This window comes from Pandoraea commovens (genome assembly GCF_024704525.1).
Taxonomy (GTDB): Bacteria; Pseudomonadota; Gammaproteobacteria; order Burkholderiales; family Burkholderiaceae; genus Pandoraea; species Pandoraea commovens.
In genome coordinates this window covers 4770474-4828144 of sequence record NZ_CP102780.1, presented here as the reverse complement: position 1 = coordinate 4828144, position 57671 = coordinate 4770474, and the positions used below count along the sequence as shown (strand labels likewise).

At 63.9% G+C, this 57671-nt stretch carries 47 protein-coding genes and 1 pseudogene (1 of these 48 only partly in view); 23 read left to right on the top strand and 25 right to left on the bottom strand.

Translation table 11 applies throughout. The features are described from left to right. Nucleotides 1-19: 19 nt before the first annotated feature. Nucleotides 20-1066 (top strand): cation diffusion facilitator family transporter, encoded by a 1047-nt coding sequence (locus NTU39_RS21665; RefSeq protein WP_257958540.1) that lies wholly within the window; start codon nt 20-22, stop codon nt 1064-1066. A gap of 84 nt (nt 1067-1150) precedes the next feature. Here the strand turns inward: NTU39_RS21665 and NTU39_RS21660 are convergent, their stop codons facing one another. Continuing rightward, on the bottom strand, nt 1151-1786 hold the full coding sequence (locus NTU39_RS21660) for a hypothetical protein (RefSeq protein ID WP_257958538.1): 636 nt from the start codon (nt 1784-1786) through the stop codon (nt 1151-1153). Nucleotides 1787-2171: 385 nt separating this feature from the next. Here NTU39_RS21660 and NTU39_RS21655 point away from each other — a divergent pair, with 385 nt between their 5' ends. Continuing rightward, nucleotides 2172-2687: an Lrp/AsnC family transcriptional regulator gene (locus NTU39_RS21655; RefSeq protein ID WP_257958537.1), complete on the top strand. Its 516-nt coding sequence runs from the start codon at nt 2172-2174 to the stop codon at nt 2685-2687. A gap of 28 nt (nt 2688-2715) precedes the next feature. On the opposite strand, the gene NTU39_RS21650 is transcribed toward NTU39_RS21655, so the two are convergent. Together NTU39_RS21650 and NTU39_RS21645 are read right to left on the bottom strand one after the other, a co-directional pair. Then, nucleotides 2716-3570: an EamA family transporter gene (locus tag NTU39_RS21650; protein ID WP_257958535.1), complete on the bottom strand. Its 855-nt coding sequence runs from the start codon at nt 3568-3570 to the stop codon at nt 2716-2718. 163 nt (nt 3571-3733) lie between these two features. After that, nucleotides 3734-4645, bottom strand: coding sequence for an alpha/beta fold hydrolase (locus tag NTU39_RS21645; RefSeq protein ID WP_150664442.1), 912 nt, complete (start codon nt 4643-4645; stop codon nt 3734-3736). 427 nt (nt 4646-5072) lie between these two features. On the opposite strand from NTU39_RS21645, the gene NTU39_RS21640 reads away from it, so the two are divergent. Continuing rightward, nucleotides 5073-5660 (top strand): superoxide dismutase, encoded by a 588-nt coding sequence (locus NTU39_RS21640; protein WP_373275416.1) that lies wholly within the window; start codon nt 5073-5075, stop codon nt 5658-5660. A 377-nt stretch (nt 5661-6037) separates the two neighbouring features. After that, a complete protein-coding gene (locus tag NTU39_RS21635; RefSeq protein WP_150664440.1) occupies nt 6038-7546 on the top strand; it encodes a SulP family inorganic anion transporter in 1509 nt (502 codons plus the stop codon). A 20-nt stretch (nt 7547-7566) separates the two neighbouring features. Here the strand turns inward: NTU39_RS21635 and NTU39_RS21630 are convergent, their stop codons facing one another. The 5 genes from NTU39_RS21630 to NTU39_RS21610 all read right to left on the bottom strand — a co-directional run bounded on the left by NTU39_RS21630 (nt 7567) and on the right by NTU39_RS21610 (nt 11294). After that, nucleotides 7567-7986, bottom strand: coding sequence for a c-type cytochrome (locus tag NTU39_RS21630; protein ID WP_174984657.1), 420 nt, complete (start codon nt 7984-7986; stop codon nt 7567-7569). A gap of 281 nt (nt 7987-8267) precedes the next feature. Beyond that, a complete protein-coding gene (locus NTU39_RS21625; RefSeq protein ID WP_150664439.1) occupies nt 8268-9065 on the bottom strand; it encodes a transporter substrate-binding domain-containing protein in 798 nt (265 codons plus the stop codon). Nucleotides 9066-9128: 63 nt separating this feature from the next. Then, nucleotides 9129-9857, bottom strand: coding sequence for an amino acid ABC transporter ATP-binding protein (locus tag NTU39_RS21620; RefSeq protein WP_039401080.1), 729 nt, complete (start codon nt 9855-9857; stop codon nt 9129-9131). Continuing rightward, nucleotides 9841-10494: an amino acid ABC transporter permease gene (locus tag NTU39_RS21615; RefSeq protein WP_039401077.1), complete on the bottom strand. Its 654-nt coding sequence runs from the start codon at nt 10492-10494 to the stop codon at nt 9841-9843. Before NTU39_RS21615 ends, NTU39_RS21620 begins: the two co-directional genes overlap by 17 nt. Next, complete coding sequence (locus tag NTU39_RS21610) at nt 10491-11294, bottom strand: amino acid ABC transporter permease (protein WP_150664438.1); 804 nt, start codon at nt 11292-11294, stop codon at nt 10491-10493. Before NTU39_RS21610 ends, NTU39_RS21615 begins: the two co-directional genes overlap by 4 nt. A 513-nt stretch (nt 11295-11807) precedes the next feature. Between NTU39_RS21610 and NTU39_RS21605 the strand changes: the two genes are divergently transcribed. From NTU39_RS21605 to ubiA, 6 genes are all read left to right on the top strand, one after another. Further along, nucleotides 11808-12269, top strand: a complete 462-nt coding sequence (locus tag NTU39_RS21605; protein WP_039401071.1) for an Lrp/AsnC family transcriptional regulator — start codon at nt 11808-11810, stop codon at nt 12267-12269. Nucleotides 12270-12547: 278 nt separating this feature from the next. Further along, nucleotides 12548-13171 (top strand): iron transporter, encoded by a 624-nt coding sequence (locus tag NTU39_RS21600; RefSeq protein ID WP_046293028.1) that lies wholly within the window; start codon nt 12548-12550, stop codon nt 13169-13171. Between the two features lie 96 nt (nt 13172-13267). Further along, nucleotides 13268-13591, top strand: a complete 324-nt coding sequence (locus tag NTU39_RS21595) for a cupredoxin domain-containing protein (protein WP_150576456.1) — start codon at nt 13268-13270, stop codon at nt 13589-13591. A gap of 66 nt (nt 13592-13657) precedes the next feature. After that, the gene (locus NTU39_RS21590; RefSeq protein WP_257958534.1) at nt 13658-14497 is read left to right on the top strand and encodes an FTR1 family iron permease; all 840 of its coding nucleotides are present in this window, start codon (nt 13658-13660) and stop codon (nt 14495-14497) included. Between the two features lie 159 nt (nt 14498-14656). Beyond that, nucleotides 14657-16051: a 4Fe-4S binding protein gene (locus NTU39_RS21585; protein ID WP_174984655.1), complete on the top strand. Its 1395-nt coding sequence runs from the start codon at nt 14657-14659 to the stop codon at nt 16049-16051. Nucleotides 16052-16167: 116 nt separating this feature from the next. Continuing rightward, nucleotides 16168-17034 (top strand): 4-hydroxybenzoate octaprenyltransferase, encoded by an 867-nt coding sequence (gene ubiA, locus NTU39_RS21580; protein ID WP_150664436.1) that lies wholly within the window; start codon nt 16168-16170, stop codon nt 17032-17034. A gap of 97 nt (nt 17035-17131) precedes the next feature. Here ubiA and NTU39_RS21575 read toward each other — a convergent pair whose 3' ends face one another. The 3 genes from NTU39_RS21575 to NTU39_RS21565 form a co-directional block, all read right to left on the bottom strand. Further along, nucleotides 17132-18100, bottom strand: coding sequence for an N-acetylmuramoyl-L-alanine amidase (locus NTU39_RS21575; protein ID WP_150664435.1), 969 nt, complete (start codon nt 18098-18100; stop codon nt 17132-17134). A gap of 171 nt (nt 18101-18271) precedes the next feature. Beyond that, nucleotides 18272-19084: a pyrroline-5-carboxylate reductase gene (gene proC / locus NTU39_RS21570; protein ID WP_046293025.1), complete on the bottom strand. Its 813-nt coding sequence runs from the start codon at nt 19082-19084 to the stop codon at nt 18272-18274. 66 nt (nt 19085-19150) lie between these two features. Continuing rightward, a complete protein-coding gene (locus NTU39_RS21565) occupies nt 19151-19864 on the bottom strand; it encodes a YggS family pyridoxal phosphate-dependent enzyme (RefSeq protein ID WP_150664434.1) in 714 nt (237 codons plus the stop codon). A 221-nt stretch (nt 19865-20085) separates the two neighbouring features. Here NTU39_RS21565 and NTU39_RS21560 point away from each other — a divergent pair, with 221 nt between their 5' ends. Then, the gene (locus tag NTU39_RS21560) at nt 20086-20583 is read left to right on the top strand and encodes a glutathione peroxidase (protein ID WP_257958532.1); all 498 of its coding nucleotides are present in this window, start codon (nt 20086-20088) and stop codon (nt 20581-20583) included. A gap of 69 nt (nt 20584-20652) precedes the next feature. Here the strand turns inward: NTU39_RS21560 and NTU39_RS21555 are convergent, their stop codons facing one another. Then, the gene (locus tag NTU39_RS21555; RefSeq protein WP_257958531.1) at nt 20653-21015 is read right to left on the bottom strand and encodes a hypothetical protein; all 363 of its coding nucleotides are present in this window, start codon (nt 21013-21015) and stop codon (nt 20653-20655) included. A gap of 233 nt (nt 21016-21248) precedes the next feature. Between NTU39_RS21555 and NTU39_RS21550 the strand changes: the two genes are divergently transcribed. Beyond that, nucleotides 21249-22775: an aminotransferase-like domain-containing protein gene (locus tag NTU39_RS21550; protein WP_257958530.1), complete on the top strand. Its 1527-nt coding sequence runs from the start codon at nt 21249-21251 to the stop codon at nt 22773-22775. Nucleotides 22776-22797: 22 nt separating this feature from the next. Here NTU39_RS21550 and glcE read toward each other — a convergent pair whose 3' ends face one another. The 4 genes from glcE to NTU39_RS21530 are packed head-to-tail and all read right to left on the bottom strand — an operon-like array spanning nt 22798 to nt 27724. Next, the gene (gene glcE / locus NTU39_RS21545) at nt 22798-23880 is read right to left on the bottom strand and encodes a glycolate oxidase subunit GlcE (protein ID WP_257958529.1); all 1083 of its coding nucleotides are present in this window, start codon (nt 23878-23880) and stop codon (nt 22798-22800) included. Next, a complete protein-coding gene (locus NTU39_RS21540) occupies nt 23880-24749 on the bottom strand; it encodes an ion transporter (protein WP_150664430.1) in 870 nt (289 codons plus the stop codon). Before NTU39_RS21540 ends, glcE begins: the two co-directional genes overlap by 1 nt. A 1-nt stretch (nt 24750) precedes the next feature. Then, the gene (locus NTU39_RS21535; protein ID WP_257958528.1) at nt 24751-26295 is read right to left on the bottom strand and encodes an FAD-linked oxidase C-terminal domain-containing protein; all 1545 of its coding nucleotides are present in this window, start codon (nt 26293-26295) and stop codon (nt 24751-24753) included. 7 nt (nt 26296-26302) lie between these two features. Further along, entirely contained in the window at nt 26303-27724 is a 1422-nt protein-coding gene (locus tag NTU39_RS21530) for an FAD-binding oxidoreductase (RefSeq protein ID WP_150664429.1), read from the bottom strand. A 307-nt stretch (nt 27725-28031) separates the two neighbouring features. Between NTU39_RS21530 and NTU39_RS21525 the strand changes: the two genes are divergently transcribed. Then, entirely contained in the window at nt 28032-28595 is a 564-nt protein-coding gene (locus NTU39_RS21525) for a cob(I)yrinic acid a,c-diamide adenosyltransferase (protein ID WP_233327697.1), read from the top strand. 108 nt (nt 28596-28703) lie between these two features. Here the strand turns inward: NTU39_RS21525 and aroG are convergent, their stop codons facing one another. The 4 genes from aroG to NTU39_RS21505 form a co-directional block, all read right to left on the bottom strand. Then, nucleotides 28704-29777, bottom strand: coding sequence for a 3-deoxy-7-phosphoheptulonate synthase AroG (gene aroG, locus NTU39_RS21520; RefSeq protein WP_150664427.1), 1074 nt, complete (start codon nt 29775-29777; stop codon nt 28704-28706). Nucleotides 29778-30209: 432 nt separating this feature from the next. Further along, complete coding sequence (gene tldD, locus NTU39_RS21515; protein WP_257958526.1) at nt 30210-31670, bottom strand: metalloprotease TldD; 1461 nt, start codon at nt 31668-31670, stop codon at nt 30210-30212. 104 nt (nt 31671-31774) lie between these two features. Then, nucleotides 31775-32632, bottom strand: a complete 858-nt coding sequence (locus tag NTU39_RS21510) for a carbon-nitrogen hydrolase family protein (protein WP_257958525.1) — start codon at nt 32630-32632, stop codon at nt 31775-31777. Between the two features lie 20 nt (nt 32633-32652). Beyond that, nucleotides 32653-37104 (bottom strand): YhdP family phospholipid transporter, encoded by a 4452-nt coding sequence (locus tag NTU39_RS21505; protein ID WP_257958523.1) that lies wholly within the window; start codon nt 37102-37104, stop codon nt 32653-32655. A gap of 229 nt (nt 37105-37333) precedes the next feature. On the opposite strand from NTU39_RS21505, the gene glnE reads away from it, so the two are divergent. Next, on the top strand, nt 37334-40141 hold the full coding sequence (glnE, locus tag NTU39_RS21500) for a bifunctional [glutamate--ammonia ligase]-adenylyl-L-tyrosine phosphorylase/[glutamate--ammonia-ligase] adenylyltransferase (RefSeq protein WP_257960123.1): 2808 nt from the start codon (nt 37334-37336) through the stop codon (nt 40139-40141). Nucleotides 40142-40249: 108 nt separating this feature from the next. Here the strand turns inward: glnE and recN are convergent, their stop codons facing one another. Then, nucleotides 40250-41914 carry a DNA repair protein RecN gene (recN, locus tag NTU39_RS21495; RefSeq protein ID WP_150664421.1) on the bottom strand — a complete coding sequence of 555 codons (1665 nt, stop codon included), beginning with the start codon at nt 41912-41914 and terminating at the stop codon, nt 40250-40252. A gap of 23 nt (nt 41915-41937) precedes the next feature. Further along, nucleotides 41938-42918 (bottom strand): NAD kinase, encoded by a 981-nt coding sequence (locus tag NTU39_RS21490; protein ID WP_246184561.1) that lies wholly within the window; start codon nt 42916-42918, stop codon nt 41938-41940. A gap of 59 nt (nt 42919-42977) precedes the next feature. Here NTU39_RS21490 and hrcA point away from each other — a divergent pair, with 59 nt between their 5' ends. From hrcA to NTU39_RS21470, 4 genes and pseudogenes are all read left to right on the top strand, one after another. Next, nucleotides 42978-44006: a heat-inducible transcriptional repressor HrcA gene (hrcA, locus tag NTU39_RS21485; RefSeq protein ID WP_150664420.1), complete on the top strand. Its 1029-nt coding sequence runs from the start codon at nt 42978-42980 to the stop codon at nt 44004-44006. 245 nt (nt 44007-44251) lie between these two features. Further along, nucleotides 44252-46795: a DUF6600 domain-containing protein gene (locus tag NTU39_RS21480; RefSeq protein ID WP_257960152.1), complete on the top strand. Its 2544-nt coding sequence runs from the start codon at nt 44252-44254 to the stop codon at nt 46793-46795. Between the two features lie 144 nt (nt 46796-46939). After that, a pseudogene (gene hemH / locus NTU39_RS21475) lies at nt 46940-47989 on the top strand (ferrochelatase); the annotation flags it as partial. A 161-nt stretch (nt 47990-48150) separates the two neighbouring features. After that, nucleotides 48151-48552 (top strand): RNA-binding S4 domain-containing protein, encoded by a 402-nt coding sequence (locus NTU39_RS21470; RefSeq protein WP_084103983.1) that lies wholly within the window; start codon nt 48151-48153, stop codon nt 48550-48552. A 200-nt stretch (nt 48553-48752) separates the two neighbouring features. On the opposite strand, the gene NTU39_RS21465 is transcribed toward NTU39_RS21470, so the two are convergent. After that, a complete protein-coding gene (locus NTU39_RS21465) occupies nt 48753-48947 on the bottom strand; it encodes a hypothetical protein (RefSeq protein WP_373275332.1) in 195 nt (64 codons plus the stop codon). Between the two features lie 312 nt (nt 48948-49259). Between NTU39_RS21465 and grpE the strand changes: the two genes are divergently transcribed. From grpE to NTU39_RS21440, 5 genes are all read left to right on the top strand, one after another. Next, a complete protein-coding gene (grpE, locus tag NTU39_RS21460; protein ID WP_150576196.1) occupies nt 49260-49805 on the top strand; it encodes a nucleotide exchange factor GrpE in 546 nt (181 codons plus the stop codon). Between the two features lie 151 nt (nt 49806-49956). After that, a complete protein-coding gene (locus NTU39_RS21455) occupies nt 49957-50385 on the top strand; it encodes a thioredoxin family protein (RefSeq protein WP_246184560.1) in 429 nt (142 codons plus the stop codon). Nucleotides 50386-50481: 96 nt separating this feature from the next. Continuing rightward, complete coding sequence (dnaK, locus tag NTU39_RS21450; RefSeq protein WP_150576198.1) at nt 50482-52407, top strand: molecular chaperone DnaK; 1926 nt, start codon at nt 50482-50484, stop codon at nt 52405-52407. A gap of 127 nt (nt 52408-52534) precedes the next feature. Beyond that, the gene (gene dnaJ / locus NTU39_RS21445; protein ID WP_039401022.1) at nt 52535-53677 is read left to right on the top strand and encodes a molecular chaperone DnaJ; all 1143 of its coding nucleotides are present in this window, start codon (nt 52535-52537) and stop codon (nt 53675-53677) included. A 4-nt stretch (nt 53678-53681) separates the two neighbouring features. Next, on the top strand, nt 53682-55610 hold the full coding sequence (locus NTU39_RS21440; RefSeq protein WP_257958521.1) for a chorismate-binding protein: 1929 nt from the start codon (nt 53682-53684) through the stop codon (nt 55608-55610). A 48-nt stretch (nt 55611-55658) separates the two neighbouring features. Here NTU39_RS21440 and NTU39_RS21435 read toward each other — a convergent pair whose 3' ends face one another. Beyond that, nucleotides 55659-56687, bottom strand: a complete 1029-nt coding sequence (locus tag NTU39_RS21435) for an ABC transporter substrate-binding protein (RefSeq protein WP_150664414.1) — start codon at nt 56685-56687, stop codon at nt 55659-55661. A gap of 88 nt (nt 56688-56775) precedes the next feature. After that, nucleotides 56776-57671, bottom strand: partial view of an ABC transporter permease gene (locus NTU39_RS21430; protein ID WP_174984651.1) — the 3' portion only. The gene runs 13 nt beyond the window's last position; the window shows 896 of its 909 coding nt (coding positions 14-909); the start codon falls outside the window, past its right edge; its stop codon occupies nt 56776-56778.

Genomic DNA, 57671 nt, shown 5'->3' with positions numbered 1-57671 from the left:
TCTCGACGCGAGGTTTGCCATGTCGCACTCACCGAACGACGCTCATGATCATGGGCATCACCACGGGCACGCTCATTCACACAGCCACGCCGGGCACAGTCATGCCGGTCATAGCCATACCAGTGGCGTCACAGATCAGAAGCGGCTTGGGATCGCGTTCGTCATCATTGCGATCTTCATGGTTGTCGAGGTGGTCGGCGGGTTGTTGTCCGGCTCGCTTGCGCTGCTGGCCGACGCGGGACACATGGTCAGCGACGCCGCCGCGCTTGCCTTCAGCTGGATCGCGATTCACTACGGAAAACGCCCCGCGACGTTGCAACTGACCTACGGATACAAACGTCTCGAAGTCCTCGCCGCGTTCGTGAACGGCTGCGCGCTTTTCGTCATCGCCGGATGGATCGTGATCGAAGCGATAAGACGGTTTTTCGCACCGGTGCCGGTCGTCGGCATGACGATGCTCATCGTCGCGGTCGCCGGGCTGCTCGCCAATATTGCCGCCTTCATGGTCTTGCACGGGGGCAATCGAGAAAACCTCAATATGCGCGGCGCGTGGTTGCACGTAATGGGCGATATGCTCGGGTCGGCGGCGGCCATCGTCGCGGCTGGCGTGATTCTCCTCACGGGCTGGACACCCATCGATCCGCTGCTGTCGATCGTTGTCGCCGTGATCATTCTGAAAAGTGCGTGGGGCATCGTGAAGTCCTCCGCGCATATCCTGCTCGAAGGCACCCCCGATTCGCTCAATCCGACGGAGATCAAAGCCGATCTGGAGACAACCGTGGTGGAAGTGCAGGGCGTGCATCACATTCACGCGTGGTCGATTACCGGCGAGCGCCACATGATCACGCTACACGCCGTGCCAGCATCTGGAGTGAGTGCGCGCGACGCCATGACTGCCGTGCAGCAGCGGCTCGCCACACGCTTCAACGTCGAACACGCCACGATTCAGATCGAAGACGCGGAATGTGCGGATGGCCACGGCGGTGCGGATTGCGACGGTGCTTCAGCCTCGTCGGCGTCATCGCCTGCCAAGTCCTCCCATGAGGATCACGGCCACTCGCACTGACGGAAATAAGGCCGCGCGGCGACCCGAGCGCGCGTTACGCTGCGCGCGAGCCTGCGCTGCCGCCAGTCGACTCCGTCACCCCTGTTACCACTTGTACGTCACACCGACTTTCACGATTGGGTAGAACTTGAGCTTGTTGGCCTTGTCCTGAAGCTGCTGACGCTGATCGTCGACAGTGGCTTGTCCCACGATAGCCGTGATGAGCGGCGGGACGTCGAGTTCCACGGTCGGTTTGCCGTAGGCGACACCTGCGTCGAACGACATCGACCAGCCCGGCGTCGCCAGCGGGCTATGACCGAAGCCGATGCCGACATACGGTCGCACGGTCGGCAACTTGATGCGCCCGTTCACCGATTGACCCGCGGTCGGATACGCGACACCTCGATAGACGTACGTGCTTTGCTCGGCATGGCCGACGAGATCGACATGGTCGTCGCCGACCAGCATCCCCGCCGTCAGACGAAACGGAACCGTCGCCGGAGCGGGGAAGAAGTCGGCGTAGACGCCGCCGTGCACGAAACGCGCGCGGCCGTCGTAGCGAACCTGACCCGCCGTGAAGCTATGCGACAGCGCCAGACCGTTCACATCGGCGCGCACCCCGAGGTGATTCGTCACACCGACGCCGGCACCAATGCCGAGACCTTCCGTACCCACCGCGCCATACACCTCGATGGCTTGCGCGTGCGCGGCGCTCGCGAGCATCGCCACGGCAAAAGCCATTGCCTTGCAATTCATGTTGCCTAACTTTCAAAATGGATGAGAGGGACGTCGAGGAGGCCGTGTTTATCGGCGACCGTCGTCCGACGGTGCAACACGTTGACGTGCCTGCGATGATCGATGGACAGACTTCACTACTTCCCCGGCGTGATATTGCGCCCCTGTTTCAGGTGACGTTCTGATTTTGTGGCGCGATCCTAGCACGCGGTCCGTGACAGTCTGATCGGCTGTGAGGATACGTTGTCGGGGTACAACAAGGCCGTGGCGGACCGCCTCGGACGTCGAGGGCGACGGCTTTCCCCGGCTCCCGACGCGGGCCGACGCGCGTCGTAGAATGGCGAACCGGTCGCCCGCGAGCGCCGAACCCCTTTCGTCACATTCCCGGTAAATGAGAAATAAAACCGACAAAAGCGCCGACAAAAGCGTCGAGAAAGCCGATCTCGACCGGTTCGACCTGAACATCCTCGACCTGCTTCAGACGAACAACCGGCTATCGCACGCGGCCATCGCCGAGCAGGTGGGGCTTTCCACGGCCTCAGTGCAGCGGCGCATTAGTCGGCTGGAGGCACGCGGCGTCATCCGGGACAACGTCGCCGTGCTCAATCCCGCCATGATCGGCAATCCTGTGACGGCCGTCATCGAGTCGCGACTGGTCGAGGATCGAAGCATCGTGATGGATCGCGCGAAGCGCTACTTCCGCAACGTCGACGAAATTCAACAGTGCTATTTCGTCAACGGCGGCGTCTCGTTCATCATCATCATGATTTCCCGCGACATCCCGCATTTCGAACAGCTTGTCCGCCAGCACTTCGCCGACAACCCGGACATCCTCACCTACCGGACGCTCATCGTGCTCGATCAGGTGAAGACCGGTCTGAAGCTTCCGCTCTTCGATCTGATCTGACGATAGCGCAAGGACCAACGCAACGACGTCACGCTTCGGCGCGTGGCCGCGAAAACAACGCACACCCCGCACATGCAGCGACGACGCACGCGATCCCGGCGCACTGCGTCGGCGTCAGCGTCTCGTTCAGGACGAGCCACCCGGCGATGGCGCTGACGGCGGGCGACCCGCTCAGCAGCACGCCGAACACCCGCGCGGGCAAACGGCGCATCGCGTAGATGTCCAGCAGAAACGGCAGCATGCTCGACAGCACGGCCACGCTGAAGCCGACCAGCAGCACGTGTGTGGACGCGAGCGCCGTGCCCGCCTGCGCCACCCCCAGCGGCACGGCAATCACCGCAGCAATCGTCATGCCGACCGCAACCGATTGCCCGCCACCGGCCGACGCTCTGCGTCCCACCAGCACGTAGATCCCCCAGAACAAGGCGGCCGCCAGCGAAAACGCGACGCCCCGGACATCTATCTCGCCTTTGACGTCGCCAATCGCAAGCCCGACCATGCCGAGCGCGGCCAGCGCAATCCAGACAAGGTCGGACGCGCGTCGAGACGTCAGCAAGGCCGCGCACAATGGCCCCATGACTTCGATGGAGATAGCGACGCTGACGGGGATGTACGCGAACGCGCGATAGATGAGCAGATTCATCAACGCCAGCGTGATGCCGTAGGTGAGCATCGTCAGCCACGAAATACCCGCGTCTCGGAAATTCAATCGCCAGGGCTTAAGCGCGACGACAAGAACGAGAGACGACAGGCCGAGGCGCAGCGCGGCAACGCCTTCACTGCCGACGAGGGGAAACAGCGTTTTGGCAAATGCTGCGCCGGTCTGGACGGAGACCATGCCCGCGAACGCGGCGGCGAATGGCACATTCCGGTGGTTGAACATCTGAGTCGGTTGCAATGACGAAGGAGAGGAAATTCTAATTTCCTCTCCTGATTTATCGCCTCGCAAGTGCTGCGTATCCGAGTGATTTACCCGAATTTCGACGTCAGACGATGCAAAAACTCACGCGTCGTGTGCGGGCATCGATGATGCAGTGCAAAGGCGCTTACTGAAGAAATTCGGTAATCGCCGTCATCGTCGCGTCCGGTTGCTCCTCCATCAGCCAATGTCCGGCATTCGGGATGACCGCGCCCTTGACGTTGGTCGCCGCAGCACTCGCGACCGTCGCCATCATCGTCGCAAAAGACTTCTCGCCGCCAATGGCCAGCACCGGCATGGGGAGTGGTCCTTTGGCGAGGAAGGCCTTGTTGTCGATGGCGTCCTGATCGAAGGCGTGGAATTGCTCGAAGCCGGAGTGCATCGCACCGGGCAGGGCGTAGAAGCGTGTGTAATGCCGACGCGACGCTTCATCGAAATGCTTCGGATCTGCGGAGAACTCGTTCCAGAAGCGGTCGAGGTAAATGCGTTCACGGCCTTTCACGAGACGTTCCATATCCGGGCCACCAAAGCGGAAGTGCCAAAGCAGCGGATTCTTCAGGATCTCTTCCCACGGGCCGACGCCGGGAATCGGTGCGTCCATCAGCACCAGTTTCGTCACCCGGTCGGGCTGCTCGGCGGCGAAGGCATACGCCACCATGTTGCCGATGTCGTGCGCGACGACATCCACTTTGCCGATCTTGAGCGTATCCAGAACGCCCGCGATATCACGCGCTTCGTTCTTCTTGTCGTAACCGTTCGCCGGATGGTCGGACAAGCCCATGCCGCGAAGATCGGGCACGACGACGGTGTGGGTCTTTGCCAGCCTCGCAGCCAGCGGTGCCCACATGTCGCCCGTCTCGCCGTATCCGTGCAGCAGCACGACCGCCGGTCCGTGGCCGCCGACGCGCACGTAGATCTTCGCGCCATTGGTGGCGATGGTCTGCTGTTTGAAATCCGGAGGAAACGAGAATTTGTCGGCGAACGCCGGCAAGGCATGGAGGGACGCAAGCAACAACACAAACGAAAGCAACTTTCGCATTTCTGACTCCCGTGGATGGATCGGATCGATCTGCTGCAGGTGCGGGTCGTGCCAGTGGTGCCGATGATGCGGATGGCGCGGATGTTCTCACACTTTATTTGGATTGTGCGAAGTCCGCGCCGACAGTGGGTTGCCACGGGGTTTCTTTTTCAATGGATGGAATAAGTCGAAGTCCTCCGACGTTATGTGAGTGAGACGGCGCTTGCAACTGCGCTCTCGATCCCCCCAAAACGAACTGGAAATGACCATGTCCAACACGCTACTGTCTCGCCGTCAGATGCTCGCCAGCGGTTCGCTCGGCGGTGCCGCACTCGTCATGTCGAGTCTTGGTTTTGCTGCGACGTCTTCGCAGAAGACCGCCAAGTCGCAAGGCAAGACGATTGACGAGGCGGCGCTACTCGCCTATCTGGGCGCGTCGCCGCAATCGCTGCCGAATCTGCCCTACGCGCAGGACGCGCTGGAGCCCGTGATCTCGGCACGCACCGTCGGCATTCACTATGGCAAGCATCATCAGGCGTACTTCACGAATCTGCATAAGCTGCTCGCCGACACGCCGCTCGCCACCGCAACGCTCGAACAGCTCATCCTGAAGTCGCACGGCCGCGAGGATATGGAAGACATCTTCAACAACGCCGCGCAAGCCTGGAATCACAACTTCTACTGGAAGTCGCTCAGCCCCGTACAAACCACGCCGGACGAGCGTCTCGCCCGCGCCATCGTCGGCAAGTTCGGCTCAACGGAGGCGCTGTCGAAGCAATTGCTGACGGTCAGCGCATCGCAGTTCGGTAGCGGCTGGGGATGGCTCGTCGTCGACAAGGGCGAACTGGCTGTCGTGAAGACGGGCAACGCCGAGACGCCGTTCACGCGTAGCGGTCAGTTGCCGCTGCTGACGGTCGATGTCTGGGAGCACGCGTATTACCTCGACTACCAGAATCGTCGTCCCGACTATCTGGCGGAGACGATTGCGAAGAAGCTGAACTGGACGTTCGCCTCGGCCAATTACGCGCGGATCTGAGATCGGGATTCAGCCGCGCACGATGCTTCCGCCGCAAATAGAGAGAGCCCTGACGTGTCAGGGCTTTCTTTATTTGCGTTGGCCGTCGGGCGGTTATTGCCAGAAGGGCGATGCGGCGCAGACGAGGCCAGCGAGGTACAGAGCGCCTTCGGCGAGCAGGGGCAGCAGGGGCATGGTGTTTCTCCTTGGGTGGGGCTCGTTGCGGTGTTGCGTGAGCCGTTGAATGAAGTATCCGAGTTATGGTCTCGCGGCGAAACTGAGACAAATACAAGTGCGTTTCAAAGGCCCCGTGCAACATGCCCATCAAGGCGAAAATCATCCGGCTGGTAAAATGCGCCTCCGCTGCAATTCGCTGCATCTCCGCTTCAACGTCATTCATGAAGTCTCAAACGCTTCGGGAACAGTGGCTCCCGAACCTCCCCGGTAACGTGCTTGCCGGGCTCACCACCGCCTTTGCGCTGGTGCCCGAGTGCATCGCCTTCGCGCTGGTCGCGCAGGTCAACCCGCTGATGGGCCTTTACGGTGCTTTCATCATTTGTGCGCTCACGGCCATCTTCGGTGGACGTCCCGGCATGATCTCCGGTGCGGCCGGGTCGATGGCCGTGGTGATCGTCGCACTCGTCGTCGAGCACGGCGTGCAGTATTTGCTCGCGACCGTGGTGCTCGGTGGGTTGCTGATGATGCTGTTCGGCCTGCTGCGGCTCGGCAAGCTGATTCGCATGGTGCCGCACCCGGTGATGATCGGCTTCGTGAACGGACTCGCGATCATCATCGCCATGGCGCAGCTCGAACACTTCAAGCAGGCGACGCCGCAGGGCACTGTGTGGTTGCACGGCGCGCCGCTCGCGATCATGTGTGCACTGGTCGCGCTGACGATGCTGATCGTCTACGTACTGCCGCGCTTGACGAAGGCGGTGCCACCCGCGCTCGTGGCCATCGTCGGCGTCGGAGTGCTCAGCCAACTGCTGAACCTTCCGACGCGCACGCTCGGCGACATGGCTCACATCGCGGGCGCGTTCCCGACGCTGCATCTGCCGCAAGTGCCGCTTACGCTGGAGACGCTTCGGATCGTCTTCCCGTACGCGCTGCTGATGGCCATCGTGGGCTTGCTGGAGACGCTGCTGACGTTCAACCTGACCGACGACATCACGCAGACGCGCGGACGCCCCAATCGCGAATGTCTCGCGCTCGGCGTGTCGAACGTCGTCTCGGGAATGTTCGGCGGCATGGGCGGCTGCGCGATGATCGGGCAGACGATGATCAACCTCAGCTCAGGCGGACGCACCCGTGTCTCGGGGGCGACGGCGGGCATCATGATCCTGCTGTTCGTGTTGTTCCTGTCGCCGCTGATCGAGCGGATTCCGCTTGCGGCGCTCGTTGGCGTAATGTTCGTCGTCGCGCAGCAGACCTTCGCGTGGGGATCGCTACGCGTGCTGGGCAAGGTGCCGCGCAACGACGCGCTGGTGATCGTCGCGGTGACGGTGATCACCGTCTTCACCGATCTTGCGGTCGCCGTGATGTGTGGCATCGTGATTGCAGCGCTGAACTTCGCCTGGCAACATGCGCGCGAGATTCGCGCCGAAGTGGTGGAGGGTGCAGAGGGTGTCGACGGCCAAGCGGTCGATGCACGCACGTATGTGCTACACGGTACGTTGTTCTTCGCATCGACGGCCAACTTTCAAGATCTGTTCCGACCGCTGTCGGACGTGCATGACGTCGTGATCGATTGCCGTCATCTGCACGTGGCCGATCACTCGGCCATCGTGGCGTTCGAGACGTTGCGTGAGCGCTATAGGAAGGCTGGCAGGAACCTGCGTTTCGTCAATCTTTCTTCACGTAATCAGCACATGCTTGAGCGCGCAGGTGTGCGTCTCGCCGAGGCCTGATGCGACGCCTCGCTTCTGCGTCATTTGAACGTGTGGAGGTACGCGATCAGGTCGGCGACCTTGCGTTCGTTGCCGATGCCCCAGAAGCGCATCTTGGTACCCGGCACGGTCTTTCCGGGATTGGCGATGAAGGCGGCGAGCGTCTTGTCGTCCCACAGGAGGCCGGATTGCTTCATCTCCTTCGAGTAATCGAAGTCCGCGAGACTGCCCGCGCGACGGGCCGCCAGCCCGTTGAGTTGCGGCCCGAAGCCTGAGGCTGCCATCGGGCCGACCGAATGACATGACGCGCAACGCGAAGCGAACAGCGCCTTGCCCGCTTCGATATCTCCCGCCGCGATGGCGGGCGCCGTGACGGCGGCCAGCGTCAGCGCAAAGAGACCGCCGCGCAGGCGTGCGGTGAACGAGAGCGATAGAGCGGGGCGGCAAGCGTGCGCGGTCATTGGATCGAGTAAGGAGAAGTGAGACGAAGCGGTGACGAAAGCAAGCCGCTAACTTACCCCTTTCCGTGAACCGCTGCCAGTGAATCAAAAGGGGGGGCGGTGCGGCATCGTGTCGCGCGTGTCGCGAGCGACGGGCTGTCCGACTCGCCATCGATGGCCTCTTGAACGCGCGATGAGCCCGTGCCGGAAGTGAAAAGGGCCGTCCCTGCCGAGGCAAGGACGGCCCGTCGCATTACGCTATCGGCCCGACAGTGCTGCGAGTGTGGCGTGTGCCGTGAGCCTTAAACCGCGCCCTTGGTCACGCTGTCCGGCAGATCGCGGCCGTGGTACTTCTTGTAGATCTCGTTGAGCTTGCCGTTTTTCAGATTGGTCTTGACCCAGTTGTTGACCCAGTCCTTGAGCGCCGGTTGATTCTTGTTCAGCGCGATGCCCAGATCGAACTCCTTCTGCGCGAACTTCAGTTCGAGGTTCTTCGCCGGTGCGCGCTTCTGCATTTCGCCGAGATTCGACGGCGTGCTCGAGAAGATGTCCACCTGACCCGTCACCATCGACGTGATCAGCGTGGCGTCGTCTTCGTAACGCACGATCTGCGCGCCCTTGGCGTTCGCCGTGGTCAGCGTGTCGTTGACGGTCGCGCGCGTGAGGCCGATGCGCTTGCCGTCCAGATCGGCGTAGCTCTTGATGTTCATGCTCTTCGGTCCACCCACGATGATCGAGATCACGGCGTAGGGAATCGAAAAGTCGACCACCTGCGCACGCTCCGGCGTGATCGACAGGTCGGCCACCACGAGGTCGGCGCGGTTCGCTTGCAGCGTCGGCACGCGTGCGGCGTTCGTCACGGACACGATGTCGAGCTTCACGCCCAGGTCTTTTGCGAGCAGCTCAGCCGTCTCGACGTCCGAGCCGACCGGCTTCAGATTGGCGTCGGCGTACGAGTAAAGCGGCGTTCCCATGGCGATGGCCACACGAATCTTGCCCGCCTTCTTGATGTCGTCGAGCTGATCGGCAAGCGCTGCGTGGGCCATCGCGCCAAGCGCAACGGCGGCGCAGACCTGGGTGAAGAACGTCTTGAGTTTCATGCAATGGTCTCCTTCGGGTGATTGTTGTCTTGCAATGTGGACTGACGGGTTCCGGTGGGCTGCTTACAGACCGTTCGCGAGGAACGCGCGCAGTTCGGGGGTCTTCGGGTTGTCGAGCATCTCGCCGGGGCCGACTTCCCAGACCTTGCCCTGATGCATGTAGATGATCTGGTCGGCCACGCGCTTGGCAAACGCCATTTCGTGCGTGACGAGCAACATCGTCATGCCGTCTGCCGCGAGGTCTTCCATCACGCGCAGCACTTCGCCCGTGAGTTGCGGGTCGAGTGCGGACGTCACTTCGTCGAACAGCATGACCTTGGGCGACATGGCGAGCGAGCGGGCAATCGCCACGCGCTGTTGCTGTCCGCCCGAGAGTTGCTCGGGATAGCTGTCGGCCTTGTCCGAGAGACCGACCTGCGCGAGCACGCGCTTGGCAACTTCCTCGGCTTCGCTGCGCGCCATGCGCTTCACGTGACGCAGCGCCAGCATGATGTTCTCGCGCACGCTCAGGTGCGGAAACAGGTTGTAGCTCTGGAAGACGATGCCGACTTCGCGACGCAGCTGATGCAGATCGATGGATGGATCTTCCACGCGAATGCCGCACACTTCGATGGAGCCTTCGTCGATGGTTTCCAGACGGTCGATACAACGCAAGGCCGTACTTTTGCCCGAGCCGCTGGCGCCGATGATGGCGACCATCTGACCGCGCTCTACTTCGAACGACACGCCCTTGAGCACCGGGTTGTCGCCGAAGCGCTTGTGAATTTCATTGACCTTAACGATTGCCGACATTGAGCCTGTCCTCCAGTGATGCGCTCCAGCGGGAGAGTGGGTAGCACAGCACGAAATAAAACACCCCCACCAGCGAGAACACGAGGAAGGGCTGGAAAATCGAGTTGTTGATGATCTGTCCTGCGCGGGTCAGCTCGACGAAGCCGATGACCGAGGCGAGCGACGTCATCTTGATGATCTGCACCAGAAAGCCGATGGTCGGCGGCAGCGACAGACGCACCGCTTGCGGAATGATCACGAGGCGCAACGTCTGCCAGCGGGTGAACGACAGACACTCCGCCGCTTCCCATTGCGCACGCGGCATGGCTTCGACGCAACCGCGCCAGATGTCGCCCAGATAAGCGCTCGTGTAGACCATCAGCGCGAGGGCGGCGGCCACGATCGAAGGCAGCTCGAAGCCGTACACCGACAGACCGAAGTAGACGATGAACAGCAGAATCAGCAGCGGAATACCCTGAATCGCTTCGATGAACACTTGCGTGGGCAAACGCAGCCAGCGGCGCGGCGAGATGCGCCCAAGCATCACCAGAAAACCACCGGCCATGCCGAGCACGAAGGCCAGGGCAGAAAGCACCAGCGTCCAGCCGATGGACTGCACCATGTACCCGAGATAGGTGAACGAGAAATTGCCGATCATGAAGCGCTCCGTTGCGCGGTGTTGCCAGCGGACGTACCGGAGGCGTTCTGAGCTGCGCTGGCAGCCCCTGCTGCACGCGAGGCGGCAGCGCGGCGACGTGCGGCCTGAGCGGTTTGCGCGGCGGCGCGTCGCACCGTGCGGCGGCGCTTGAAGAAGTATTCGCCCGCCGCCCACGCCACGAGCTTCACGAGCAGCGACAGCGCCAGATAGAGCGCAGCCACGACGATGTAAGTCTCAAGCGAGCGGAACGTGTCCGATTGCACCGTATTCGCTACGGCGGTGAGTTCTTCGGCGGAGATCTGCGACGCAATGGCCGACGCCTGCATCATCAGAATGAACTGGGTCGTGAGCGACGGGTATACCTTCTCGATGGACGGCTGAAGCATCACGTGCCACGCAATGCGCCACTTCGAGAGCCCCAGGCACTCGGCTGCTTCGATCTGACCGCGCGGCACCGATTCGAGACCGGCGCGAATGATCTCGGCTGCATAAGCGCCGATGTTGATCACCATGGCGAGCACCGACGCCGTGAATGTCGGCAAGTGCACACCGATGCTGGCGAGACCGAAGTAGAGCAGGAAGATCTGAACGAGGAACGGCGTATTGCGAACCGACTCGATATAGATGCCGCACACACGCGAGAGCAGACGGTTGGGACTGCGTTTGGCGAAAGCGACCAGCGTGCCCAGCACGGTGCCGATTACGACCGAGAAGACGGTCATCTTCAGCGTGAGCCACGCGCCTTCAAGGAAAACCGGCCAGTAAGGAACCAGCGGGGCGAAATTCAACGAAAAATGCATGGCAAACGCCTGTCTCCGGTGACGTTCGGGGCCGACGCGCCAGGCAGCTATCGTTGCGGTTATGACTTCCGCAGCAGCCGTGGTGGGTCTTTCTTGTACGTCGTCATATAAGTGATGTGATTTTGCGCATCGCCCATCGGCGTTGTCAATAGCAATCCCTTGGGGGGATACCCTTGGCTATTGCCTTGATAGGACAAGGGTTAAAGCCGGTTTTAGACGGTGTGGCGGGGCGTCGCGGGTTGCGTGAAGTGCCCTCAACGTCGGGTTGATGGCGGGCGCACTGAAACCCTTGTCATCGTATCTCTTGATGTGAACATGGAGGGCGGCATTGCGGGACAAGCGGGCAGGGGTGCCGCATTGCACTGCGCCAGCGCTCTATAATCTCGCATCGCCGAAAACGCGGATCGATCGTCGTTTGACGGTTCACTGCCCGTACGTCCCGCTCGATATCACAACCATGACAGAGAGAAAACCGCTCGTGCTGCCCGCTGGTCGCTGTCCTGGAGAGGCCCGATGACGCTCTCCGCTACGGCGCTCGACGAACTCGACCGAAATCTGCTCGCGCTGCTGCGAGTGAATGCTCGTGAGAGCACGGCGAATCTGGCGCGACGTTTGGGCGTGGCGCGCACTACGGTGGTCGCCCGGCTCGGTCGGCTGGAGCAGGCTGGCGTGATCGCCGGTTATACGGTGCGCCTGGGGCAGGACGCCATTGGCGGCGGGCTGCAAGCCTGCGTGAGCATCAGCGTCCAGCCGCGCTCGGGGCGCGACGTGCTGCGACGCCTCAACAAGATGCCCGAGATCCATCTGCTGTGTTCCGTGAGCGGCGAGTTCGACTACGTGGCGTGGCTGCATGCCGCGTCGGCCGATCAGCTCGACGCCTTGCTCGACATCATTGGCGAGATCGACGGCGTGACCCGGACCACGACATCGGTGGTGCTCGCGCGCAAGATCGATCGGGGTGGGGTGCTGCCCTGAGCGACTTCCGTCCCTAATTCTTTCCTAACAATCGACGGTTATGGTGTCGGCCGCGTGGCAGATCGGTCCGTCACCGGGGCGTTAGGTAATTTTCCGTAACCGGATGCTAAGAATCGCCGGGCACCCCCGCCGGGGCTTACGCAAGCCTCAAAATTCCCCCATTTTTCCCGTTTCTCCCCGAGTTTCCTTGACATCGCCGGTTTGTCTGCCTGTGGCGATAGTGCTAAACTTATTGAGAATTGTTTGCATTAACTTCTCGACAAAACATTGGAGTGTGTATGCGCGTGAAATCCCTCGTGGCAGCGGTGCTGCTTGCCGGTGCGGCCACTATGGCTCAGGCCGCCGAATTCCCGATCGGCAAACCGCTCAATACAGCGGGCATGGAAATCAACACCGTGTACCTCCAGCCGATCACGATGGAACCGGCCGGCATGATGCGCGACGCCGCGAAGTCGGACATCCACCTGGAAGCCGATATTCACGCGATCAAGAACAACCCGAACGGTTACGCCGAAGGCGACTGGATCCCGGGTCTGGAAATCACGTACAAGCTTCAGAAGATGAAGGCGGACGGCAAGACGCCGGACGGCGCAGCGGTTGAAGGTCTGATGATGCCGATGGTCGCGAGCGACGGTCCGCATTACGGCGACAACGTGAAGCTGACGGGCATCGGCAAGTATCAGCTGACGATGGTCGTGAACGCACCGGGCACGCTGCAAGAGTTCGGTTGCAAGATGGGCGGCACGCCGGCAGCCGGTGCGCACGCAGCACATGGCGGCATGGGCCCGTGGTGCTTCGGCCGTCACGTCGACAAGGAAACCGGCGTGGGTCCGTGGTTCAAGCCGATCACGAAGACGGTCGATTTCACGTTCTCGGGTATTGGCAAGAAGGGCGGCTACTAAGCCGGGATAACCTGATGCAGCGTTGGTCAGCCGACCAGCGCTGTTTTCATTTGGAGCAGAAGGATGAATCAGCGCATCGCGCGCCTGCTGGCCACGATGGCGGCCGTGGTGGTGACCTTGTTCGGACTGGGCGCAGCGCAAACCGCGCGTGCCGACGACCTGCCCACCTTCAAGCTGGAAATGAACAACGGCAAACTCAATCCGGCACGTATCGAAGTGCCGGCCGGCAAGCGCATCAAGATCGAGGTGCACAACACCGGGACGAATGCCGTCGAGTTTGAAAGTCTGCAACTGCGCAAGGAAAAGGTGCTCGCACCCGGCGCGCAGTCGTTCGTCGTGATCGCCCCGTTGCAACCGGGCGAGTACAAGTTTTTCGATGACTTCCACCAGCAGGCGCAAGGCGTGATCGTCGCCAAGTAAGCCGGCAAGCGGAACGTTGTCGTTTCAGTCATACGGTAGTACACGCATTACAAAAGGAATCACACGATGGGTCAGGTCATGTTCATCGTCTGGCGCGAAAGCGTCGAGGCATTGTTGGTGGTCGGCATTCTGCATGCCTGGCTGGCCAACCCGGATCACGGTGCGAAGCGCGGCCTGCCCTATCTGTGGGCGGGGGTCGTGCTCGGCATCGCCGCAGCGGTCGGTCTGGGCGCCGCGCTCGTCGGCTTCACCGAAGTGCTTTCGGGCGACGCGCAGGATTACTTCCAGACGGCCATGGTGCTCGTGGCCTGCGTGCTGATCGTGCAGATGGTTTTCTGGATGAAGCGCAACGGGCGAACGCTCAAGCGCGACATGGAATCGTCGCTGCAGAAGAATCACGATCAGGGCACCTGGTGGGGCGTGCTGGTGCTCGTCGCGCTGGCCATTGCCCGCGAAGGCAGCGAAACCGCCATCTTCCTTTACGGTCTGGGCTTCGGTCAGGGCGGCAATGTGCCGATGTCGATGTGGCTCGCCGTGGCTATCGGTTTCGCGCTGGCGCTCGTCACGTTCTGGTTGCTGCAACTGGGCGGCAAGATCTTTTCGTGGCGACTGTTCTTCCGCGTCACCGAAATCATGCTGCTGTTCCTCGCAGCCGGTTTGCTGGAGTCGGGGCTTGATCGCCTGATCTCGCTGGAGCTTGTACCGACGTTGGTCGACCAACTGTGGGATACTTCCGCGATTCTGGATGACGCCAGCCCGTTCGGCAGCCTCGTGGCTACACTGACCGGCTATCGCGCGCATCCGTCCGGCATGAATCTGTTGGTGTATGCGGTGTATTGGCTGTTCATGTGGGTGCTGCTCAAGCGGGCAGGCGCACCGTCGGCCAAGCAGGTGAAGCCCGCGTAAGCGGGCGGTGCAAGCCGGGTGGCGATTCCGCCCGGTGATGCACGTTAGTGCACGTGAGTGCACATTGAAGCAGCACCGGACTGAACGGACACGCCGCACATGAGATCCGTCAATCCGCAAAGGTAATCCCCCTACGCAAGACCCGAGCAAGAGCTACGCATGAGCATCGCCATCACTGTCCCGAACCGACTGGCCCGACTAGGCCTCTTGATGCAACGCCACGGCAAGTTGATACGTGGCGTGCAGTGGGTCATCGTGCTGGTCTATGCGTTCCTGATCTGCGTGCCTGTCCTCATGCCGTTGCCTGACGAGACGGCGCACATCCTCAACAACCTCACCGTTTTCGCGCAGTTCACCTTCTGGGGCATCTGGTGGCCGTTCGTGCTGCTGAGCATGGTGCTGATGGGGCGCGTGTGGTGCGGTGTCCTGTGTCCGGAAGGCACACTCTCCGAATTCGCAAGCCGACACGGCCGGGGTCGCGCGATCCCGCGCTGGATGCGCTGGGGCGGCTGGCCGTTCGTCGCCTTCGCCGGGACCACGCTATATGGCCAGATGGTCAGCGTCTACCAGTATCCGAAGGCGGTGTTGCTGGTGCTCGGCGGCTCGACCATCGGCGCGATGGTGATCGGTTATTTCTACGGACGCGACAAGCGCGTGTGGTGCAAGTATCTGTGCCCGGTCAACGGCGTATTCGCACTGCTGGCGCGTCTTGCACCGTTCCACTTCAAGGTCAACGAAGACGCCTGGCGTCGGTCGTACAACACCAAGGGTCACAAGATCATCCCGATCAATTGCGCGCCGCTCGTGCCGCTGCGCAATATGAAGGGCGGTGCGCAGTGCCATATGTGCGGCCGCTGCGCCGGGCATCGCGACGCCATCGAACTCACGGGCCGCTCGCCCAGCGAAGAGATCGTGAAGTACGGCGCGACGGAGAACAACAGCGTCTGGGATAGCGTGCTGGTCAATTTCGGTCTGCTCGGTGTGGCCATCGGCGCATTCCACTGGACGGTGAACCCGTGGTTCGTCGCGACCAAGACGGAACTGGCGACGTGGCTGATCGACCGCGGCATCATGTGGCCGTTCGAGACGAATGCGCCGTGGTTCGTCTTCACCAACTACCCCGAACAGAGCGACGTTTTCAGCTGGCTCGACGGCGGCATGGTCGTGACCTACATTCTCGGCAACGGTCTCGTGCTGGGGCTGGCGTTCACGCTGATTTTCGCTCTGGCCAACCGGGCGATGGGCGCGTGGCAGACGTCGCGCTTCAATCATCTGGTGCAGTCGCTGATTCCGATTGCCGGTGCGGGCGTGTTCATCGGCTTGTCGGCGACGACGGTCAGCCTGCTGCGTGCCGAACACCTGCCGATCTACTGGGCGAACGACGTGCGCGCCACCATCCTCGCCGTGACCACGTTGTGGAGCCTGTGGCTGGGTTGGCGCGTGACCGGACGTCATGCGACGTCGATGGTGCGGCGTCTGGCGGGCATGGCCGGCATCGTGGCGGCGCTCGCGCTCGTCAACTGGCTCTGGCTGCTGATGTTCTGGATCTGGTAACGATCCGGAGCGGCTGGCGCCACCCGAACGAATCGCAGGGGCCGGAACGCCAATTGGCGAGCCTTCGGCCCGTGGCCTACAATAGCGCCACAAGTCTTCCTGTGTGACGCCCGCCCATGTTGCTCGCTCAACGTCTTCCGCTGTATTTCCGACTCGTTCGCCTCGACAAGCCGATCGGCACCGTGCTGCTGCTTTGGCCGACGCTTTGCGCACTATGGATCGCATCGAACGGACATCCCGATCCGCTACTGATCGTGATCTTCACGCTCGGCACGTTTCTGATGCGCTCGGCGGGTTGTGCCATCAACGATTACGCCGACCGCGACTTCGATAAATTCGTCAAACGTACGAAAGAGCGTCCGATTACGTCGGGACGCATTCGCGCCTGGGAAGCGGTGGCCGTGGCCGCCACGCTCGCCCTCGTGAGCTTCTTGCTGATCCTGCCGCTCAACGCTCTGACCAAGTGGATGTCGATTCCGGCATTGTTCGTGGCGGGCACGTATCCGTACACCAAGCGCTTTTTCGCGTTGCCGCAGGCCTATCTCGGCGTAGCGTTCGGCTTCGGCATTCCGATGGCGTTCGCTGCCGTGCAGGATCAGGTGCCGGTGCTCGCATGGGTGCTGCTGCTCTCGAACGTGTTCTGGTCGCTCGCTTACGACACGGAATATGCGATGGTCGATCGCGACGACGATCTGAAGATCGGCATCAAGACGTCGGCCATCACGTTCGGACGCTTCGACGTGATCGCCGTCATGCTCTGCTACGTGGGCGCGCTGGGCATTCAGGCAGGCGTGGGCGTGTACCTCGGCTTTGGCTGGCCGTTCTGGCTGGGCATGGCGGTTGCCGTCAGCTTCGCCATCTATCACTACTTCCTCATTCGTGGCCGCGAGCGCATGCCTTGCTTCGCCGCGTTCCGTCACAACAACTGGCTCGGTGCGGCGGTCTTTGCCGGTATCGCCGGGCACTATTTGCTGACGGCGTAAGCCATCCGGTCGGCGCGAGAATGAAAACGGCGCGTGATTCGCCGTTTTCATGTCTCGTTCTCGTTCCTCGTTCTTCGCATCGCGATCTCACGCGGTGTCACGCGGCTTCGCGCGCTCCCGCCTCGCACGGTCTGGGCCGGTTTCGATACTTCTCGAGCAGTGCGTCGAGTACCGCCACCGTTGGCGGATCGGGTTCCCCATCGTAGCGCGCCGACGCGCAGAAATGCATCTGGAACGACTCGATCACGTTGCGCGTTGCCGTGTCCAGCTCACCGGTTTGCGGCGTGTCATAGCCGTACTCTCGCAACTTGGCCTGTAGTGCAGCGATGTTCCCGGTAAACGGTCGGCGTCCCACATACCAGTCCACTGTGTCGGCGTCCGGCCACGCGCCGATGCCGTACTTTACGTGCAGATCCTTCCACGGAAACAAAGGGCCGGGATCGGTCTTGCGTCCCGGGGCAATGTCGGCGTGTCCGACGATCCGATCCGGTGCGATCTGATAGCGCCGCACGATATTCGCGACCAGTTCCGCGACGACGGCCACCTGGGCCTCCGGATATTCGTACCATTGCCGTCGCTCGAGTGGCGTTCGGTTATCGCTTGCCGGGAACCCCGGATTGACGATTTCGACGCCAATCGAGGAACCATTGAGCAGGCGCTCCCCCAACCACCAACTCACCCCCGCGTGGTGAGCGAGATGCGATTCCGGGACGAGATTAAAGACGGTAAAGCGACCGTCTTCACCCGCGGCGTCCGGGACAAGGTAATGCGAACTCACGGCGACCTTTCGATTGGGGTCGGTCAGGATTTCCAGCGCCCGGGCCAGATTCACCGCGGTGTAGTGCAGCACCAGCGTACGGATGCGAGGCGCTTGATTGGGCGAAGCGATCGACGTATCGATGTTGTAGCTCGACGGCGTGCAAGGGAGGGAGCCGCTGGCATGCAGCGTCCATGGAGATGCGGTAAGCGCGGCGGAGATGGCCGTCGCCCCGGTGAGGAATTTGCGGCGTGGGGACGGTACGGACGTCTCAAACGTGTCGTCCGGCGTCTGTCGAAAGTGAGGCATTGGCCTTCGGCATGACGTTGTGACGCTGGCAGTGTGGCCGTCGTCCCAGGCCGAAGACTTCTAGAAAACGCTCACGCCGGTATCGCGTTGTGCGATACCGGCGTGCGGATCGTACTCAGGCGACGCTGAGATGGCCACGCGGCCCATCGCAGGTACATCGCCTGCATGCCATCAGGCATCGCCCAGTTCGTCGCCGAGTTCCTTGGCGCGGGCGTTGGCGGCCTTCACGCCGCGTACGATGGCGGCCTTGATTGCGTCATTCTCGAACGAGGTGAGGGCTGCGAAGGTGGTGCCGCCCTTGGACGTCACGCGCTCACGCAGCACGCTGGCCGGTTCGGTGGAGTCGGCCGCGAGTTGCGACGCGCCCGTGAACGTCGCGATGGCAAGCTGACGACCCTGCTCGGGCGTGAAGCCCAGCTCGTGCGCCGCCTGCTCCAGCGCTTCGATGAAATAGAACACGTAGGCCGGGCCGCTGCCGGAGATGGCAGTGACGGCGTCGAGCTGGCTCTCCTTGTCGACCCACACGATTTCACCAGCGGCGCTCAGCACGCTTTCCGCACGCTTGCGCTGATCCGAATCCACGCCGGAGAGCGCGATTAGACCGGTGATGCCTTTGCCGATCAGCGCAGGCGTGTTCGGCATGCAGCGCACGATCTGGTTGTGGCCGCCGAGCCAGCGGGCCAGATCGGACGCGCGGATGCCCGCTGCGATGCTGATGACCAACTGGCCGTTCAGATGCGGCTGAAGCGCTTGTGCGACATCCTTGAGCACTTGCGGTTTGACGGCCAGTACGAGCGTGTCGAAGTCGCGCAGGCGGTCGTTCGGCGCGCTGGCGGTGTCGATGCCGTGCTGCTTGACCAGGCCCTCACGGGTCGATTCGTTGACGTCGATCGCGAGAATGTCGCGCGGTGCCGTGCCGCGCTTGACGAGTCCGCCGATCAGGGCATTGGCCATGTTGCCGCCGCCGATGAATGCAATTCTCATAACCATCCTTTGCGTTGCGTATGTCGTTGCGTGTAGTTCGTTGCTGCTGTGTTCGCGCCTCGCGTTTCAGGCCCGTGAGCCGTAATCGCGTGCGCCGAAAATCGCGGTGCCGATGCGCACCATTGTCGCACCCTCTGCCACGGCCGCTTCGAGGTCGCCCGACATGCCCATCGAAAGTGTGTCGAGCGCCAGACCCTCTGCGCGCAGGGTGTCGAAGAGTTCGTGCACCGCTTTGAATGGCTCGCGCTGACGCGATGGATCGTCTTCCGGTTCCGGAATCGCCATCAGGCCGCGCAGCGTGAGATTCGGCAGTGCCGCGATGGCGCGCGCGACAGCGGGCACCTCGTCGGGCGTCACGCCGCTCTTGCTCGCTTCGCCGCTGATGTTGACCTGAAGACAGACCTGCAATGGCGGCAGATCCGCCGGGCGTTGCGCACTCAGGCGTTCGGCAATCTTAAGCCGGTCGACGGAGTGGACCCAGTCGAAATGCTCTGCCACCGGACGCGTCTTGTTGCTTTGCAGCGGCCCGATGAAATGCCATTCCAGTGGTTCGCCTTCGACGCGGGCGTCGTCCGTCGCCGCGATCTTGTCGAGGGCTTCCTGCACGTAGTTCTCACCGAACGCCCGCTGACCGGCGGCGACCGCTTCGCGCACGGCATCCGCGCCGAACGTCTTCGAGACAGCAAGCAGACGCACGCTGCCTGCCGGTCGTCCGGCATCGGCGGTCGCGCGGGAAATCCGGGAGAGGACGTCGTCGAGATGTGCTGCGATGGTCGACATAAGACAAGTTCGGCGGGTTCGGCAGATTCTTCGGCAGGATCGGCGGGATCGGGGTTGAGCGAACGATTATAGCCGTGCACGCACCTGAGGTGCTACCCGGCAAATAACTAGGTGCTACCCGTGGCGGGTGTCCGACAAAAGCGCGAGGCAGACGCGCTGAGCGCCCGCCGGACCGGCGTTGTGGCAGACTGCGCGGTGCCAACATCCAAAGGGAGACGCCGATGAGCGCCCAACCGCAGCGCGTGTACGATTTTTCCGTCCAGACGCTCGCCGGCGAGTCCGTGAGCCTGTCGCAATATCGCGGCAAGGTCCTGCTGATCGTGAATACGGCCAGCGAATGCGGCTTTACGCCGCAATACGCCGGTCTTCAGACGCTCTACGAGCAACTCGGCCCGCGCGGCTTCGAGGTGCTGGCGTTCCCGTGCAACCAGTTCGGCAAACAGGAGCCCGGCGACGCGCAGGCGATTCGCAGCTTCTGCGATCTGCGCTTTCATGTGAGCTTTCCGATGTTCGCCAAGGTCGACGTCAAGGGCCCTCAGGCAGCGCCGCTCTACGACTATCTGACGCAGGAAAAGCGCGGCTTGCTCGGAACGAAGGCGATCAAGTGGAATTTCACCAAGTTTCTCGTCGACGCGTCGGGCAATGTGATCGAGCGCTATGCGCCGACCGCCAAGCCCGAAGCGATTCGTGCCGACATTGAGAGGTTGCTACCGGCTTGAGCCGTCGTTGGCCGAATCTGCCTGTCGACGCAGCGTTTGTCGGGGAACGGCCGGTCGCTCGCCGAGGATTTACCGGAAATGAAGTCCAAACCGCCAGAACAGGCGTTCGAGACGTCCTGCCAACTGCCGTCCCGGTGCAACGCCGGACGGTGACGCCGCCACTTCTTCCCGGCATGCGACTCGCGCGCCCACATCGCTCGCGAGCGTGATCCAGCCGCCGGTCTCCGTGACAAAGACGTGGCCCGCTGCCAGCGAGACATCGGTGCGCCAGACACTATTGGCCAGCCAGCGCGACGCCGGTGTGAGCACCACCCGCCCTTGCCCGACGTGCAGCACCGTGCCCTGGCTCACGTATCCGTGAAACGACTGGCCCGGCGCGAGCGTGACGTCGATGGGCAGAGGGTGCTGAGATGTGGAAGAGGGCTTGGCCATGATGGACTCCGGTGCAGTGAACAGACGACTACAGCGTATCGGCCGCGCCGCCGCCCCGGTAGGCACACAGTCCGGCTGTTTCGCCCGTAACAGATGGGCGTGAGGCAATCTGTTACGATCCCGAATCAGTAAATCTGTATCTGTTCTGGTGGTGCCTGATGCCGGATCATCTGCGCATGGACGCCGCCCGCTCAAACCTCTCCGACCCTTCTGTCTCCGACGAGACACCTGCCATGTCTTTGACGTCAGTTGCCCCGACGCCTGGCCTGACGCCCGCGTCGACACCTGAATCGACAGCGCCGTCTGCCGCCGCCGAAGAGCGCACGCCCCTCTACCGCCAACTGGCCGATCACTACCGTCACGCCATCGAAGCGGGCACGCTTGCCCCGGGCGCGCGCATGCCCAGCGTGCGTGCGCTCATGGAGCGCCATCAGGTCAGCCTGTCGACGGCGTTGCAGACGTGTCGTCACCTCGAAGCGCTGGGCTTGCTCGAAGCGCGTCCGCGTTCCGGCTACTTCGTGCGCACGCCCGCACGGGCGAGTGTCGTGCCGGTGGCTGAGCCGCGTCCTTGGGTGCCTGACCTGATGCAGTATGTGGGGATTAATCAGCGCGTGTCGTCGATCCTCGCGCGCGGTCTCCAGGCAGACGTCAAAGTCAATCTCGCGGTCGCGCACGGCTCGCCGTCTCTGTATCCGGTGAACGAACTACGGCAGGCGACCATGCGGGCGCTGCGCGATCACCCGTTGCTCTACGGCACCCCGCCGCCGGGCGGCGGCGAAGCGCGTTTCCGTTCGGCGATTGCCCGTCGGGCGCTCGAAGCGCGTATGAACATCAATCCGGAAGAGATCGTCGTCACGCACGGTTGCATCGAGGCGATCAACCTGGCGCTGCGCGCTGTGGCGAGTGCGGGCGATGTCGTCGCGGTCGAATCGCCCACGTACTACGCGCTGTTGCAGACGCTGGAGAGCATGGGCATCCGGGTGCTGGAGATTCCAACGAGTCCGCAAACCGGGATTTCGCTCGACGCATTGGAGCTGGCCAGTCAGACCTACGACAACATCAAGGCCGTGATTGTCGTGCCGCATTTCCAGAACCCGCTCGGTTCCGTCATGCCAGACGCGCACAAGGCGCAACTGGTGAAGTGGGCCGAATCGCGCGGTATCGCCATCATCGAAGACGACACCTACTCGTCGCTCGGCGACGACGGCAACATTCCCGCCGCGATTCGCTCATGGGACACGACGGGCAACGTGATTCACTGCGCGTCGCTGCACAAGACGCTCGCGCCCGGCATGCGTCTGGGCTGGATCGCCGGTGGCAAATGGCAGTGGCGGGTGGAGATGCTGAAGTACGCGCAGACGCGTCCGAACGAAGCGCTGGCGCAGATCGCGATGGGCGAATTCATGGATTCGCCGCGTTTCGACCGTCATTTGCGACGCCTGCGCGTGCAGTTGCGCGAACACCGCGGGGCGATGGCCGAAGCAATCGCCACGTACTTCCCCGCGGGCACTCGTCTGACGCAACCCGCCGGTGGCCTGAGTCTGTGGGTGGAAATGCCGGGGAGTGTGAGTTCCGAAAAGCTGTTCGACGCGGCGCTGGCGAAAGGCATTCGCGTCGCGCCGGGCAGCCTCTTTTCCAACTCGTCGCGCTATGACAACTTCTTGCGCATCAACGGCGGACAACCGTTCACGCGCGACGTCGACCGCGCCGTACGCACACTGGCATCCGAAGTCATTCGACTGCTGGACGCCACTGGCTGACGCGACCGAACGACTGAGCCTGTCAGAACTCGGGGTACATCCGTCCCGGATTGAAGATGCCAGCGGGATCGAACACGGCTTTCAGATTCCGATGGATGCGCATCACCGGTGCGGGCAGCGGCGTGAAGACACTCACGCCCGGCTCGCCGTAGCGGAACAGCGTGGCGTGTCCGCCATCCTGACGCGCGGCCGAGCGCACGATTTGCGCGTCGGCGTCCGTAATCCACCAGCGCTGCGCGCCGCCCCACTCGATGAGTTGCTTGCCGGGCAGACGGTGAGGTTCCGCTGTCGACGGCACCGCCAGACGCCACAAGGCTTGTCCGGGGCCCGCATCGGCAAAGAAGTTGTCGGTCTGCTCGCGAATGGCGTGCCAGAACTTCGCTGCATGAATGGCGTCGACCAGTTCGCCGCCCATCTTCACGCGCGCCGCCTTGATCGCTGCCGATGCCCCCGCCAGTCGAATCACCAGCAGATCGCTGCGCCACGCGCTGCCCGTGATCGGCAACGGCTGACCGCCCCATTCGTTGAGCTTGCGCACCGCGTCGATGGCGTTCATCTCGAATTGCAGCGTGAGTTCCGCGAACGGCTGCGGCAACACCTTCAGCGACACTTCCAGAATCAAGCCCAGCGTGCCGAGCGAGCCGGCGAGCATGCGTGAGACGTCGTAACCGGCGACGTTCTTCATGACCTGTCCGCCGAAATTCAGCACATGCCCGCGGCCGTCCATCAGCTTCGCGCCGAGCACGAAATCGCGCACCGACCCGACAGCGCTGCGACGCGGCCCCGCAAGCCCGGCGGCGACGGCCCCGCCAATGGTCGCGCCCGGGCCGAAGTAGGGCGGCTCGAACGGCAGCAACTGGTTGCGCTCGGCAAGCGCGGCTTCGATCTCGGCCAGCGAGGTGCCGCAACGCGCGGTGATGACCAACTCGGACGGGTCGTACGCGACGATGCCGCTGTAAGCACGCGTGTCGAGGACTTCACCGACGCGCTGCTGGCCGTACCAGGCTTTGGTGCCGCCGCCGCGAAGCTGGAGCGGTGCGCGGCGCGCGGTGGCGTGTTCGATGACGGCGCGGAATTGCTCGATGGTGTCGGTCGTGTCGGTCATCAGCTCGGTTCGGGCGGCGGGGTGGAGTCGGTCTGGTAAGGCCCGAGTTCGCTGCCGCAATGCTTGCAGAAGCGTGCGTCGGGGTCGTGTCCTTCGGTCTGGCACTGGCGGCAGGTGCGCGTAGTCACGGTCGTACGGCGCATGGCCAAATGAATCTCGGCGCCCATGATGCCGGTGGGAATCGCGATCACGCTATAGCCGAGCAGCATTACGAAACCGGTGATCGCCTTGCCCAGTCCGGTGACGGGCACGACATCGCCGTAGCCGGTCGTCGTCAACGTCACAATCGCCCAGTAGATGCCGACCGGAATGCTGGTGAAGCCGTGTTCGGGGCCTTCGATGATATGCATGAGCGTGCCGAAGATCACCACGATGATCGAGATGAACCCGAGAAACACGAGGATCTTGCGACGCGCGTTGTACAGCGCAATGCTCAGCACGCCCGCCTCGTTCACGTAGGCCGTGAGCTTCAGAATCCGGAAAGCGCGCATCAGTCGCAGCAGACGCACGTCGATCAGCCCATGCAGCTCCGGCACGAGAATCGCGAGATAGGTCGGCAGGATGGCGAGCAGATCGATGAGACCGTAGAACGACAGCGCGTAGCGCATCGGCCGGTGCGCGCTGATCAGTCGCGCAATGTACTCGGCCGTGAAGAGCAGCGTGAAGAACCATTCGAGAATGGCCATCGGCAGCGGCATCGTGGCCTGCACTGCCGGGACGCTGGACACCACGACCGTGAGCACCGACAGCACGATGGCGATCAGCAGGGCGATGTCGAACAGCCGGCCTTCGCGCGTGTCGGCTTCGAAAATGATGATGTAAAGACGCTGCCGCCAATCGTGCGGCAGCCACTCCGACAGCGGACGCATGTCAGAACCTCGGCAGATCGGGGTGCGGCAGCAGACCGCCGCGCACGTGCTGCTTGCCGTATTCGGCACAGCGCGCACGCGTGGGAATGCCCTTGTCCGGATTGAGCAGCCCGACCGGATCGAACGCGCGCTTCACGCCGAAGAACGCATCGCGTTCCTGCGCCGAGAACTGCACGCACATCGAGTTGATCTTCTCGATGCCCACGCCGTGTTCGCCCGTGATCGTGCCGCCGAGTTCGACGCACGCCTCGAGAATGTCGCAACCGAACGCCTCGGCGCGGTGCCATTCGTCCAGATCGTTGCCGTTAAAAAGAATGAGTGGATGCATATTGCCGTCTCCCGCGTGAAAGACGTTAATACAGCGCAACCCATATTGTTGTTCCAAACCTTCGATGCGTTTGAGTAATGTCCCAATCGCACGGCGTGGAATCGTGCCGTCCATGCAGTAATAGTCCGGCGAGATGCGCCCGGCGGCGGGGAAGGCGTTCTTGCGCCCCGACCAGAAGCGCAGGCGTTCTTCCTCGCTGCGTGAAATCTGCAACCGCGTCGCACCCGAGGTGCGCAGCACGTGTGAGATGCGCAGGATCTCTTCGGTGACTTCTTCCGGCGTGCCATCCGATTCGCAAAGCAGGATGGCGGCGGCCTCCAGGTCGTACCCCGCGTGGACGAACTCCTCCACGGCCTGCGTGGCCGGCTTGTCCATCATCTCCAGCCCGGCAGGGATGATGCCTGCGGCGATGATCGCGGCGACGGCGTTGCCGCCGGTCTCCACGTCGTCGAAGCTCGCCATGATGACCTGCGCCGTCTGGGCTTTGGGTATCAGCTTGACGGTGATTTCGGTCACGACACCGAACATGCCTTCGCTGCCGATGAAGACCGATAGCAGATCGAGTCCGGGCGCGTCGGGGCCGAGCGAGCCGAATTCGATGGCTTCGCCCGACATGGTGATGGCGCGCACCCGCAGCACGTTATGCACCGTCAGACCGTACTTCAGGCAGTGCACGCCGCCGGAGTTTTCCGCAACATTGCCGCCGATGGTGCAGGCGATCTGCGACGACGGATCGGGCGCGTAGTAAAGCCCGTACGGGGCAGCGGCTTCCGAGATCGCGAGGTTGCGAACGCCCGGCTGCACCGTCGCCGTGCGTGCATACGGATCGACTTCGACGATTTTCTTGAACTTCGCGAGCGAGAGTACCAGGCCGTCCGAGATCGGCATCGCGCCGCCGGACAGGCTCGTGCCCGCACCGCGCGGCACCACCGGAATGCCGAGCTGGTGGCACGCCTGCAAAATGCGCTGCACCTGCGATTCGGACTCCGGCAACACGACCGCGAGCGGCACGCGGCGATACGCGGCGAGGCCGTCGCACTCGTATGGCGTGGTGTCCTCGCGGCGATGGAGGATGCAATGCGGTGGCAGGATTCTGGCGAGCGCGTCGAGCAACTGGCGCTGGCGTGCAGCCAGCGCTTCGGCGTCGACAGGCGCGATGCCCGCCGGCGTTTCACCGGACGGGGTGGGCTGGCCTTGCGGGGTCACGGGCGCGTTCATGCGGCGCTCAGCCCGCAGCACGCAACCGGAAAATCTTGCCCGGATTGAGCAGATTGTGTGGATCGAGCGATGTCTTGATCGCGCGCATGACGTCGATGGCGTCTTCGCCATGTTCCGTCACGAGGAAGCCCATCTTGTGCAGGCCGACGCCATGTTCGCCCGTGCAGGTGCCACCCATGCGGATGGCGCGCTCGACAATGCGCTGATTCAGGCGCTCGGCTTCTTCGATGTCGGCCGGTTTGTCCGGATCGATGAGAATCGCGACGTGGAAATTGCCGTCACCCACGTGGCCCACGATCGGGCACGTCAGATAGGAGCCTTTGAGGTCTTCTTCCGTCTCGCCGACGCACTCGGCCAGACGCGAGATCGGCACGCAGACGTCCGTCGTCACCGCACGGCTGCCCGGCTGAAGCTGGAGCATCGCGAAGTAGGCGCTATGGCGCGCACTCCACAAACGGTTGCGGTCTTCGGTGCGCGTGGCCCACTCGAAACCGGTGCCGCCGTTGTCCTTGGCCAGTTCCTCGACCGTCTGCGCCTGTTCCTGCACGCCCGCTTCGCTGCCGTGGAATTCGAAGAACAACGTCTGCGTTTCCGGCAAGTCCAGCTTGGAGTGCTTGTTGATGGCACGCACGGCCAGCGCGTCGACGAATTCGACGCGTGCGACCGGCACGCCCAGCTGGATCGTCTGGATGGTGCAGTTCACGGCGTCCGTCATGCTCGGGAACGAGCAGATCGCGGCCGAGACGGCTTCGGGCTGCGGGTACAGTCGCACCGTGGCTTCGGTGATGATGCCCAGCGTGCCTTCACTGCCCACGAACAGGCGCGTGAGGTCGTAGCCAGCCGACGACTTGCGGGCGCGCGTGCCGGTGTGGATGATGCGGCCGTCGGCGAGCACCACGGTCAGGGCCAGCACGTTCTCGCGCATTGTGCCGTACCGCACGGCGTTGGTGCCCGAGGCACGCGTGGCGCACATGCCGCCGATGCTGGCGTCAGCGCCCGGATCGATCGGGAAGAACAGGCCCGTGTCGCGCAGCGCTTCGTTCAGTGCCTTGCGCGAAATGCCGGGCTGCGTGGTGACGGTCAGGTCCTCGGCGTTGATCGAAACGATCTGGTTCATCTCCGACAGATCGAGCGATAAACCGCCTTCGACCGCGAGCAGATGACCTTCGAGCGACGAACCCGCGCCGTAGGGGATGATAGGGACGTTGTGTTTCGCGCAGAGCTTGACGATCTGCGAGACCTCTTCCGTGCTGTGCGCGAAGGCGACCGCATCGGGCAACATCGGGTCGAACGGAGACTCGTCCCGGCCGTGATGTTCGCGCAGCGCTTCCTTGGTGCTCACGCGCTCGCCCAGCAGGGCTTGCAACTCGGTGAGCAGGGCGTCGGGGAACGGACGCTTTGCGGCGAACGGCAGATGGGGATGATTCACGGCTTTCTCCTTCGGGTCTCCGGGCCGCCACGGCCGGTGGGCGCAGGCGGACACCATATCGGGCGGGGTCTCGGGCGCGCGGTGCACGCCCTGACACCTCATGAGCGGGGATTTTACGCTGTGACGGCGTTTTTCCCCACACTTTGCGTCATATCATACGGACTTGCCGTATCTGAGTGCCATCGGAATTGCCTGAAAAATGGGCAGGCGATGGCTGTGCGGTCAATTTCAATCAAAAAGGCAGGTCGTCCGGTGCCCGAACAGGGGCCGGCGGGCAAGATGTGCCGCAAGGGGTAGGTGTCAGAAGATGGGGAATCGTTTGAGCAAGATCGTCACGCGTACCGGTGACGGTGGCAAGACCGGCCTGGGCGACGGCGCACGCGTCGACAAGTTCAGCCTGCGGATCGTCGCCATTGGCGAGATCGATGAGACCAATTCGCATATCGGCGTGCTGCTGTGCGAGGACCTGCCGCAGGACGTGCGGGCCATGCTGCTCGATATTCAGCACGACCTGTTCGATCTCGGTGGCGAACTGAGCATGCCCCGTCACACATTGCTGACGGATGCTCAGGTAGCCAAGCTCGACGAGTGGCTGGCGCACTACAACGCCGATCTGCCGCCGCTCAAGGAGTTCATTCTGCCGGGCGGCACGCGCGCCGCAGCACTTGCGCACGTGGTGCGCACGGTGTCGCGCCGAGCCGAGCGGGCGATGGTGGCGCTGGGGGCCGACGAGACCGTCGCACCCGCCCCGCGTCAATACGTCAATCGTTTGTCGGACCTGATGTTCGTGCTCGCCCGTGTACTCAACCGTGCAGGTGGCGGCAGCGACGTGCTCTGGCAGCGTGAGCGTACGACGGGCGAAGCCGAGTAAGAGCGCCGGGAACTCACGTCACTGACGGCGAGCGCAGGATGCAAAAAGGGCGACCGATGGTTCATCGGCCGCCCTTCGCTTGCTTACGTCTTCGCTGACTGATGTCGATCAGTTGCCAGCGCCGCGTGCCACGCGGCGGGCGCGCACGGCGTCGGCCAGCGTGTCGAGCACCTTCAGGCTGTCTTCCCAGTTGATGCAGGCGTCGGTAATGCTCTGACCGTAGGTCAGTTCCTTGCCCGGCACATGGTCCTGACGACCGGCAACGAGGTGCGACTCGACCATCACGCCGATGATGCGATCGTCGCCACCGGCGATCTGGCGGGCGATGTCGTCGCACACCGGGATCTGGTTCTCGTGTTTCTTCTGGCTGTTGGCGTGCGATGCGTCGATCATCACGCGCGCGGCCAGACCTTGCTTGGCGATGTCGTCGCAGGCGATTTGCACGCTGGCGGCGTCGTAGTTCGGCGCTTTGCCGCCACGCAGGATCAGGTGGCAGTCTTCATTACCTGCCGTCGAGACGATGGCCGAGTGGCCGCCCTTCGTCACCGACAGGAAATGGTGCGGCTGCGATGCGGCCTTGATGGCGTCCACGGCGATCTTCACGTTGCCGTCGGTGCCGTTCTTGAAGCCGACCGGGCACGACAGGCCCGACGCGAGTTCGCGGTGCACCTGCGATTCAGTGGTGCGTGCGCCGATGGCACCCCACGACACGAGATCGGCGATGTACTGCGGGCTGATCATGTCGAGGTATTCCGTGCCGGCGGGCAGGCCCATCTCGTTGATCTGGGCGAGCAGTTCGCGTGCCAGACGCAGACCGTCGTTGATCTTGAAGCTGTTGTCCATGTGCGGGTCGTTGATCAGACCCTTCCAGCCCACCGTCGTGCGCGGCTTTTCGAAGTACACGCGCATCACGATTTCCAGCTCGCCCTTCAGACGTTCGCGTTGCTCGACCAGACGCGCCGCGTATTCCAGCGCAGCCTTCGGGTCGTGAATCGAGCACGGGCCGATGATGACGACCAAACGGTCTTCCATGCCGTGCAGCACGCGATGAATGGCGCCACGCGAGCGATGGATGAGATCCGCGCTCTTTTCCGAGCACGGGTATTCGCGGATCAGGTGCGCCGGGGGCGTCAGTTCTTTGAGTTCGCGAATACGGACATCATCGGTGTTGTGGGGAGGCATGTTTTTTCTCCTGGGCAGTTCGGACTGCGGTTCGTTTCTCGGGATTCGGGTCAAAAAAAAACCGCCAGACTCGCTGGCGGTTTTTCAGGATTCGTTCGGTGCTTACTGCTGCAACTGTCCCTCTCCATCCGCCAGCGGTGTGAGATACGCAAAAAAGTAAAAGTAAAACTTATTGGCGGTCATGAAGGATGTCTTGGACATTGCTTTGCAGGCGGTTTGCCGTGCACAGAAACAACTTTATACGCCTAATCGAATGACGCTGCAACCGCGTGGGGCCGCTGATCGGCGGGAAAACGCGCGGAATCTCCGTATTTTTGCGTGACGTTTTGCATCAAAAAATCACGTTTTTCTGAAAACATGCGAAAACGCCCGGTTTGACCCGGGCGCCTTGCTAAGCTTTACGCATTTTTTGCAGTGCGCAAACCGTGTCGATCAGGCCGTACCGCCGACCGTCATGTTTTCGATGCGCAGCGTCGGCTGGCCCACGCCCACCGGCACGCTCTGGCCTTCCTTGCCGCACACGCCCACGCCCGAGTCCAGCGACATGTCGTTGCCGATCATCGTCACGTCCTTGAGCGATTCCGGGCCGTTGCCGATGAGCGTCGCGCCCTTGACCGGGTACGTGATCTTGCCGTCCTCGATCATGTACGCCTCGGACATCGAAAACACGAACTTGCCGTTCGTGATGTCGACCTGACCGCCGCCGAAGTTCACGGCGTACAGCCCATGTTTGACCGACTTGATGATTTCCTCGGGGTCCTTGTCGCCACCGAGCATGTACGTGTTGGTCATGCGCGGCATCGGCAGTGCGGCATACGACTCGCGGCGGCCGTTGCCCGTGACCGGCATCTTCATCAGGCGCGCATTCAGGCTGTCTTGCATATAGCCCTTGAGAATGCCGTCTTCGATGAGCGTGGTGCACTGCGTCGGATTGCCTTCGTCGTCGATGTTCAGCGAGCCACGGCGGTTCGACAGCGTGCCGTCATCCACCACCGTGACGCCCTTGGCCGCCACACGCTCGCCCAGACGTCCGGAGAACGCCGACGAGCCCTTGCGGTTGAAGTCGCCTTCCAGTCCGTGGCCGATGGCTTCGTGCAGCAGCACGCCGGGCCAGCCCGGGCCGAGCACGACGGTCATCGCACCGGCCGGTGCCGGGCGGGCGTCGAGCTTGACGATGGCGCCGTCCACAGCTTCCTTGACGTACTTTTCGAGCAGGTCGTCGGTGAAGTAGGCGTAGTCGAGACGCGCACCGCCGCCGCTGTTGCCGATTTCACGACGGCCGTTGGATTCGACGATGACGGTGACGGACACGCGCACGAGCGGGCGCACGTCGGCGGCGATCACGCCGTCGCTACGGGCCACGAGAACGACGTCGTATTCACCGGCCAGACCGGCCATGACCTGCGACACGCGCGGATCGCGCGCACGGGCGAGCTTCTCGATACGTTCGAGCAGCGCGACTTTGCCGTTGGCGTCGAGCGAGGCGAGCGGATCGGACGGCAGGTACAGCCCGTGGCCGGTGGCGTTGGCCAGCTTGCTGCCGACCTTCACGCGTCCGCGTCCGGCCGTGGCGATGCTGCGCGTGGCCGCTGCGGCGTCTTTGAGCGCAATCTCGGAGATGTCGTCCGAGTACGCGAACGCGGTGCGATCGCCCACGATGGCGCGCACGCCCACGCCCTGATCGATCGAGAACGAACCCGATTTGACGATGCCTTCCTCCAGGCTCCACGCTTCGCTGCGGGTGTACTGGAAGTACAGATCGGCGTAATCCACGCGGTGCGTGAAGATGTCGCCGAGCGCGCGTTGGAGATGGCTTTCGTCGAGGCCGTACGGCGTGAGCAGCAGCTCGCGGGCCGTGGCCAGATTCTGGATGCCGGTGTCGATGATTTTCATGCGGTGTCAGGCCAAGGAAATGTATTCGGTAGATGAGGGCGAATTCGTCGAAGTCAACATGGCGAAATCAACGCGGTGCGGGGTGCAGGTGCGGGACATATCGGTCAGCCCTGCAGCACGCGGTGACGCCAGGCGGGCAGACTCTGGCGAACGCCGACCAGCCGGGCCGGATCGATCTCGCCCACGACCACGCCAGCGCCTTCCGCTTCGCGCTGGGCGACGATCTCGCCCCACGGGTCGATCAGCATGGAATGCCCCCAGGTGCGCCGCCCGTTCTCGTGGTGCCCGCCCTGCGCGGACGCCAGCACGTAGCACTGGTTTTCGACGGCCCGCGCACGCAGCAGCAATTCCCAGTGCGCACGGCCCGTGGTGTAGGTAAAGGCGGCGGGTACGACCATGAGCGTACAGTCGCCCATCGCCCGGTACAACTCGGGAAAACGCAGGTCGTAGCACACCGACAGGCCCACGCGCCCGAACGGCGCTTCAAACGTGCGTACAGCGTCGCCGGGACGAATGGTGCGCGCTTCGTCATAGGCTTCCTCGCCTTTGACGAAGTTGAACAGGTGGATCTTGTCGTAGCGCGCGGCGGTTGCGCCGTCCGGTGCGAAGACCAGCGTCGTGTTGAGCACCCGCTCAGGCTCCGGCGCGGCCAGCGGCAGCGTGCCGCCGATCAGCCAGACGCCGTAGCGGCGCGCCGTTTCCGCCAGAAAGTCCTGAATCGGACCGCTGCCCGGCGTTTCGCGCAGTGCGAGCTTGTCGGTGTCGCGCTGGCCCATGTAGCAGAAATACTCCGGCAACAGCACCAGCTCGGCCCCGGCATCTGCCGCTTCGGCCACCAGACGGGCGGCTTCGCGCAGGTTCCGGTCGACGTCGGGCGCGCTCACCATTTGCGCGGCAGCCACGCGAACGGACGCGCCGGTCGGGGCGGGCTGGACGGTTGACTTCGTATCGGGACTCGTCATGGATTGCTGATGTCGGGGGCTCAGTTGCCGCGCATGCCGGCCGGAGAGGCGACGCCCGAGGCGTTGTTGAGCGCTTCCGGCCGGGTTTCCGGGGATGCATCGATCTTACTCTTATTGCCGGAGGCCTGTCCGATGACCGGATTGTCCCAGGAGCCGGTGACGTGATACGTCGTCGAGAGTGTGCGCGAGAGCTGATCGCCCAACGCCAGTTGCGCGAAGAACGAGCCGATGCCCAGCGCCGGGTTGATGATCGCAAACGCCAGCGATGCCGACGCCGCGTTGATCTTCGGCAGCACCAGTGCATTCAGGTCCTGCGTCTCGCGCGCGAGATCGGTGTGGCCGTCGATCTTGATAGTCGCCATGCTGGCGTTGATCGTCAGATCGTTGGTATTTGCCACGCCGCCCTGCATGGTGACGTTGCCGTTGATGCTGTCGAACGGCAGACCGCTACCGATCACGCTGTTGAAGTCGAAGGTCAGGATCTTGGCGAGCGTCTGGACCGACAGAATGCCCAGCAGCTTCGCCAGCCCCGGATCGGCCTTCAGGATCTGCCCGCGCTTGAGCTCGATGGCCACGCGCCCGCCCAGCGTCGGGTAGTCGATCGCGTCGGGGCCGCCGCGCCAGCCGAAGCGGCCGGAGACGGTGCCGGAGCCATCCTTGAGCGTCTTGGGCAGGCCCAGACGGTCGAGCAGTCCGCCAGCGTCCTTCACGTCGAGATTGAAGTCGAGCACCGTGCGGCGTGGCACGTCGTCGTCGTCCTTGCCTGCTGCGGCTGCCACGGCGGCGCGACGGCGCGACGTACGCCAGTTGCCCTTCACATCCAGCGTGGCGGCGCTGTTGCTCAGCGACAGCTTGGTGAGTTGCCAGACGGGCACACCGTCCTCGATGTCGTTGTGCGCGTTGAGTTGCAGGCGGCCGAGCGGCTTGTCGCGCAGCACGAAATCATTGGCGACGACGTCGATGGCGGGGAATTCGTCGCTCGGCTCGTCGAGCACTTGCGTGAGTACGTCGCTGCCGTGGTCTTCGCGCGGAATCACGAGTTTCGCCAGACGTGCACGGATCGCGCCCGACGGGTTCTTCTCGTCCGGCGCGTGCCATTCGGCAAATCCGGAGACGAGTTCGGAGGCGAGGCTTACCTGCCAGTCGCGGTCGTTGCGCTGCGCACCGACCACCAGTTCCGGCCACTGACGCGACAACAGGCGAACCTGCTTCGCATGCAGGGCGAGACGCGTCGGCAGATACGGCGTGAGGGCACCGAATTCGTCGCGCGCGGCGGCTGCCGTCGTGGCGGGGGCGGGTGGCGTGCCTTGCGTGCCGGGCGTGACGGCGGTGCTGCTGAGCGACGCGATCACGCTGCGCCATGCATCCACGTCGAGCGTATCGAACTGGGCGCTCGCCTGCACGCCTTCACGCGGTGCGGGCACAGGCTGGTTAATGCCGATGCCGCCGCGCAGTACTTCCACGCGTGCGCCATTCGAACCATTCGTGGCGCTACGTTGCTGAACGTAGTTGCCCTGCACGCTGCCCACGGCGAAGTCGAGCATGTCGGTGCGGCGTCCCCCCGGATTCATCTGCGGACGCATCGTGAAGCGCGCAGGCAGCGACGACTCGGCGCTCTTGCCCAGCGGCGCGGGCAGGTTCACGGCGAGACCGGCCAGTGTGGACTGCACCGCCAGATCCGTCATGCCCTGACGCACCGTTATCGTGGCGGTGTAGGGCGTGCTGCCCGTCATGCGCTTGGCCAGTTGCGCCAGCGTGGCGTTCTCGCGATTCTCGCGCAGGCCCTGTGCGCTCATCTGACCGTTGACGTTCAGGACGATGGTGCCGTCGTCGCGACTGCCGCCAGACGCGCGTACGTCGCCGCCAAGGAACGTGCCGCGCAGGTTGTCGAGCGAAATGCCGCGCTCGGTGAACGCGAGTTCACCGTCGACCGCCCCGAACATCGGCAATCCGTTGATGAGCGTCACGTCGTTGCGCAGGAAGCGCGCGCGGCCGGTGACTTTGGAGCGGTCGGTGTGATCGAGCGGCATCGACAACTGCATGGCGAGCTGTGTGTTGCCGTTCGCGCGCGTCTCGTCGGTGAAGTCGCCGATCCAGTGCCCCACAGGGCTGGTGTTCAGATATTTGACGAAGTCCGCCGCCGGCCCGCGCGCATCGCCCTTGAGCGTGAGCGTGGAGTCGTCCTGCCCGATGTTGTTGATGTCGCCCTGCACCTGCGTGAGCGTTACGCCGTATACCGAGCCGTTGTCGATGGCGATGTGCAACTTGTCGGCGTCAAAGCGCAGATTGCCGCGCACCTTCTCGAACGCGGGCCAGACTTCCGTATGACCGGGGCGCAGCGGCGACGGATTGAACGTCACGTCCACGAGCGGGATGTCGATGCGGAACTTGCCGCCGCCCTTGCCGTACGGGAAGTCTTCGAGATCGCCTTGCACCGCGAACGGTGCGTTCTGCACGGTGCCGGCCAGCAGCGCGCGTTGCAGATAGTCGCGCACGCTCGCGCCGATATCGGTGGGCAGGTAGCGCGGTACGGCATTGGCGTTCGCGCGCACGATATTGCCCTTCAGATCGACGATCCCGTTGCCCTTGCCGCCGTTCTGCCACGTACCGCTCACGTCCCCCGTCAGTTCGGCGTTTTGCAGATGCACGGCATCGACACGCACCTGCACGTTCGCCGGGGCGTCGCGCTTGGTGGCCGAGTGCGACACGCGCCATGACGTGCGCGCCGTGAGCGTATCGAGGTCGAGGCGCGGCTGGTCGAAGCGGCCGGGGAAGTCCAGCGTGGCGTTCTTCGAATTGAGCGTGAGGCTGCCGCGCGACTGATCCGCGTCGATATGACCGCTCAGATTCGCGAAGCCGGGGCGTCCTGCGTTCGGCGAGTTCGGCCGGGCAGGGGGATGCTGGCTCGGCGCACTGTCGATGCCGAGACTCTCGAAATCGGCGACGACGCGGTAACGGTCGCGCTCGGGCGGGAGTTGCTTGATGCCCGGCAGATCGCGCCAATTGCCCGGCCCGTGAGGCTTAGGTGCCTGATAGCTGACGTCGAAATGGGCGAGTCGTCCACGCGGACGGAAGCTGGCGAGCGTGTCGCGAGTTTGGGCGTCGATGGGCAGCGACGGCACGAGCGCCATCGCGGCACCGATGTCGAAGCGTTGACCGGTGAGCGCGACTTGCAAGCCCTGATCGTCGCTGGCGGGTAGGTATTTGGCGCTCAGGTCCGGCACGTCGAGCGTCGGACGTCCGGCTGCCTGCAAGGTGAGTTCCCGTGCGCGCAGATTCCAGCCCGCGTCGGCCTGAGCACCGGCACGCGTGACGTCGATACGGCCTTGCGTGGCGTCGAAGGTCAGCGGCGGCAGGTTGTCCGCCAGTTGTACTGACGTATTGGCCCCGGCCGCGCGCAGCGTCGCGCCGGTGACGACGCCATTGTCGAAGTCGACCCATGCACGCGCCGCGACGCGGCCGCGCGAGTCTTTGCCCGGCAAATCGACGTAACGCGCCAGCTCTGACAGGTCGAGTGTGCCGACTTCGCTGTAAATCTGGCCGCGCCAGCGTTTGACTTCGCCGGGGCGGGCGAACAGCGGATTGGTGAAGCGCGCGCGTATATCCAGCGGCGCGACGATCCCTTGCGGCGGGTTCGCCTGCATCCCAAAGCGGTGTTCGAAGCCGCGATTGCGCAGCATGGCGTTGATGTTCGTGACGACCACCTCGGGCACGTCGCGCGTGGCGTCGCGCCAGCGCACGGTACCGTTGCGGATTACGACGCGCGCCTGACGCATGATCCAGTCGGCCCCCTGGGCATCGCTCGTCTTGCCGCCGCCCGTCACCGGCATCCCGGCGACGAGGATGGAGCCGTCGACGCGGCGCTCGATGGTCACGTCCGGCTCGTGCAGCGTGAGGTTCGACAGACGCAGGTCGAAATGGATCAGGCTGGTCCAGGAGAGCACAGCGTCGAGGCGGTGCAGTGTGAGGCTCGGCTCCACGGGCGGCGGCGCGCCCGGCGGGGCGTAGCTCACCGGCGAGTTGTCCGTGGAATCAGTGGTAGCGGGCGCGGTACTGGCCGAAGCGGCTGAAGCGACCGAGGCTAGCGGAGCGCTGGCGGCCTTGTTCCGATGCAACGGTGCGACCACGCGGGCAATCGTCGATGCCTTGGGCGGGGTGCCTTGCGTCGGGGGTGTGATGCGTACGTCTTCCAGCGTCAGGTAGGGATGCCAGCCGCGCCAGACGGCGTCGATGCGCCCGATCGTGACCGGCAGGCCGATGGCGCGCGTGGCCGCCGCCTCGATTTGAGGGCGATAGTCGGACACACGGGGAAGGATGACGTACCGGGTCGCGAGGATGACTGCGCCAAGACCGAAATAGACGATGACGACGAGCGCCAGCAGCCATTCCAGACCCAGTCGCAAGCCACGCGGCAGTGACGAGAACCAGGACCGGGTCGCGGTGGGCGAGGCGGGCGGCTTACGGTCGGTCATGCTGCGCGTCTACGAGGGAATGTGGTAGTTTCTGTGGCAAAGACTGTAACACAAGCCCAAGGCCCTCCGATGGCCCTGCCGTAGGAGAAAAAACGTGTGATCCGGCGTTTCATCACGCACGGGTAAGCATGCGAAAGTCTCTTCATTCTCATTGCAGACCGGAACCCCTCCAGTGAGTTCATCCGAAATTCCGATCGATATTCAGTCCTACTCGCGATATGCCGCGCGCATGCTGGCGTCCCGCCCCGCGCTGGCCGAGGCCTTGCCGACGCTCGCCGAGCACCCCGTCGACGCGCGCTGGCTCGCCCGCCGCTTCGAAGCCATCACCGGCACGCTGCTGACGCCGCCGGACCAGCCGTCCGGCATTTCCGGTGTGGACGAGGCTGCGCTGGCACGCGCCTTGCGCATCCTGCGGGTCGAAGCGCTGTGCGCCGTCATGCAACGCGATCTCGACGGCCGTGCTGAGTTGTCCGAAGTGACGGAGGCCATGTCGGCGCTCGCCGAGTTCGCTGTGCAGGCGGGCATTGCGGTGCTCTCGCGCGACCTCGAAGCCATTCACGGTGTGCCGCGTAACGCGGAAGGGGAGCGTCAGACGCTCGGCGTCGTCGGCATGGGCAAGCTCGGCGGTCGGGAACTCAATGTCTCGTCCGACATCGACCTCATCTTCCTATATGAAGACGATGGCGACACAACCGCGCCTGACGGTGCCGATGCGGCCGCCGCCGGTCGCCTGCGTCTGCTGTCCAATCATGAATTCTTCACGAAACTCGGCCGCAAGCTGATCGGACTGATTTCGGAGCTTACACCAGACGGCTACGTGTTCCGGGTGGACATGCGCCTGCGCCCCAACGGCGATTCCGGTCCTCTGGTGTGCAGTCTGCCGATGCTCGAAGAGTATTTCTACGTGCAGGGCCGCGAGTGGGAGCGCTACGCGTGGATCAAGGGACGCCTCGTGTCCGAAGTTGCGAGCGAGCCCGGCCGCCGGATCGAGCGACTGCTGACGTCGCTGGTGCAGCCGTTCGTGTTCCGTCGCTACCTCGATTACGGCGTGATCGGCGCGATTCGCGCGTTGCACGAGCAGATTCGCCATGAGGCGGAGCGTCGCGCGCGGGCCAAACCGGCGCGCATCAACGACATCAAGCTCGGACGCGGCGGCATTCGCGAAGTGGAATTCTCGGCGCAGGTCTTCCAGTTGATTCGCGGTGGGCAGGAGCCGGAACTGCGCGTGCGGCCGACGCTCGCGGTGCTGGGCGTGGCGGCGCGGCGCGGGTGGCTGGCGCAGAACGTGGCGGAAGAACTGTCCAACGCCTACGTCTTCCTGCGCAAGCTCGAACACCGCATTCAGTATCTGGACGACGCGCAGACCCATATCCTGCCGTCGCCCGGCGACGACCGCCTCGCGGTGGCGCGCGCCATGGGTTTCCCTGATGAAGCGACCTTCATGACGGTGCTCGACGAGCATCGCGAATTCGTCGCCGGTCAGTTCGATGAGATTTTCGCGGACAAGGCCAACGGCAGCGGACAGAAGGGCGCGGGGTCGGGCACGGGCGACTGCGAGTGCCCGCCGGAACTGTGGAGCGAATGTCTGGCCGACGAAGCGCAGACGGGCGACCTCGGCAATCAGCTTACGCGTCTGGGCTTCAACGACGCCGAAGGTGCGCTCGACCGATTGCGCGCCGTGTGGACGTCCTCGCGCTACAAGGCGCTGGGCGAGATCAGCCGGCGTCGCTTCGACCAGCTCGTGCAGCGTGCCGTGGAAGGTGCGGCGGGCACCGGCGAGCCGGACGCTGTCCTCGGCCGCATGCTCGATCTGCTCTCGACCATCAGCCGTCGCAGTTCGTATCTCGCGCTGCTCACGGAGTATCCGCGCGCGCTGGAGCGCGTGGTCAAGGTGCTCGCCGGGTCACGCTGGGCGGCGGGTTATCTGATCAGCCATCCGCAACTGCTCGACGAACTGCTCGACGACGAAGCGCTTGCCGCGCCGTTCGACTGGCCGTCGTTCAAGACACAACTGCTGCTGAGCCTGAACGCGGCGGGGGCGGCGGGCAACGTCGAAGTGCAGATGGACATTCTGCGTCGCGCACACCACGCCGAAGTCTTCCGCATCCTGCTGCTCGATTTGCAGGGGACGTTGTCGGTGGAGGCCATCGGCGACCGTCTCTCGGAACTGGCGGACATCATCGTCGACGTGACGATCTCGACGGTCTGGCCGCACGTCGCGACGCGTCATCGCGAGGTGCCGCGCTTCTCAGTCATCGCCTACGGCAAGCTGGGCGGCAAGGAACTGGGCTACGCGTCGGACCTCGATCTGATCTTCCTTTACGACGATGACGACGACCGCGCACCGGACGCTTACGCCGCGCTCGCCCGTCGTTTCGTGACGTGGCTGACCACGCATACGGGCGCGGGCATGCTGTTCGATGTCGATCTGCGACTGCGCCCGAACGGCTTGTCCGGCCTGCTGGTCACGAACATCGAGAGTTTCCGTCAGTACCAGTTCCGCGAAGGCAATGCCAACACGGCGTGGGTCTGGGAGCATCAGGCGCTCACGCGCGCGCGTTTCTGCGCGGGCGACGAGACCATCGGCGCGACGTTCGAGAACATTCGTGCGCAGGTGCTGGCCACGCCGCGTGAGGCGTCGGCGCTGGCGCAGGAGATCGTGGCGATGCGCCGCAAGGTGCTCGAAGGGCATCCGAACGGGACGAAGTTGTTCGATCTGAAGCACGACCGGGGCGGCATGGTGGATATCGAATTCACCGTGCAGTATCTGGTGCTGCTGCACTCGGGCGCGCATCCGGCGCTGCTGCGTAACGCGGGCAACATCGCCTTGCTGCGCGAGGCGGCGCAACTGGGACTGATCGATACCAAGCTCGCGGAAGACGCGGCGGCGGCGTATCGGTTGTATCGCAAACGTCAACACAAGTTGCGGCTGGACGGGGTGGAGGCGGCACGCGTGCCGGGCGCGGACGTCGAGGCAGAACGTCAGGCCGTGATGGCGCTATGGGATTCTGTGTTCGCAGACGCGGGGCCGGTTTGACTGTCTGACGCTTGGGCGGCGCTTGAACGCACAGGCTTGAAAAGCAACGGGCGGCCGATGATGGGCCGCCCGTTGTTTATTGAGGAATGTCGATGTTCTCGACGCCGCTCAGAGTGCCAACATCTCCCGCGCGTGCTTGCGCGTGGTCGCCGTAATCTCCACGCCGCCCAGCATCCGCGCGATCTCCTCGACGCGTTCGGTGCGACCCAGCGGCTCGATCTCGCTCATCGTCGTATCGCCGTCGCTGCGTTTGCTCACTCGCAGATGCTGATGGCCGAGAGCGGCGACCTGCGGCAGGTGGGTCACGCACAGCACCTGACGTCCCTGACCTAATTCGCGAAGCAGGCGACCGACTACTTCGGCCACCGCGCCGCCAATCCCGGAATCGACTTCGTCGAAGATCAGCGTCGGCGTGAGACTCGCGCTGCTGGCGATCACCTGCAACGCGAGGCTGATGCGTGCGAGTTCGCCGCCCGAGGCAACTTTGGCGAGCGGACGCGTCGGCACGCCGGGGTGTCCGGCAACGAGAAATTCGACCGTCTCCAGCCCGAACGACTGCGGCTCGGGCGTTGCCGTGAGTGCGACTTCGAAGCGTCCGCCGGGCATCGAGAGGTCTTGCATCGCTCGGGTGACTTCGCGTGAGAGCGAGGCCGCCGCTTTGGCGCGGGCCTTTGACAAGTCCTTCGCCAGCTTGAGAAATTCGGCCTGCGCGGCGTCGGCTGCGGCCTGCATGGCCGCCGTGTCGGCCGATGCCGTCAATTCTTCCAGTTGCGCGCGACGCTCTGCCAGCTCGGCGGGCAATTGCTCGGGTGTCACACGGAATCTGCGCGCGGCTGAATGCAGGGCGTCGAGTCGTTGCTCGACAACCGCCAGACGCTCCGGATCGAGATCGATGCGTTGCGCGTAATGGGTGAGTGAATGGACCGCTTCGCGAAGCTGAATCTCGGCAGGCTCCAGCGCAGCGAGCGTGTCGGCCAGCCCGGCGTCGATCTCCGCGAGTTCGCGGATCTGATGCACGACATGACCAAGCGAGGGGACGATGGCACCGTCGGCTTCGGCGAGCGCGTCGAGCGCGCCTTGCACGCCGTTGATGAGACTCGCTGCGTGAGAGAGCCTGCGATGCTCGGCGCTCACGTCGTCCCATTCGCCTTCCTGCGGACCCAGCTTGTCGAGTTCGGACGTCTGCCATTCGAGACGCTCGCGCTCCAGTTGCAGTTCGCGGTCGCGCCCATGCGCCTCCTCGCAGCGCTTGACGAGACGTCGCCACTCCTTGTGAGCGGCGGCGGTATCGGCGGCGAGGGTGGTCGCGCCTGCGTGCGAGTCGAGCAGGCGGCGTTGCGCGTCGGGGCGCAGCAACTGCTGGTGCGCGTGCTGGCCGTGAATGTCGACGAGCATTTCACCGAGTTCGCGCATTTGCGTGAGCGTGGCGGGGGTGCCGTTGATGAAAGCGCGCGAGCGACCGCCGGCGTCGAGTACACGGCGCAGCAGCACACCGCCGTGTTCTTCGAGCGTGAGCGCCTGCGCTTGCAGCCAGGCTTCGAGATCGGGGCGCGCTTCGGCGTCGGCGGCGAATTCAGCGGTGATGTCGGCGCGCGTTTGCCCGTTGCGCACCATGCTGGTGTCGCCGCGCTCGCCCATCGCGAGCGCCAGCGCATCGATCAGAATCGATTTGCCCGCGCCGGTCTCCCCCGAAAACACGGTGAAGCCGGCGGAGAATTCCAGATCGAGACGATCGACGATCACGAAATCGCGAATCGAGAGACTGCGTAGCATGGGATGTCGGGTGAGGCGTGGAGTCAGTTCTGCGGCGTATCTTCGTCGGAGATATGCTCGTTCCAGTGCAGCTTGCGGCGCAGCGTCGCGTAGTAGTTGTAGCCGACCGGATGCAGAAACGTCACCTGATGCTGGGAGCGGCCGACCAGAATCTGGTCGCCCTGGCGCAATTCGGCAAACGATTGCATATCGAAATTGGCGCCGACTTCGCGACCGCCGGTAATCGTGATGACGATGTCGCTCGAATCCGGCAGCACGATCGGACGGTTCGACAACGCATGCGGTGCGATCGGCACGAGCACCACGCCGCCGAGGCGCGGATGCAGGATCGGGCCGCTCGCCGACAACGCGTAGGCCGTCGAACCGGTGGGCGTAGCGACGATCAGGCCGTCGGAGCGCTGCTTGTACATGAAGCGGCCGTCGACGTCCACGCGCAGCTCCACCATCCCCGAGATCCCCGAGCGGTTCACGACCACGTCGTTGAACGCCAGCGTCTCGAAGAGCGTCTGGCCGTCGCGTTCGATGCGGGCGGCCAGAAGAGTGCGTTGTTCGGCTTCGAAATGCCCTTCGAGCATGGCGGGCACGACCTGACGCATCTCGTCGAGCGGAATGTCGGTGATGAACCCGACGCGGCCGTGGTTCACGCCGATGAGCGGCACCTTCGATGCGGCCAGTTGGCGGCCGACGCCGAGCATCGTGCCGTCGCCGCCGACGACGACGGCCACGTCGGCCTGCGTGCCGATTTCCTGGATGTCGAGGGTCCGGTATGGATCGGCACCTGCGCCGATGTTATGCGCGGTGTCACGCTCGAAGACGACATGATGCCCACGCTGGGCGATGCATGCCGCTAGCGTGAGCAATGGTTCGGCGACGCCGTCGGCATGGTACTTCCCGACGAGCGCCACGGTCTTGAAGGGGCTCCCAGTTTTCATGCCGCCATTACACCATAAGTCGATGACAGCAACCATCGCCAACGCACGGCCTGCAACGGTTCCTGTGGCCATGCAGAGCGAGGCCCGATTTAGGGGGAACAGGCCCCGCGTTTCGCGTTACAATTTTTGCCATGCTAGATCAACGTGCGCAAACGCTTCTCAAAACCCTGATCGAACGGTACATCGCAGATGGCCAGCCGGTCGGCTCGCGCACGCTCTCGCGGTTCTCGGGCCTCGACCTGTCTCCTGCGACGATCCGCAACGTGATGTCCGATCTCGAGGCGATGGGTTTCGTGGCCAGCCCGCATACGTCGGCCGGTCGCGTGCCGACGCCGCGCGCTTACCGTCTGTTCGTTGACACGATGCTCGCTGTGCGCCCGCTCGAAGAGGCCGTGCTCCAGCTTTCGACGCAGGTGCAGACGAGCCTGCAACCGGCCGGACCCCAACAGCTGGTGGCTTCCGCCGCACAGGTGCTCTCGCATCTGTCGCAATTCGCGGGCGTGGTGCTGACCCCGCGACGCAGCCAGACTTTCCGTCATATCGAATTCCTGCGTCTGTCCGACAAGCGCGTGCTGCTCATCATCGTCACGCCCGACGGCGACGTGCAGAACCGCATCATCCTGACGGAAAAGGATTATTCTCCGGCGCAACTGGTCGAAGCGGCAAACTACCTGAACGCCAACTTCGGCGGTCACAGTTTCGACGACGTGCGCACTTATTTGCGTGGCGAACTCGATGCTCTGCGCTCGGACATGAGCGCGCTGATGCAGGCCGCCGTGCAGGCGGGCAGCGACGCCATGGCCGACACCACGCGCGAGAGCGTACTGATCTCGGGCGAGCGCAACCTGCTGGGCGTGGAGGATCTGTCCTCGAACATGGAGCGTCTGCGCAAGCTGTTCGACGTGTTCGAGTCCAAGACCGGCCTGCTGCAACTGCTCGACGTGTCGAGCCGCGCGCAAGGGGTGCAGATCTTTATCGGCGGCGAGTCGAGTCTCGTGCCGATCGAGGAGATGACGGTTGTCACGGCCCCGTACGAAGTCGACGGCGAGGTCGTCGGTACGCTCGGCGTGATCGGGCCGACGCGCATGGCGTACGAGCGCGTCATCCCCATCGTCGACATCACCGCCAAGCTGCTCTCCAACGCGCTGAGTCATCACTGAGCGGTGCGCTGGCGCGTCCGCGCATTGGCCCATCCGTCGATTCGCCCATTCCCGGTTACAACCCCGTAGCATTCCTTTACACGCTGTCACACACGGCAGGCTTAGGCTTGAAGCGTCACTTGCGGCGAGGTCATCTGAAGTTGTCATCGGGCTCGCCGGAGGATTCGGACAGAGCAACAAGGTGGCTGAACGCCAACGCCTGCAAGCCGCGCACGGCATGCCCACCGAAAGGGCCCGGAGTGTTTATGAAATCCCTGATTTCCTGGCGGACGACGGTTCGCTCCCTTGGCGTCGGGCTGGCGCTGGGTCTGCTGGGCGCGGTGGGTGCGCCGGCGGTGGTGATGGCGCAGGCACAGGCGCAGAGCGCCGATCCGCCGGGGCGCGTGGCGCGTCTCTCCGAGTTCGACGGCACCGTCACCTACGCCCCCGCAGGCACGAGCGACTGGCGCTACGCGGACCGCAACCGTCCGCTCACGACGGGCGATGCCATCTGGGTCGACCGCAATAGCCGGGCCGAGATGCACGTGGGCGGCACGGCGGTGCGCATGGGCGCGTCGACCAGTCTGACGCTGTCAGCCGTCACCGACCAGAATGTGCAACTGAACGTAACGCAGGGCACCGTCGGTGTGCGCCTGCGCAGCTTCGATCCGAATCAACCATACGAGATCGATACGCCGAATCTGGCATTCGTGCCGCAACAGGCCGGTGAATATCGTGTGGATGTCGATCCGAACGGGGTGACGACGGTGAGCGTCTCGCGCGGTGCGGGCACGGCGTACGGACAAGGGGCGTCGGTCCCGCTCCAGCAAGGTCAACGGGTCGCGTTCGTCGGTCAGAACCTGACGCAGCAGCAGACCGGCCCGCTCACGGCCGACGCTTTCGATCAATGGATGCGCGATCGCGACGCACGTGAAGACGCCTCCGTCTCCGCGCGTTACGTGCCGCGCGACATGACCGGCTTCGAGAGTCTGGACGACTACGGTTCGTGGCAGGAAACGCCGAGCTACGGCGCGGTGTGGGTGCCGTCCAACATGCCTTCGGGCTGGGCGCCTTACCGCACGGGGCATTGGGCCTGGGTCGACCCGTGGGGCTGGACTTGGGTCGACGATGCGCCGTGGGGCTTCGCGCCGTATCACTACGGGCGCTGGGCTTACGTGGATGCCCGCTGGTGCTGGGTGCCGGGGCCGGTGGCAGTGCGTCCGGTGTATGCGCCGGCGCTGGTCGGCTGGGTCAGCGGCAGCAGCGGCGGGAACCAGTGGGGTGTTTCGTTCGCCGCCGGGGGCGTGGGACTCGCGTGGTTTGCGCTTGGGCCCCATGACCCGTACCGTCCCGCGTATCACGCCAGTTCGTCGTACATCACGAACATCAATCGCTCGACGATCGTTCGTACGACCAATATCACCAACAACATCAACGTCAACAACATCTACGTGAACCGCAATGTGCGGGGCGCTGTGTCGACGATGCCCGCGCAGGCGTTCGTGCAGGGACGCCCCGTGGGTGCGCCGACGGCTCTGGCTGCACCGCGTGGTGCGCAGACGTGGCGCGTCGGCAATACGCCGGGTGTGGCCCCGGTGCAGCAAAGCGTGTTCGGCAACAGCCGTCCGGCAGCAGGTGCGCCGCCTGCGGGCGTGTTCAACCGGCAGGTGCTGGCGACGCGCGCGCCGGTCGCCCGTGGCATGCCGTCGCGTGAGCTGACGAGTCAGTTGCACGCCGTGCCGAACGCGGGTGGTGCGCCGCTGGTGTTCGGTCAGAACGGGCAGCAGGTGCGCAATCTCGGCGCGGGCGGTCCGAATGGTCCCAATGGCCCGAATGGCCAGCCACGCATCGCCCCCCGTGTGACGGTCGTCAGCACGCACGGGCCGGTCGGTGCGCCGATTGGGGCGAACGGTGCGATGCCTGCGCTGGGCGCGACCGGTGCCGTCGGGGCGACGGCGGGCCATGGAGGCTTGCCTGCAACCGGTGCCGTGCCGCCGATGCACGGCGCGCCGGGAGTGCCCGGACAACCGGGCGTCCCGGGGGCACCGGGCCATGCGGGCGTACCGGGTCAGCCGGGCGTGCCCGGAACGCCCGGTGTTCCGAGCGAACCCGGCTATCCGGGGCACGGCGTTTATCAGAATCGTCCGGGGCAATCGGCGGTGCAATCCCAACCGACCGAGCGTCAGCCTGCGCCCTCGGGTGTTCCGCATCCGCCGGGCGTGAACGGTGCTGTTCAGGGGCAGGCGCAGCCGTCGGCACGCGGCGAAGCGCCGCAAGCCGTTCCGCAGCCGGGGCACGACGCCGCGCAGCGTGAGATGCAAATGCGCCGCCAATCACCACAAGCGCCGCAGTCACCTGCTGTCCAGCCGGAGGCGCGCGGCGGACAAGCGACGCCTGCGCCGCAACGTCAGCAACAGCAACCGGAGGCGGCTGAACCGGCCCGCCGTCCGCAGCAATGGCAGACGCAGCCGCGCCCGGAGCCGCAGCAGTTCCAGCAACCGAGGCCGCAACCGCAGGTGGAACGGGCGCAGCCGCGTCCCGAACCTCAGCCTCAACAACAAGCGCAACCGCAGCCGCGTCCGCAGCCTCAGCCGCAAGTCGAGCGTATGCCGCCGCGCCCGCAGCCGCCGGTGGAGCATGTGCAGCCCGCGCCGCGTCCGCAACCTCAGCAGGAACGTCCTCAGGCGCAGCCGCACCCGCAACCCACGCAGCGTGAGGGCAAGCCGGAAGGGGCGCGCGCGTCCGCACATGAGGAACATCCGAGTGCCGACCATCGGTCGTCTCACGACGACGAGCATCGGCACGGCTGATGGCGCGCTTGATGGCCCGTCTGCGCAGATGACCGTGATTCCCTCCGTCCGGCTGTGGACTGGCCGACGGAGGGGGCATTCCGGCAGTATCGACAGGCATGACAGACGCCGGATGGGCCGCGTGTTTGCGGTAAAGTACGTTCCATGCGCTTCGATCCCGAACCTATTTCGCATGGCCAGTCCGGCAAGACCGCCGTACTGCTGATTAACCTCGGTACGCCCGACGAGCCGCGTCCTGCGGCCGTACGCCGATACCTGCGCGAGTTCCTGTCGGACCCGCGCGTCGTGGAAATCCCGTCGCTGGTGTGGCAACCGTTGCTGCGGCTGGTGATTTTGCCCTTCCGCTCACGTCAGTCGGCGCAAAAGTATGCGACGGTCTGGACCCGTGACGGCTCGCCGCTCAAGGTCAACACCGAGCATCAGACGAACGCCCTACGCGCGCTGCTGCACGCGAACGACTATGACGTCGTGGTCGATTACGCGATGCGTTACGGCAATCCGTCGATTCCCGAGCGCATTCGTGCGTTGCGCCAGAACGGCGTCGAGCGGATTCTCGTCCTGCCGCTCTATCCGCAGTATTCGAGCAGCACCACCGCCACCGCGAGCGACGCCGTGTTCCGCGTGCTCGGCCGTCTGCGCAATCAGCCCGACGTGCGCACGGTGCGCGACTATCACGATCATCCCGCGTACATCGAGGCGCTGCGCCAGCAGGTCGAAGGCTATTGGCTGCAAAACGGCCGACCGGACTTTGCCGCCGGTGAACGTCTGCTGCTGAGCTTCCACGGTGTGCCGCGCCGCACGCTCGACCTCGGCGATCCGTATCACGATCAGTGCGTGAGGACGGCGCGCCTGCTCGCGGCCGCCCTCGGTCTGGACGAGACGACGTGCCGTCTCACGTTCCAGTCGCGCTTCGGCAAGGCCGAATGGCTCCAGCCGTACACCGCCCCGACGCTCGAAGAACTCGGTCGTGGCGGCACGCCGCGCGTCGACGTGTTCTGCCCGGGTTTCACGTCCGACTGTCTCGAGACGCTCGAAGAAATCAATATGGAAGGACGTCACGCTTACCTCTCGGCGGGCGGCAAGTCGTTCCACTTCATTCCCTGCTTGAACGGCGCGAGCGCCTGGATTACGGCGCTGGGCGAGATCGCAGCGCGTCATCTGCAAGGCTGGCCGGTGCTCTCGCCGCAGGGCGAGGCCGATGCCTCGGCGGCTGCAGTGGCGTCGACGCGTCAGCGTCAGGTGGCGGCCGTGGCGGCATTCGAAGAAGCCAGTGCGGCCGCTGCTGCCGCCGCGCAGGCGCAGATGCAGACCTCGTTGCCGTCTGAAGGCGCGCACGGAGAAGCGGGAGCACGGTCGTGACGGTCAAGGTAGACGATTCTCCTCACGCCGCTACGCGGATCGACAAATGGCTGTGGGCGGCGCGTTTCTTCAAGACGCGCTCGCTCGCCACGCAAGCGGTCGACCGTGGCCGCGTGCTGTGCAACGAAGCCCGCGTGAAACCGGCGCGCGACGTGCGTCCCGGCGATGTCGTGTCGGTCGACAACGGCAGTACGCGCTGGGAAGTGAGGGTCAAAGCGATTGCCGAGGTGCGCGGCTCCGCGCCGGTCGCGCAGTCGCTGTACGAAGAGACCGAAGCGAGCATTCAGGCGCGTGCCGACGAGAGCGAGCGCCGACGTCTGTTCCAGGAACCGGCGGCGCAGATGCACGGCCGTCCGACCAAGCGCGACCGCCGCCGTCTCGGTGGCGTTGGCGAGTAGGATCGTCCGCCCCGTCTCTCAAGCTTTTCAACGCCTGAATGAACGCCGCCGCTGGCAAATTGCGCAGCGGCGGGCAGGGGGGTGGAGCGTGAATCAGGTGTTCCGTCTCAGTCGACTCAGGCGATTCAAGCGACTCAGTCGGAACCGTCCGGGGAACGGCACCGCGCACGACCGCAAAGGATCATGCACCCCGGGGGCGATCAGCGTGTTGGGATTCCGGTAGTCGAATTCGACGAATGCCCCGTCAGGCCCGGCACTTCCACATAGTGATGCAGCACCGCCCGCACGCCACCATACTCGGTGTCGCGCCGGGTGACTGCGCCGGACAGGCAGATCGTAATCGTCACCATCGTCACCAACGCAAGGATGAAGACAACAGCCAGTGGCAGCTTCATGATGCGCTCCTTGAGAACACTTCACCGGACGGGGGGTGTCCGGTGAGCGGCCGGGTCCGTCGAATGGTTAATCGGATAGGCACATCCATTCGCCGGACCGTTATTCATGTTAGGTCGCAGCAACGGCCGATACAATAGAGGACTCGTAACGCGTGTAACCGGATATTTACCGGCACGCCGCGCGCACCGATGTGGCGCACAGAATGCCCGCCCGCTCTTGAAATCGGTGTGAACGCCCCTACTATCCAAAGGGATTTGAACCGGCGGCGCATCGTCGTGGTGCGCTGCAAGAACCTTTTGACGACTCAACTCATGACTGAACAGCAAAACACCCCCGACCAGCCGATTCCGTCCCAGGCCGAAGCGGCCCCGACCGACGCTGCGGGCGCGAACGACGCGCTGCCCTCGGTCGAGGCGCAACTTCAGGCGGCTCAGGCAGAAGCGGCGGCCATGCGCGACGAGGCGCTGCGCGCCCGCGCCGAGATGGAAAACATCCGCCGCCGTGCGGAAGAGGAAGTGTCGAAGGCGCGTAAGTTCGCCGTCGAAAGCTTTGCCGAGAACCTCCTGCCGGTCATCGACAGCCTCGAAGCGGCCGCTGCCGACAAGAGCGGCGATGTGGCCAAGCTGCAAGAAGGCGTGGCGCTGACGCTGCGTCAACTCGTGTCGGCGCTGGAGCGCAGCAAGGTGTCGGTCATCGACCCGGCCGGCGCGAAGTTCGATCCGCATCAGCATCAGGCTATCTCGATGGTGCCGGCCGAACAGGAGCCGAACACGGTCGTGGCCGTGCTGCAAAAGGGTTACCTGATTGCCGACCGTGTGCTGCGTCCGGCATTGGTGACGGTCGCCGCAGGCAAGTAATTCAAGGTCATCCGGCCACTGCGGGCGGCACAACACTTCCATCATGGAGAGGTTTGTCGCAGGCCATTGGCCCGAATGACCGGGCGCAGGCAACGACACCGAATGTGGCGGCGCTGCCGGTGCCAAGGCACCGATTCGAAGGCTTACCATCATGGCAGGCGATCTTACGGGCATGAAAGGGGTGGACGGCACGGCGTTCGAGGCGTTCTCGATGCAGGCGCTGACGGCCGCGACGTTCGACGAAGGGCTGAGCACGGCGGGGGACGACCTCGCCGTGGTGTTCTTCTGGGGCGTCGATTGTTTCAACTGTGAAGTCGCCAAGAAGACCATGCTCGCGCAGCGCGAGGCCATCGAAGCCCTTGGGCTGCGCTGGTTTCACGCCAACGTGTACGCGGATATGGCGCTGGGCCGCCGTTTCGCGCTGCATGGGGTGCCAACGTTTTTCTTCTTCCATGCGGGGAAGAAGCTGGGCCGGGCGACCGGCTGGCAGGGCCTGCCCCAGTTCCGGCTGGCGGTGGCCGCCGCACGCGAGAAAATCGCGGCGGCGGGGGGCAAAACCGGGCTGCAAGAAGGGTCTTGAAATGTTCCCGGCTGCACCCATATCCCGTGCAGATCAATGAATTGAATGGGCGACACGCCCGACGGAAAGACGCAAAGGACGCTAGGAGAAATTTAAATGGGCAAAATCATCGGTATCGACTTGGGCACCACGAACTCGTGCGTGGCCGTCATGGAAGGGAATCAGGTCAAGATCATCGAAAACGCGGAAGGTGCTCGCACCACGCCGTCGATCATCGCCTACATGGACGATGGCGAGATCCTGGTCGGTGCGCCGGCTAAGCGCCAGGCCGTGACCAACCCGAAGAACACGCTGTACGCCGTCAAGCGCCTGATCGGCCGCCGCTTCGAAGAAAAAGAAGTGCAGAAGGACATCGCGCTGATGCCCTACAAGATCGTCAAGGCCGACAACGGCGACGCCTGGGTTGAGGCACGCAACGAAAAGCTGGCCCCGCCGCAGATTTCCGCCGAAGTGCTGCGCAAGATGAAGAAGACCGCCGAGGACTACCTGGGCGAGCCGGTCACGGAAGCCGTGATCACGGTGCCGGCCTACTTCAACGACAGCCAGCGCCAGGCCACGAAGGACGCAGGCCGCATCGCCGGTCTGGAAGTCAAGCGCATCATCAACGAGCCGACCGCTGCCGCACTGGCTTTCGGTCTGGACAAGAAGGAAGGCGGCGACCGCAAGATCGCGGTGTATGACCTGGGTGGCGGCACGTTCGACATCTCGATCATCGAAATCGCGGATGTGGACGGCGAACACCAGTTCGAAGTGCTGTCGACCAACGGCGATACGTTCCTGGGCGGCGAAGACTTCGACCAGCGCATCATCGACTACATCATCGGTGAGTTCAAGAAGGAACAAGGCGTCGATCTGTCGAAGGACGTGCTCGCGCTGCAACGCCTGAAGGAAGCCGCTGAAAAGGCCAAGATCGAACTGTCGTCGAGCCAGCAGACCGAAATCAACCTGCCGTACATCACGGCCGACGCCTCGGGTCCGAAGCACTTGAACCTGAAGATCACGCGCGCCAAGCTCGAAGCGCTGGTCGAAGAGCTGATCACGCGCACGATCGAACCGTGCCGCACGGCGATCAAGGATGCCGGCGTCAAGGTCAGCGACATCGACGACGTGATTCTGGTCGGCGGTATGACGCGTATGCCGAAGGTGCAGGAGAAGGTGAAGGAGTTCTTCGGCAAGGACCCGCGCAAGGACGTGAACCCGGACGAAGCCGTGGCCGCAGGTGCCTCGATTCAGGGCTCGGTGCTGTCGGGCGACCGTAAGGACGTGCTGCTGCTCGACGTCACCCCGCTCTCGCTCGGTATCGAAACGCTGGGCGGCGTGATGACGAAGATGATCACGAAGAACACCACGATCCCGACGAAGCACTCGCAAGTGTTCTCGACGGCGGACGACAACCAGCCGGCCGTGACGATCAAGGTGTATCAGGGTGAGCGCGAGATGGCCGCCGGCAACAAGTCGCTGGGCGAGTTCAACCTCGAAGGCATTCCGCCGGCAGCACGCGGCACGCCGCAGATCGAAGTGACCTTCGACATCGACGCCAACGGCATTCTGCACGTCGGCGCGAAGGACAAGGCAACCGGCAAGGAAAACAAGATCGTCATCAAGGCGAACTCGGGCCTGTCGGACGCTGAGATCGAGCAAATGGTGAAGGATGCCGAGCTCAACGCCGAAGAAGACAAGAAGGCACGCGAGCTGGCCGACTCCCGTAACCAGGGCGACGCACTGGTGCACAGCACCCGCAAGGCGCTGACCGAGTACGGCGACAAGATCGAAGCTTCGGAGAAGGAAGCCATCGAATCGGCGATCACGGCACTGGAAGAATCGCTGCGCGGTTCGGACAAGGCCGACATCGATGCCAAGGTCGAAGCGCTGGGTACGGCAAGCCAGAAGCTCGGCGAGAAGATGTATGCCGACATGCAGGCGCAAGCCGGTGCTGCGGGTGCCGCAGGTGCCGAGCAGGGCAAGCCGCATGACGACAACGTCGTCGACGCCGAAGTGAAGGAAGTCAACGACAAGAAGTAAAGCGTGCATGGCGCGCGGCGCATCGAAAGGTGCGCCGCGTGTGGGCCGGGTATCGAGGTTCTCCGCAAGGGGAATGTCGACCCGGCTTTTTGCCTGATGGCGACATGCGCCAACATTGGAACGAGTTATGGCCAAACGTGATTACTACGAAGTCCTTGGCGTCGCCAAGAACGCCTCGGACGAAGAGATCAAGAAGGCGTATCGCAAGCTGGCGATGAAGTACCACCCGGACCGCAATCCGGACAGCAAGGACGCCGAAGACAAGTTCAAAGAGGTCAAAGAGGCCTACGAGATGCTCTCCGAGCCGGAGAAGCGCGCGGCGTACGACCAGTACGGTCACGCGGGCGTCGATCCGAGCATGGGCGGCTTCGGCGGTGCGGGCGGTCAGGGCTTCGGCGGCTTCGCAGACGCGTTCGGCGACATCTTCGGCGACATCTTCGGTCAGGGCGGCCCCGGTGGTCGTGGTGGCCGCGGCGGTCCGCAGGTGTATCGCGGTGCCGATCTGCGCTACAACATGGAGATCACGCTGGAGCAGGCCGCAAACGGCTTCGACACGCAGATTCGCGTGCCGAGCTGGGACGAATGCGAGATCTGCCACGGCAACGGCGCGAAGCCGGGCACGAAGCCCGAGACCTGCCCGACCTGTAACGGGGCGGGTTCGGTGCGCATGTCGCAGGGTTTCTTCAGCGTTCAGCAGACCTGCCCGAAGTGCCACGGCACGGGCTCGTACATTCCTGAGCCCTGCACCAACTGCCACGGCTCGGGCAAGATCAAGAAGACCAAGACGCTGGAGATCAAGATCCCGGCGGGTATCGAAGACGGCATGCGTATTCGTTCGTCCGGCAACGGCGAGCCGGGTGTGAATGGCGGGCCGGCGGGCGACCTGTATGTGGAGATCCACATCAAGGCGCACAACGTGTTCGAGCGCGACGGCGACGATCTGCATTGCCAGATGCCGATTTCGTTCGCGACGGCGGCGCTCGGCGGCGATATCGACGCACCGACGCTGCACGGCAAGGCCACCTTCGAAGTGCCCGAAGGCACGCAGACGGGCAAGACGTTCCGACTGCGCGGCAAGGGCATCAAGGGCCTGCGCGCGAGCTATCCGGGCGATCTGTACGTGCACGTGCAGGTGGAAACGCCTGTCAAGCTCAACGATGCGCAAAAGCAGATGCTGCGCGACTTCGATGCTTCGCTGAAGGAAGGCGGTGCACGCCACAGCCCGCAGTCGAAGGGCTGGTTTGACCGCGTCAAGCAGTTCTTCGAGTAATTCCATGCAAAGTGAAGCGCCCCTGGCCGCGTTCGCGCTGTTGGACGACAGTGCGGATCCGGCCGGTGGGGCGCGTCTGTACACCGGGCTCGTACGCGAGGTAACTTGCGACGAGCCCGCTGTGCTTTCCGACGCGCTCCGCGAAGTGGAAGACGCCACGCGTCACGGCCTGCACGCCGTGCTGCTGGCCGATTACGAATTCGGTGTGCGCCTCGGTGGCGTGCATACGGTCGCGACGCGTCGTGCGCCGGGCCAGTTCCGCGCCATGCTGTTCTCCGGGATGCAGCGGCTCGACGCCGCGCAGACGCAGGCGTGGCTGGCGCGTCAGGAGTGGGTGGACGCCGGAGGCGATGCCGACGCGTGGCAGGACACCGGTGAACGTGTGACCGCCGCCCCCGCCGTTGCAGGCATCGGCGCATTGCAGAGCGACGTAAGCGATGCGGCCTTTGACGACGCCATCGCCCGTATTCACGAATGGCTCGCACAAGGCGAGTGCTATCAGATCAACTACACGTACCGTCTGAATTTCGATGCGTTCGGCTCGCCAGTCGCGTTGTATCGCCGCCTGCGCGCGCGTCAGCCGGTGCCGTACGGCGCACTCGTGATGCTGCCCGGCGCACGAGGCGTTGCCGGTCGCGCGATTCTTTCGTTGTCGCCTGAGTTGTTCCTGCGTCATTCGCGCGGTCAGGTGGAGGCACGTCCGATGAAGGGAACGGCGCCCGCGTGCGGCGATGCCACTATTGACGCACAGCGCAGTGCAGCCCTCGCCGCCGACGAGAAGAACCGCGCCGAGAACCTGATGATCGTGGACTTGCTGCGCAACGATCTCGGACGTCTCGCGACATCCGGCTCGGTCAAAGTGCCGAAGCTGTTTGAGGTGACGCGCTTCGCCAGCGTCCTGCAAATGACGTCGACCGTCACCGCAACGTTGCCGGACACGACCTCGATGGCCGACGTGCTGCGCGCCTTGTTCCCTTGCGGTTCGATCACGGGCGCCCCGAAACATCGGACGATGCAGTTGATCGGTGCGCTGGAAACGTCGCCGCGCGGTCTATACACCGGGGCCATCGGCTGGCTCGACGCGCGCAGTGACGATCCGCTGGCGCTGGGCGACTTCTGCATGTCGGTTGCGATCCGCACGCTCGAACTCGACGCGCCGGGCGCGAGCGGCCTGCGTCGCGGACGCCTGGGCGTCGGCGCGGGGATCGTGCTGGACAGTAAAGCAGATGAAGAACGTGACGAGTGCCGCCTGAAGGCGCGCTTCCTGAGCGCACTCGATCCGGGCTTTGAACTCTTCGAGACGATGCAGGCGACCCGTGCCTCCGGCGTCCCCCATCTCGCACGGCATCTGTCGCGCTTGCAGAAGTCGGCGCAGTACTTCGGCTTCACGTTTGACGAGGCGACGTTGCGCGAACAAATCGACGCGGTGGTCGCAACGCTGAGTGAAGACGATATCCATCGCGTACGCCTCGCGTTGTCTCACAACGGCACGGCGACGATCACGCATGATGTGCTCACACCGCTGCACGGCGACAGGGTGAAGGTGCTGTTGGCCGATGCCTCTCAAACGACGCGCGCGGACGATCTGTTTCTGCGCCACAAGACCACTGTGCGCGCGCGTTACGACGCCGCCTGGAAAGCGGCCGAAGCGCGAGGCGCGTTTGACGTGTTGTTCTTCAACGACCGGGGCGAATTGACGGAAGGCGGGCGCAGCACGGTGTTCGTCAGACTTAACGGCATCTGGATGACGCCACCGTTGTCTTCCGGCGTGCTGCCCGGGGTGATGCGCAGCGTGCTACTGGACGACCCGTCGTGGGCCGCCGTCGAGGCGGTCATCACGCGCGACGACTTACTCACCGCGCAGGCCATCGTCGTGTGCAATGCGCTGCGAGGCGCACTACCGGCGACGATCGCGGCCACGACCGCCACCTGACACAGCGGCGCGCCAATACCCTCGACGCGCCGCTATCCTTCACTTCCTTCAGCTTCCCTGACGCGCTGCCATCTGCGGCACGAACAGGTCGCTCCATTTCGCCGGACGCGTCTTGATCGTGCCCGCGCGACTCATGAATTCGACGTACTGCATCAGCCCGTTCGGCGTCGTCGTGAATTGCAGACCGGGGTCGGCCAGCATCTGCTCGATCTCCGCTTGCGGCAGGTTGATCTTGGACACGCGAAGGAACGTCTGCGCCGCGCCCACGTGGTCCTTGGCGATGTACGCCGCGGCCTCTTCCTGCGCCGCCAGAATGGCCTGCACCAGCTTCGGATTCTGGACGGTGAACTGCTTGGGCGCGAATACGACGTCGATGGTGATGTTACCCAGCACGTCCGTCGAATTCAGCACGCGCTTGATGCGCGGATCTTTCAGTTCCTGATACGAGAACGGCGGCGAAGTGAAGTGCGCCGTGATTTCCGTCTTGCCCGAGAGCAGCGCGCTCACAGCTTCCGGATGGCTCAGGCTGACCGTTTGCGGATCGAGCTTTGCGTAGTTCTCGATGCCGAACGTCTTGGCCACGGCCATTTGCAGCAGCACGGCAGACAGCGACGTCTTGATACCCGGAATCGCGATCTTGTCCTTCGACGTGAAGTCCTTGAGCGACTTGATGTTCGGATTGTTCGTATTGAGCCAGAGCGGACCCGTCGACAGCGCGGACAGACCAATCACCTCCGAGCGGGGAATGCCGTGCGCCTTCGACCAGAGCGTGACGAAACCCGGCGCGCCCGTACCCGCAACGTCGAGGTTGCCCGCGAGCATCGCGTCGTTGATGACGTTGCCGCCGTCGAGAATGGTCCAGGTCGTCTTCACATCGCCCAGCCCCAGCGCCTTCGCGTGCTTCTCCACGAGATGCTGATCGCGCATGACCATGAGCGGCAGATACAGAATGCCGTAGCCATGCGACAGGCGGACGGTGCTCGCTTCGGCGTGCGCCACGTTGCCGAGCGTTGACAGGGCGGTGGTCGCGGCGAGTGTGAGTGCGCTTGCCCAGCGGGTGAAATTGCGTCGGTTCATGATGTTGTCTCCGTGTTGTTCGAATTATTCATGCCCATGAAAAAGGGCGTCAATCGGAGCAGGCCGAAAATCCGGTCCGCTCCGAGTGTCAGTGCTGCATACCCCAGCGGTGCAACGTGCGCTTCTCGATGCGGGCGAACAGCAGGTTCTCGACAGCCAGCCCGATCAGGATCACGAAGAACAGCCCGGCGAAGACGTTGGCCGTCTCCAGCGAATTGCGGTTCTCGAAGATGTACCAGCCCAGGCCACCCGAACCGGACGACACGCCGAACACGAGTTCGGCAGCGATCAGCGTGCGCCATGCGAACGCCCAGCCCACCTTCAGGCCCGTGAGAATGCTCGGGAACGCCGCCGGGATCAGCACGTGCTGCACCAGCGCGAAGCGCTTAAGACCGTAGTTCTGGCCAACCATGCGTAGCGTTTTCGACACGCCCCGGAACCCGCTGTGCGTGTTGAGCGCCACGGCCCACAGCACCGAGTGCACGAGCACGAAGATCACGCTGCCGTTGCCCAGTCCGAACCAGATCAGTGCCAGCGGCAGCAAGGCGATGGCTGGCAGCGGGTTGAACATCGCGGTGAGCGTCTCCAGCAGATCGTTGCCGATCTTCGAACTGATGGCGACCGTCGTCAGTACCGCAGCGAGTGCGATCCCGATGCCGTAGCCGATAAGCAGCGTCTTGAGCGAAACCACGGCGCGCAGCAGCAACACGCCGCTCGTCAGACCGCTTGCGAACGCGGCGACCGTATCGGTGAAGCTCGGGAACAGCAGGGCGTTGTCGAGCCAGCGTCCGTAGATTTCCCAGATGATGGCCAGCACACACAGAATCACAGTCTTGCGCAGCCAGCTCAGTCGATAAAGGGTCTCGAAGGTGGAGAGCGGGCGCTGGATCGACGACAGTTCGGCCTGCACCGGTTCGAGCACGAACTCCGGACGGTAGACGGGTTCGATCGGGGCAGGGGATGCCGACGTGGCGGATTGCGAAG

Coding starts and splice junctions, on each gene's coding strand:
- NTU39_RS21590 (WP_257958534.1), top strand. CDS start 13,658: ATGGGTCAGGTCATGTTCATCGTCTGGCGCGAAAGCGTCGAGGCATTG.
- proC (WP_046293025.1), bottom strand. CDS start 19,084: ATGAGAATTGCATTCATCGGCGGCGGCAACATGGCCAATGCCCTGATC.
- NTU39_RS21535 (WP_257958528.1), bottom strand. CDS start 26,295: ATGAACGCGCCCGTGACCCCGCAAGGCCAGCCCACCCCGTCCGGTGAA.
- NTU39_RS21635 (WP_150664440.1), top strand. CDS start 6,038: ATGAAGTCTCAAACGCTTCGGGAACAGTGGCTCCCGAACCTCCCCGGT.
- NTU39_RS21525 (WP_233327697.1), top strand. CDS start 28,032: ATGGGGAATCGTTTGAGCAAGATCGTCACGCGTACCGGTGACGGTGGC.
- recN (WP_150664421.1), bottom strand. CDS start 41,914: ATGCTACGCAGTCTCTCGATTCGCGATTTCGTGATCGTCGATCGTCTC.
- NTU39_RS21465 (WP_373275332.1), bottom strand. CDS start 48,947: ATGAAGCTGCCACTGGCTGTTGTCTTCATCCTTGCGTTGGTGACGATG.
- NTU39_RS21490 (WP_246184561.1), bottom strand. CDS start 42,918: ATGGCCACAGGAACCGTTGCAGGCCGTGCGTTGGCGATGGTTGCTGTC.
- NTU39_RS21560 (WP_257958532.1), top strand. CDS start 20,086: ATGAGCGCCCAACCGCAGCGCGTGTACGATTTTTCCGTCCAGACGCTC.
- NTU39_RS21605 (WP_039401071.1), top strand. CDS start 11,808: ATGACGCTCTCCGCTACGGCGCTCGACGAACTCGACCGAAATCTGCTC.
- NTU39_RS21620 (WP_039401080.1), bottom strand. CDS start 9,857: ATGTCGGCAATCGTTAAGGTCAATGAAATTCACAAGCGCTTCGGCGAC.
- NTU39_RS21665 (WP_257958540.1), top strand. CDS start 20: ATGTCGCACTCACCGAACGACGCTCATGATCATGGGCATCACCACGGG.
- hrcA (WP_150664420.1), top strand. CDS start 42,978: ATGCTAGATCAACGTGCGCAAACGCTTCTCAAAACCCTGATCGAACGG.
- NTU39_RS21630 (WP_174984657.1), bottom strand. CDS start 7,986: ATGACCGCGCACGCTTGCCGCCCCGCTCTATCGCTCTCGTTCACCGCA.
- NTU39_RS21505 (WP_257958523.1), bottom strand. CDS start 37,104: ATGACCGACCGTAAGCCGCCCGCCTCGCCCACCGCGACCCGGTCCTGG.
- NTU39_RS21575 (WP_150664435.1), bottom strand. CDS start 18,100: ATGCCTCACTTTCGACAGACGCCGGACGACACGTTTGAGACGTCCGTA.
- grpE (WP_150576196.1), top strand. CDS start 49,260: ATGACTGAACAGCAAAACACCCCCGACCAGCCGATTCCGTCCCAGGCC.
- NTU39_RS21595 (WP_150576456.1), top strand. CDS start 13,268: ATGGCGGCCGTGGTGGTGACCTTGTTCGGACTGGGCGCAGCGCAAACC.
- NTU39_RS21625 (WP_150664439.1), bottom strand. CDS start 9,065: ATGAAACTCAAGACGTTCTTCACCCAGGTCTGCGCCGCCGTTGCGCTT.
- NTU39_RS21440 (WP_257958521.1), top strand. CDS start 53,682: ATGCAAAGTGAAGCGCCCCTGGCCGCGTTCGCGCTGTTGGACGACAGT.
- NTU39_RS21655 (WP_257958537.1), top strand. CDS start 2,172: ATGAGAAATAAAACCGACAAAAGCGCCGACAAAAGCGTCGAGAAAGCC.
- NTU39_RS21615 (WP_039401077.1), bottom strand. CDS start 10,494: ATGATCGGCAATTTCTCGTTCACCTATCTCGGGTACATGGTGCAGTCC.
- dnaK (WP_150576198.1), top strand. CDS start 50,482: ATGGGCAAAATCATCGGTATCGACTTGGGCACCACGAACTCGTGCGTG.
- aroG (WP_150664427.1), bottom strand. CDS start 29,777: ATGCCTCCCCACAACACCGATGATGTCCGTATTCGCGAACTCAAAGAA.
- NTU39_RS21645 (WP_150664442.1), bottom strand. CDS start 4,645: ATGCGAAAGTTGCTTTCGTTTGTGTTGTTGCTTGCGTCCCTCCATGCC.
- NTU39_RS21510 (WP_257958525.1), bottom strand. CDS start 32,632: ATGACGAGTCCCGATACGAAGTCAACCGTCCAGCCCGCCCCGACCGGC.
- NTU39_RS21565 (WP_150664434.1), bottom strand. CDS start 19,864: ATGTCGACCATCGCAGCACATCTCGACGACGTCCTCTCCCGGATTTCC.
- ubiA (WP_150664436.1), top strand. CDS start 16,168: ATGTTGCTCGCTCAACGTCTTCCGCTGTATTTCCGACTCGTTCGCCTC.
- NTU39_RS21555 (WP_257958531.1), bottom strand. CDS start 21,015: ATGGCCAAGCCCTCTTCCACATCTCAGCACCCTCTGCCCATCGACGTC.
- NTU39_RS21550 (WP_257958530.1), top strand. CDS start 21,249: ATGTCTTTGACGTCAGTTGCCCCGACGCCTGGCCTGACGCCCGCGTCG.
- tldD (WP_257958526.1), bottom strand. CDS start 31,670: ATGAAAATCATCGACACCGGCATCCAGAATCTGGCCACGGCCCGCGAG.
- dnaJ (WP_039401022.1), top strand. CDS start 52,535: ATGGCCAAACGTGATTACTACGAAGTCCTTGGCGTCGCCAAGAACGCC.
- NTU39_RS21585 (WP_174984655.1), top strand. CDS start 14,657: ATGAGCATCGCCATCACTGTCCCGAACCGACTGGCCCGACTAGGCCTC.
- NTU39_RS21600 (WP_046293028.1), top strand. CDS start 12,548: ATGCGCGTGAAATCCCTCGTGGCAGCGGTGCTGCTTGCCGGTGCGGCC.
- NTU39_RS21540 (WP_150664430.1), bottom strand. CDS start 24,749: ATGCGTCCGCTGTCGGAGTGGCTGCCGCACGATTGGCGGCAGCGTCTT.
- NTU39_RS21660 (WP_257958538.1), bottom strand. CDS start 1,786: ATGGCTTTTGCCGTGGCGATGCTCGCGAGCGCCGCGCACGCGCAAGCC.
- NTU39_RS21435 (WP_150664414.1), bottom strand. CDS start 56,687: ATGAACCGACGCAATTTCACCCGCTGGGCAAGCGCACTCACACTCGCC.
- NTU39_RS21650 (WP_257958535.1), bottom strand. CDS start 3,570: ATGTTCAACCACCGGAATGTGCCATTCGCCGCCGCGTTCGCGGGCATG.
- glcE (WP_257958529.1), bottom strand. CDS start 23,880: ATGACCGACACGACCGACACCATCGAGCAATTCCGCGCCGTCATCGAA.
- NTU39_RS21480 (WP_257960152.1), top strand. CDS start 44,252: ATGAAATCCCTGATTTCCTGGCGGACGACGGTTCGCTCCCTTGGCGTC.
- glnE (WP_257960123.1), top strand. CDS start 37,334: ATGCTGGCGTCCCGCCCCGCGCTGGCCGAGGCCTTGCCGACGCTCGCC.
- NTU39_RS21610 (WP_150664438.1), bottom strand. CDS start 11,294: ATGCATTTTTCGTTGAATTTCGCCCCGCTGGTTCCTTACTGGCCGGTT.
- NTU39_RS21455 (WP_246184560.1), top strand. CDS start 49,957: ATGGCAGGCGATCTTACGGGCATGAAAGGGGTGGACGGCACGGCGTTC.